Source organism: Coleofasciculus sp. B1-GNL1-01 (genome assembly GCF_040220235.1).
Classification (GTDB): domain Bacteria; phylum Cyanobacteriota; class Cyanobacteriia; order Cyanobacteriales; family Coleofasciculaceae; genus Coleofasciculus.
Window position 1 is genome coordinate 1 of the sequence record NZ_JAVJTO010000164.1, and the last position, 57,671, is coordinate 57,671.

Annotated in this window: 38 protein-coding genes and 2 pseudogenes (1 of these 40 running past the window's edge); 19 read left to right on the forward strand and 21 right to left on the reverse strand. The window is 45.3% G+C overall.

The genetic code is table 11. The features are described from left to right. On the reverse strand, positions 1–1,356 hold a 1,356-nt coding region (locus RID53_RS35020; protein ID WP_446392479.1), incomplete at its 3' end, for an IS1634 family transposase. 422 nt (positions 1,357–1,778) lie between these two features. Here RID53_RS35020 and RID53_RS35025 point away from each other — a divergent pair. Continuing rightward, the gene (locus tag RID53_RS35025) at positions 1,779–2,318 is read left to right on the forward strand and encodes a hypothetical protein (RefSeq protein WP_446392480.1); all 540 of its coding nucleotides are present in this window, start codon (positions 1,779–1,781) and stop codon (positions 2,316–2,318) included. Positions 2,319–2,544: 226 nt separating this feature from the next. Here the strand turns inward: RID53_RS35025 and RID53_RS35030 are convergent, their stop codons facing one another. After that, positions 2,545–3,885 carry an IS701 family transposase gene (locus tag RID53_RS35030; RefSeq protein ID WP_446392481.1) on the reverse strand — a complete coding sequence of 447 codons (1,341 nt, stop codon included), beginning with the start codon at positions 3,883–3,885 and terminating at the stop codon, positions 2,545–2,547. Positions 3,886–4,102: 217 nt separating this feature from the next. Between RID53_RS35030 and RID53_RS35035 the strand changes: the two genes are divergently transcribed. Both RID53_RS35035 and RID53_RS35040 read left to right on the forward strand, forming a co-directional pair. Next, positions 4,103–4,936, forward strand: coding sequence for a protein kinase domain-containing protein (locus RID53_RS35035; RefSeq protein WP_446392482.1), 834 nt, complete (start codon positions 4,103–4,105; stop codon positions 4,934–4,936). A gap of 13 nt (positions 4,937–4,949) precedes the next feature. Next, a complete protein-coding gene (locus RID53_RS35040) occupies positions 4,950–5,735 on the forward strand; it encodes a WD40 repeat domain-containing protein (RefSeq protein ID WP_446392483.1) in 786 nt (261 codons plus the stop codon). Here RID53_RS35040 and RID53_RS35045 read toward each other — a convergent pair. Then, the gene (locus RID53_RS35045) at positions 5,713–5,892 is read right to left on the reverse strand and encodes a hypothetical protein (protein ID WP_446392484.1); all 180 of its coding nucleotides are present in this window, start codon (positions 5,890–5,892) and stop codon (positions 5,713–5,715) included. The genes RID53_RS35040 and RID53_RS35045 overlap by 23 nt on opposite strands. Before the next feature lie 226 nt (positions 5,893–6,118). Between RID53_RS35045 and RID53_RS35050 the strand changes: the two genes are divergently transcribed. The 3 genes from RID53_RS35050 (at position 6,119) to RID53_RS35060 (ending at position 11,253) form a co-directional block, all read left to right on the forward strand. Next, positions 6,119–6,439, forward strand: coding sequence for a hypothetical protein (locus RID53_RS35050; RefSeq protein WP_446380223.1), 321 nt, complete (start codon positions 6,119–6,121; stop codon positions 6,437–6,439). Between the two features lie 358 nt (positions 6,440–6,797). Continuing rightward, complete coding sequence (locus RID53_RS35055) at positions 6,798–7,112, forward strand: hypothetical protein (RefSeq protein ID WP_446392485.1); 315 nt, start codon at positions 6,798–6,800, stop codon at positions 7,110–7,112. A 556-nt stretch (positions 7,113–7,668) separates the two neighbouring features. After that, positions 7,669–11,253, forward strand: a complete 3,585-nt coding sequence (locus RID53_RS35060) for a GAF domain-containing protein (RefSeq protein WP_446392486.1) — start codon at positions 7,669–7,671, stop codon at positions 11,251–11,253. A gap of 221 nt (positions 11,254–11,474) precedes the next feature. On the opposite strand, the gene RID53_RS35065 is transcribed toward RID53_RS35060, so the two are convergent. Together RID53_RS35065 and RID53_RS35070 are read right to left on the reverse strand one after the other, a co-directional pair. Beyond that, positions 11,475–12,569, reverse strand: a complete 1,095-nt coding sequence (locus RID53_RS35065) for a ParA family protein (protein WP_446392487.1) — start codon at positions 12,567–12,569, stop codon at positions 11,475–11,477. Then, on the reverse strand, positions 12,566–13,759 hold the full coding sequence (locus RID53_RS35070; protein WP_446392488.1) for an ATP-binding protein: 1,194 nt from the start codon (positions 13,757–13,759) through the stop codon (positions 12,566–12,568). The genes RID53_RS35065 and RID53_RS35070 overlap by 4 nt, the downstream gene beginning before the upstream one ends. Before the next feature lie 275 nt (positions 13,760–14,034). Here RID53_RS35070 and RID53_RS35075 point away from each other — a divergent pair, with 275 nt between their 5' ends. Continuing rightward, the gene (locus RID53_RS35075) at positions 14,035–14,307 is read left to right on the forward strand and encodes a hypothetical protein (protein WP_446392489.1); all 273 of its coding nucleotides are present in this window, start codon (positions 14,035–14,037) and stop codon (positions 14,305–14,307) included. Positions 14,308–14,380: 73 nt separating this feature from the next. Here RID53_RS35075 and RID53_RS35080 read toward each other — a convergent pair whose 3' ends face one another. Next, positions 14,381–15,010 carry a CatB-related O-acetyltransferase gene (locus RID53_RS35080; RefSeq protein WP_446392490.1) on the reverse strand — a complete coding sequence of 210 codons (630 nt, stop codon included), beginning with the start codon at positions 15,008–15,010 and terminating at the stop codon, positions 14,381–14,383. A 346-nt stretch (positions 15,011–15,356) separates the two neighbouring features. Here RID53_RS35080 and tftA point away from each other — a divergent pair, with 346 nt between their 5' ends. Next, complete coding sequence (gene tftA, locus RID53_RS35085) at positions 15,357–17,996, forward strand: hormogonium tapered terminus morphoprotein TftA (RefSeq protein WP_446392491.1); 2,640 nt, start codon at positions 15,357–15,359, stop codon at positions 17,994–17,996. 432 nt (positions 17,997–18,428) lie between these two features. On the opposite strand, the gene RID53_RS35090 is transcribed toward tftA, so the two are convergent. The 4 genes from RID53_RS35090 to petH form a co-directional block, all read right to left on the reverse strand. Next, positions 18,429–18,839: a hypothetical protein gene (locus RID53_RS35090; protein ID WP_446392492.1), complete on the reverse strand. Its 411-nt coding sequence runs from the start codon at positions 18,837–18,839 to the stop codon at positions 18,429–18,431. A gap of 681 nt (positions 18,840–19,520) precedes the next feature. After that, positions 19,521–22,286, reverse strand: a complete 2,766-nt coding sequence (locus RID53_RS35095; RefSeq protein WP_446392493.1) for a helicase-related protein — start codon at positions 22,284–22,286, stop codon at positions 19,521–19,523. Positions 22,287–22,738: 452 nt separating this feature from the next. Beyond that, complete coding sequence (gene ftsH2 / locus RID53_RS35100) at positions 22,739–24,622, reverse strand: ATP-dependent zinc metalloprotease FtsH2 (protein ID WP_446392494.1); 1,884 nt, start codon at positions 24,620–24,622, stop codon at positions 22,739–22,741. 351 nt (positions 24,623–24,973) lie between these two features. Next, positions 24,974–26,155: a ferredoxin--NADP reductase gene (gene petH / locus RID53_RS35105; protein WP_446392495.1), complete on the reverse strand. Its 1,182-nt coding sequence runs from the start codon at positions 26,153–26,155 to the stop codon at positions 24,974–24,976. An 819-nt stretch (positions 26,156–26,974) separates the two neighbouring features. Between petH and RID53_RS35110 the strand changes: the two genes are divergently transcribed. Further along, positions 26,975–27,976 carry a phosphoribulokinase gene (locus RID53_RS35110; RefSeq protein WP_446392496.1) on the forward strand — a complete coding sequence of 334 codons (1,002 nt, stop codon included), beginning with the start codon at positions 26,975–26,977 and terminating at the stop codon, positions 27,974–27,976. A 315-nt stretch (positions 27,977–28,291) separates the two neighbouring features. Next, positions 28,292–29,794 carry an asparagine synthase B gene (gene asnB, locus RID53_RS35115; RefSeq protein ID WP_446392497.1) on the forward strand — a complete coding sequence of 501 codons (1,503 nt, stop codon included), beginning with the start codon at positions 28,292–28,294 and terminating at the stop codon, positions 29,792–29,794. 62 nt (positions 29,795–29,856) lie between these two features. On the opposite strand, the gene glsA (RID53_RS35120) is transcribed toward asnB, so the two are convergent. After that, positions 29,857–30,804 (reverse strand): glutaminase A, encoded by a 948-nt coding sequence (gene glsA, locus RID53_RS35120; protein ID WP_446392538.1) that lies wholly within the window; start codon positions 30,802–30,804, stop codon positions 29,857–29,859. A gap of 213 nt (positions 30,805–31,017) precedes the next feature. After that, positions 31,018–31,974 (reverse strand): annotated as a pseudogene (gene glsA, locus RID53_RS35125) (glutaminase A); the annotation flags it as partial. A 385-nt stretch (positions 31,975–32,359) separates the two neighbouring features. On the opposite strand from glsA (RID53_RS35125), the gene RID53_RS35130 reads away from it, so the two are divergent. From RID53_RS35130 to RID53_RS35140, 3 genes are all read left to right on the forward strand, one after another. After that, a complete protein-coding gene (locus RID53_RS35130; RefSeq protein WP_446392498.1) occupies positions 32,360–33,526 on the forward strand; it encodes an RRXRR domain-containing protein in 1,167 nt (388 codons plus the stop codon). A 220-nt stretch (positions 33,527–33,746) separates the two neighbouring features. After that, positions 33,747–35,009, forward strand: coding sequence for a class I SAM-dependent methyltransferase (locus RID53_RS35135; protein WP_446392499.1), 1,263 nt, complete (start codon positions 33,747–33,749; stop codon positions 35,007–35,009). Between the two features lie 585 nt (positions 35,010–35,594). Beyond that, complete coding sequence (locus tag RID53_RS35140) at positions 35,595–36,932, forward strand: MFS transporter (protein ID WP_446392500.1); 1,338 nt, start codon at positions 35,595–35,597, stop codon at positions 36,930–36,932. Between the two features lie 223 nt (positions 36,933–37,155). Here the strand turns inward: RID53_RS35140 and RID53_RS35145 are convergent, their stop codons facing one another. The 4 genes from RID53_RS35145 to RID53_RS35160 all read right to left on the reverse strand — a co-directional run bounded on the left by RID53_RS35145 (position 37,156) and on the right by RID53_RS35160 (position 42,439). After that, entirely contained in the window at positions 37,156–37,362 is a 207-nt protein-coding gene (locus tag RID53_RS35145; protein ID WP_006098984.1) for a hypothetical protein, read from the reverse strand. 182 nt (positions 37,363–37,544) lie between these two features. Beyond that, positions 37,545–40,724 (reverse strand): efflux RND transporter permease subunit, encoded by a 3,180-nt coding sequence (locus RID53_RS35150; protein ID WP_446392501.1) that lies wholly within the window; start codon positions 40,722–40,724, stop codon positions 37,545–37,547. Further along, on the reverse strand, positions 40,670–40,906 hold the full coding sequence (locus RID53_RS35155; RefSeq protein WP_446392502.1) for a hypothetical protein: 237 nt from the start codon (positions 40,904–40,906) through the stop codon (positions 40,670–40,672). Before RID53_RS35155 ends, RID53_RS35150 begins: the two co-directional genes overlap by 55 nt. A gap of 81 nt (positions 40,907–40,987) precedes the next feature. Continuing rightward, positions 40,988–42,439 (reverse strand): efflux RND transporter periplasmic adaptor subunit, encoded by a 1,452-nt coding sequence (locus RID53_RS35160; protein ID WP_446392503.1) that lies wholly within the window; start codon positions 42,437–42,439, stop codon positions 40,988–40,990. Positions 42,440–42,833: 394 nt separating this feature from the next. Here RID53_RS35160 and RID53_RS35165 point away from each other — a divergent pair, with 394 nt between their 5' ends. The 3 genes from RID53_RS35165 (at position 42,834) to RID53_RS35175 (ending at position 46,991) form a co-directional block, all read left to right on the forward strand. Further along, positions 42,834–44,486 (forward strand): alpha-amylase family glycosyl hydrolase, encoded by a 1,653-nt coding sequence (locus tag RID53_RS35165; RefSeq protein WP_446392504.1) that lies wholly within the window; start codon positions 42,834–42,836, stop codon positions 44,484–44,486. A gap of 472 nt (positions 44,487–44,958) precedes the next feature. Continuing rightward, positions 44,959–45,336, forward strand: coding sequence for a DUF1823 family protein (locus RID53_RS35170; protein WP_446392505.1), 378 nt, complete (start codon positions 44,959–44,961; stop codon positions 45,334–45,336). A 74-nt stretch (positions 45,337–45,410) separates the two neighbouring features. Next, positions 45,411–46,991 (forward strand): cation:proton antiporter, encoded by a 1,581-nt coding sequence (locus RID53_RS35175; RefSeq protein ID WP_446392539.1) that lies wholly within the window; start codon positions 45,411–45,413, stop codon positions 46,989–46,991. Between the two features lie 153 nt (positions 46,992–47,144). Here RID53_RS35175 and RID53_RS35180 read toward each other — a convergent pair. Next, positions 47,145–47,315: pseudogene (locus RID53_RS35180) on the reverse strand (Uma2 family endonuclease); the annotation flags it as partial. 85 nt (positions 47,316–47,400) lie between these two features. After that, entirely contained in the window at positions 47,401–48,129 is a 729-nt protein-coding gene (locus RID53_RS35185; RefSeq protein WP_446392506.1) for a potassium channel family protein, read from the reverse strand. Between the two features lie 306 nt (positions 48,130–48,435). On the opposite strand from RID53_RS35185, the gene glgA reads away from it, so the two are divergent. After that, a complete protein-coding gene (glgA, locus tag RID53_RS35190) occupies positions 48,436–49,911 on the forward strand; it encodes a glycogen synthase GlgA (protein ID WP_446392507.1) in 1,476 nt (491 codons plus the stop codon). A 576-nt stretch (positions 49,912–50,487) separates the two neighbouring features. Next, positions 50,488–50,778 (forward strand): hypothetical protein, encoded by a 291-nt coding sequence (locus RID53_RS35195; protein ID WP_446392508.1) that lies wholly within the window; start codon positions 50,488–50,490, stop codon positions 50,776–50,778. A gap of 63 nt (positions 50,779–50,841) precedes the next feature. On the opposite strand, the gene RID53_RS35200 is transcribed toward RID53_RS35195, so the two are convergent. After that, positions 50,842–52,557: a ShlB/FhaC/HecB family hemolysin secretion/activation protein gene (locus RID53_RS35200; protein WP_446392509.1), complete on the reverse strand. Its 1,716-nt coding sequence runs from the start codon at positions 52,555–52,557 to the stop codon at positions 50,842–50,844. Between the two features lie 404 nt (positions 52,558–52,961). On the opposite strand from RID53_RS35200, the gene RID53_RS35205 reads away from it, so the two are divergent. Beyond that, positions 52,962–55,556, forward strand: a complete 2,595-nt coding sequence (locus tag RID53_RS35205; RefSeq protein ID WP_446392510.1) for a CHAT domain-containing protein — start codon at positions 52,962–52,964, stop codon at positions 55,554–55,556. A 306-nt stretch (positions 55,557–55,862) separates the two neighbouring features. On the opposite strand, the gene RID53_RS35210 is transcribed toward RID53_RS35205, so the two are convergent. Both RID53_RS35210 and RID53_RS35215 read right to left on the reverse strand, forming a co-directional pair. After that, positions 55,863–56,723 (reverse strand): DUF928 domain-containing protein, encoded by an 861-nt coding sequence (locus RID53_RS35210; RefSeq protein WP_446392511.1) that lies wholly within the window; start codon positions 56,721–56,723, stop codon positions 55,863–55,865. A gap of 156 nt (positions 56,724–56,879) precedes the next feature. Next, positions 56,880–57,671 carry the end of a CHASE2 domain-containing protein gene (locus RID53_RS35215; RefSeq protein ID WP_446392512.1) on the reverse strand. 1,143 nt of this gene lie beyond the right edge of the window, so the window shows 792 of its 1,935 coding nt (coding positions 1,144–1,935); its start codon lies off the right edge, out of view; its stop codon occupies positions 56,880–56,882.

Sequence of the window (57,671 nt, forward strand, 5' to 3'; positions counted from 1 at the left end):
CTCAACTTTGGATAAGCTTTTGTAGGCTTTGACCGTCTCTTCGGCTGTAAACGTTTCTTCGGGGACGGAACTTCTCACCACATATAAACCATCCAATGTAGCTTCTTCATTGATACTTTCAGTGTTTCTTTGGTAAGAGAAGCTATCGGGAGTTATCTGGATTTTGAAATGTTTCGCCACACCATACTTGTTGATCACTTCACCCACTTTTAATCCGATTTCCGCTTCACCCCTTAACGGACATCTTTTCCGTGATGTGGCACTGACTATTTTATTTAATTTCTGCTCTGTGGCTTGCAATAACTCTTCGCGGTTTCTCTTTCTTTCTTCAGCTAAGAAGGGATTCCGACAGGCGACTCGGTTTCTCTTTCTTTCTTCAGCTAAGAAGGGATTCCGACAGGCGACTAATCTTTCTCCCGGATAGTCTTCACAGGTAATTTCAGCTAAGTCTTTTTCATCAAATAGAGAGAGCTGAATGTACGACTGGTTCACCAGTTTCCGGATTTGGCTTGAACGCAGCGCGGTGATCCAATCTACTCCTGCTGTTTCCTTTAGGTCTTCTCGGATTCTCGCTTGTGTGATCATTCCCCTGTCCCCCACCCAGATTATTTTCTTTAATCCAAACCGAGTGCGGACTTTTTCTATTTGTTGCGTTAATGTACTAGGGTCGGCTGTATTTCCTTCAAACACCTCTACAGAAATCGGACATCCTTGGGCGTTACATAATAATCCAAATACTATTTGCAATTTACCTTTTTTTTTGTCTCTATTATAGCCGAATTGTGCTAGAGGACAAGTCTTTCCTTCAAAATACGTTGAGCTGACATCATAGAGAACTAATGTTCCTTCTACTAGATGGATAGACGCTAAGCTGTTTTCTATCTCCTCTTGTCGAGACAGGAGCCAGTCCATGGCTAGATATAGTTCATCTTCATCTGTCCCAGACAATCCTAATCGTTCTCCTAGACTGGACAGTTTGGTCGCTTGTTGTAATCCTCTCGCTGTGGCTAATTTCGATTTGGGGGCAATAATACGTGCTGCTATCATCGATAGCACTAATCGTCTGTTACGTGTGTTTTCACCGCTAATAATCGAGTCTAAGCCGATTTTTTTTATTGTTCCGAGTACGGCAGCGACGTGACCGTGAGGGCGAGAACGGACTATGTTAAACGCCTCCTCGATGTCTTCAATCGCTTTACCTCCCTTGAGGAGAATCTTTAAACCGTCTACCGCTTCATCCGGCAATTTGGACAGGTTAGCTAGAGTCCGTTTTCGCACTTTCTTTCCTTCGCGATAGGACTCACGAAGTAATACGGCGGGTGGGGAATTTCGGTTCGGAACACGTTCTATGTACATGACTACAATTGTCTCACAGATTTTTCCCCAAGAGCATTAAGAAAATCTTAAATATACATGGGTACGCATTGAGAAGGGGAATTGACCAACCAAGAAAGAGGCAAAAGGCGGAGTAAATGTGGTGCAGTCTCGCCCAGAGGACATGGCGTCACCTGCCAAGGAGAACCGTAGTAGGGATAGAAATGTTTGGTGATACTGATGCACAAGAGCAAATAGATGATCTTGTTGACTGGGACGATGATTAATTTACCCTAGACACGATAGCGTTTATCGTTTAATTAAAGTATCCCGAAAATGTTAAAGCTATTGTATTATAGATATTCAACGTCTCTCATCCAAATAAAAACTACTCTATAGGGACTATACCAGCAGCATGAACAGTGTTGATAATTTTTAACTTGAAGAACTATTAAAAAAAAGCAATGTCTATTAATCCAACCGAAAGAAATTTAATTGAGGCTAAAATGTCACCGTTATTGGGACATAAAGCCTGGGGTGTTTCCTTAGGACATGGTAGTTTTATTACGCTAGAGTTTGGCAATCCAGTCAAGCAAGTTGTAGAGTACCGTAATCCAGTCAAGCGAAAGCATGGTAATTTAGTTAAGCGATCAGAATATACTCGTGGAGAGTGGCATCTATGGATTTATCTGTGTGCTTGGCGTTTAGAACAGAATCTTGAAGTGCTAGTCGCTTGTGAAGATTCGCGCTCAAAGATAGCCTTAGAATTGCAAAAAATAGAGGGGATGAATTTAAAAAGTGTGAAATTAATCCCCCCCCTTTGGGATACCCTTTTCACTTTTGATAATCAATTAGCCTTGCGAACATTTTCGCTCTATTCCGATCCGTCAGAACCGGAGGAAGAGGGTGCTGAAGATTGGATGCTATTTATGCCTGATGGCAATGTATTGGCTGTCGGATCGGGTAGTCAATGGTGTTGCGAAAAAAGTTCAAAGAGCAGATGAAATTTGGCTGTTTCTGGAAAAGTTGCACAGCACTCAAGAGCAACTCAAAAGAATGCAACAACAGTAATAACAATAACTAGGGTCTGCTGAATAAGTCTTGTGGTGGGGAGAGGCAATAGGGAATAGGCAATGGGCAATGGTTTCAACCCTCTGTCGAGGGAGAATTCAGCGCTGAGGTCGGCAAAAATTCCAGGATGCAAGACGGTTATAGCGCTCTTATGTCACTCTAGGCAGAGGAAAAGTGGAAATCTATGCTAGCATTAGCTTCGGGTACAGCGCCAGGAAAGCGATTCATCCAAGTGATTAAACGATTTAAGCCCACATCTAAGTAAGGAATAGGAAAGATGTTCAACCAAAACCTTAGGTCATTGTAAGCGAGCAAGGGTTGGAGAATTAAACGCAAGTTATTCAGCAAATTTTTCCAGCCTTCTTTGGCATCCCATCGAGGATGTTCCGACAATAAAAATCCCAGACCTGTTTGGGAAATACAACTAGGGTTTAAGGGACTTTTCTGAGTGGCTAATTTTTGAGAATGTAAGCTCACTAGTAAATAAGCACTACAAACTATCTCCCACCATTTTTCTATATCTGAATAACTTGTCAATCGAAAATCTGCCCATCCTAATTCATTCTTTTTTTGCTTCAAGCCATACTCGATCCAGTTTCGTAATCCATATAAATTCCCCACCTCATAATACTTAATGTTCGGCACTTTTGTCATTACATTCCACGTCTCATTTTTCGGCAATGTTTCCGTATTTGTAGTAATTTCCCAATACCTTTGCCTTCTTTTTTTTCCGTAAATTACTTCCCTGATGTAGCGTACCTGCTTTTTTCCATCGGAGAATATTCGGTCAAATTCCCTCCAATTGTTGCACATTACCCTTTGCCCGCGAGGCATCCAGACCGCGTGATTACTTCTTATTGCCACCACATAATTGAGGTTTAATTCTTCTAATGTCGCCAGAAAATTACTTTCACTTTCTCCGTACAAGCTATCAGCTAATACCAAAGAAAAGTTGAATCCTTGCTTTTTGAGGTCTCTAATAATATGAGCCGCTATTTGGGGTTTCGATAAATAGGGTTCTCCTTCTTTTAGTCGGTTTTTTGGCTTGTACACCTGGAAGGAAAGGACTATTGTCATTCCTTCGACTATCCCGTAAGCTGTTACTGCTACTATCCCCGACTCCACTTTTCCCAAGTTCCCTATATATTGTCGGCTCACATAATCGGTCTTTTTCCCTTTTTTTCTATCCCCCGTTTCATCTATAATTACAATTATTTCTTGCCCTTTTAAAGCTCTTAGTATTACCTCAATTCGCTTTTCTCTTAACTCTTTCAACTCCCAGGGAGACTGACTTATGAAATGGTGCAGGGATTGATGATTTTTTAATCCCACCGCAGCGGCTATTTCGGGTAAACTTTTTCGTTTTATATCAGATAACATCCCTAGATGCAACTGTTTAAATGCTTCAAAACTTCTAACTTCTGGAAATATACTTTTATAGCCGTTGCAACATTCATCGATAAATCTTACTGTCGATCGGGAAACTCTTGCTTGTGTCATATACTGGGTAAGGGTTTCAGCGATTTTTCTTTATTATACTCCTCCCAGAGTGACAATAGAGCGATAGTGTAAAAACCTTGCACTTGTTGGGTCGGAAAATGGCTTGAAACCCCTATCTAGTCTACCTTACACACTTATGCAGCAAGCCCTAACTATAAATTGCAATCCGTTCAAGAGTTGCAGAGCTTTACCAGCTATGTTATTTTAGCCATTTATCATGCGATATTGCCTCAATTTTAACTGTCAGAATCACCAAAATCCTATCGATGCAGAGGTTTGTCAAAATTGTGGCTCAAAGCTGTTATTAGATAACCGCTATTTTGCGCTTAAACTAATTGGTCAGGGGGGTTTTGGTAGAACTTTTCTCGCTGTGGATGAGTTCTTGCCCACTAAGCCACGTTGCGTGATCAAACAGTTTTTTCCGGGTGTCTCCGCGTTCAATTATCGAGAGAGGGCGGCTGAGTTATTTCGCTCGGAAGCAAGACAACTCGAAAAACTCGGTAAACATCCACAAATTCCTAAACGACTAGCCTATATCGAGCAGAAAAGTAGTCAATACCTGATCCAGGAGTTTATCGATGGACGTAATTTAGCTGAAGAGGTGAGTGAGGAAGGCAGTTTCGACGCTACAAAGATTCGACAATTGCTCGAAAACTTACTGCCTTTTCTAGACTTTATCCACGCTCATCGAATCATCCACCGAGATATTAAACCGGAAAATATTATTCGTCGTCAGACTGATCAGCAACTGGTCTTAGTGGATTTTGGTGCTGCCAAATTGGTGGCAGAAACGGCTCTTACCCAAACCGGAACTGTAATTGGTAGTGCTAGGTATGTCGCCCCTGAACAAGCCGTAGGCAAAGCAGTTTTTTCTAGTGACCTCTATAGTCTTGGTGTCACTTGTATTTATCTGTTGACCCAAGTAGACCCTTTCGATCTCTATTCCTTCGCACAAGACTGTTGGGTTTGGCGAGATTATTTGCAGAATTCTGTCGATCGCGAATTGAGTAACATCCTTGACAAGATGTTGCACAGAGGGACACGTCATTAGCCACGATAATCAGATGCTGATTATTAATGGTGATCTAGATCGCACGAGTAATGGTGCTACGACTCTAATGTGGCATTTACCCACAGGTCGCCCAATTCGCCAGTTAAACACAAAGTTTGTTAGTGCTGCAGTCGATATTAGTCCCGATAGTCAAATCTTAGCCTTGGGAGGCAATAGAGGACAAATTGAGTTATGGGATGTACGAACTGGCGAGCAGACGAGTGTCCTATCGGGACATGCTCGCTGGTTTAAGCTTTTGCCAACGATTTCTGCTCTGGTCTATGTTGCCATAACAGATAACACACCTAGCCTGCTCAACCGCCAAGATTCTCAGGAGAATAGAGGCGTACCCCAACAATCGGCTTGGCTTCTTGCGAGTGCTAGTCGGGATAAAACGGTGAGATTATGGGATCTGAAAACTGGGGAATTGCTGAGTAAGTTGACGGGACATGCTGGATGGGTCTATTCAATTGCAGTGAGTCCAGATGGGCAGACACTTGTCAGTGGTAGTGCGGACAAAACTGTCAAAATTTGGCATCGGGAAACTGGGAAATTAGTTCGTACCCTTTCCCAGTTTGAAAAACCGGTTTACTCTGTCACCATCAGCCCAGATGGACAAACTTTGATTGCAGGTAGTGGTGACCCAGCGCTGACTATTTGGAATCTGGAAACTGGTGAATTAGTCAATACCCTTGAAGGACATCCAGAGGGTGTCGCTGCTGTGGCAATGAGTGCTGATGGAGAAACGATGGTTAGTCGCAGTCTAGCTGGTCAAGTCAAAATTTGGCAGCCTGGTTAACCTGAACGGTGGGAACGGGAAACGGGGAACGGGAAACGGGGAACAGGGGAGATGGGGAAGATGAGGCAGGTGATGGAGAATTTTTCCAATCGCCAATCCTCAATCGCCAGTCCCTCATCCCTAACTCTTGCTGATCAGCGTACAGATTGACTATCATGCTATTGGTGTATTACGTGTTTTACGCTATCTTACGGTTAAGTACGTTTTCAGGGTCATCGCAATGGCATAGAAAAGAAACCCGACCTTTGAGAAAAACTCAAGCTAGGGAAAGCTCTCTGATCTATTCCGTTGTCGGTAAGTGCATCTACGACACCAAATTGAAGAGTTCAATCGTGACTACACCAATTGGGTGTATGACTTAACCTTTTTATGTAGGGTTTTTTTTGACAAAACAGTTATTGAATTATCTGTGCGAGGAGTTTATCTTGGCATTCATCCGACTCGCCGATTTGATCATCAATATGGACTATGTTGCAGCAGTGACGTTCAGCACCTACAACGGCTTAGGTGAGGGACAAGAGATCCCTGTTGTAAACATTTGTTTAGCAATTCCAGAGGGGGCATTAGATGGTCAAGCGTCATCATGTATAGGGGATTGCCGGAATTGTCAGGGAATAGAAAAGCTGGAATATGAGAATGATTTAGCGATCGCGATTTGGAATTACTTTACCCAATCCAGTGAGGTGACGGTGCTGTTTGAGTGACACCGCCGGGACATTAGGAGTGATGACTCTTTGCCCCTGCGAGGCATGGCGCGTGAGTTTACCTCCCTCCACTGTCACACCCCTGCTGTCTTATCCCCTAGTTTATGAAGACTCGATGAAACCTCTAAGACTTAGTTGCTGATGCTCGTGTAGTTGACCTATGATAAGGAAAGTGTATTACAAGTTATACGAACGTCTTACAGATTCAACCGTATCTGGGAATGAAAGCCTAGGGTCTGCGATCGCTCGCCTCTTTTGCTTCTGTTCTCCTCAAGGTTGGACACCACCAGGGTAAATCTATCGTTTTCGCTTCAATCCCACTATTCCTGAATGTGGTGTTTTTTTAGGTACTAGCACTATGAGTTCATTCAAATCCGACAATCAATTACGTAATCTCAATCCCTCAACCTCTGAACCTGTATCTTCTGAAGAAGTACAGCAATTTAACCTCGAAAATCAATTAGCAGAACTTGCCGTTCCTTTAGCCCAAGCCTGGAAAGATAACCATCCAGAAGCGCAACCTGCATCAGAAACGGATTTAGATGTTTGTACGTTGGCGGTGGCGATTGAAATGGCGATCGCTGGGGAAGCGGTTGGCGGTCTCATCGGCGCTTTAATTGCTTCTGGTGGGGGTGTCAAGGCGGCTAGTGTGGCGTGTAGACGAGTGCTTTAATCCAATATCGTCATTTGTCATTTGTCATTTGCTATTGGTGAATGAGGACTCTAGCAAAAAATGCGAGTTTATTTTTGGACAACCCTTGAGGATAAGTGTCTGTCGTGTTTTTTAACACCAAATTCAATCAGATGCCCTTTATGATTTTAGATTTAGGTCTAGTTCTCTAATGATGTATAGCAGTACAAAGACAGGTTAGGACATTCTGTACTGTTCACTGTTCCCTCTTGGGATCAACTGATGTCCTTTCCGTACCTCGTAGTGCTATAAGGCTGATACAGGGTATTGGAAAATTAATAGCAATTGCGTGGCTACAGAACGAAAAATAAAACCACCTTGCATATTTTTACCCGCATCTTCTACCAATTTTAGTTGAGTTATAAACCCTTTTGAGTTCTGTTGAGTAGGGGCAATTTTTACCCTATTGTTTTTTGACTATGATGTTACTAAATCCGCCCCCCGCCAATGCCATAATTCTTTAACGTAGCTTGCTGATCAAAGAGCGAGTATAACAATCAAGAATCAACCAAGACTCTCATTTCAAGGACATCATTTCATGGCTACTAAATTTGATCCACTTAACACTTATCACTCTCAATCCCATGAAGACACTTTGAATAGAGGGTATCAAAATAGTGCAACGAATTATCCTAACAGCCAACTCCCTCTTGAATCCGTTCCCCCCCCAGGAATGACGCCTCCAGAGCCGAAGACACAGCCTTCTTTTCTGGGGCGTACTCTTCCAGGAAGCTACCATCGGTTATTATCCCAGAACAGTACTCCCCTGCGGATTCAGTTATTGCAAACCATTTTGCCGGCTGTACTGGTTCCCTTGGGATTAGCGGGATTGGTGACATCTGGAATTATTTCGGGACGCAGCCAAGAACAAACTGAGCAGTTATTACAAAATGAAGCATTATTAACCAGTGATATTGTCACTGAGTTGTTAGCCGAAGCCGAAAAAATCCCCGCAATTGTGGCGCATAATCCGTTAGTCATTAATGCGGCTAAGAATACGGCAACAGTAGCTCAAACTGAAGGGCTGCCGACAATTCCGATTGAGCAGCTTGAACAAACCTTCGCCACAAATAAAATTGTTAAACCCAATTCCTCTCTGAATAGTTATCTTCAGAAAACAGCAGAAGTTAGCGAATTTTCGGAGTTGTTTTTTACCGATAAACATGGGTTTAACGTCGCATATAGTCGCCCGACCTCGGACTTTGTGCAACGGGATGAACAATGGTGGCAAGCAACGAAAACAGGTGAGAATCGATTAATCGAACCGACGTTTGATCAATCGGCAAATACCTTTGGAATTGAACTGAGCCAAGCGATTACTGATCCGAACTCAGGTGAATTTCTGGGTGTGGTCAAAGGGGTCTTACCCGCCGCAGCGTTCGGTACAGTGCTGAATAATTTGCTCTCAGATTTACACGTAGTTGATTCTCAAATCGTACAACTTTTAGCCCTGACCCAAGAGGGTAATATCACTGTCATTCATAACGTTGGGATTCAGGACGGAGAAGGTCAACAGACGGTTGTGGGCGGTGATGCGATCGCGCAAGGTGCCAAAATGTTGCTCGATAGCCTACAATCTCAGAATTCTCAGGCGGAATCAGTAGCGAGTAATGTGCCACTCAAGGATTTAACCATAGAGTCAGTCCCCTCTCAGGTTGGCGATTCCCTCAACAGGGCTAACTTTGAATACGCGGGTCGCCGTTATCTTTTGGTCACCGTTCCCAAAACCAACTGGGTGATTGCGGTTTCCATGGAACTGAGCGACCTCCGCAGCACTGGATCTCAAGCCGCGCTGACCTTTTCCTTAGCGTTTCTGCTCTTAGGCGGTGCGATCGCAGCAATCCTGTTATTTTTAGCCCGTCGCTTGGCAATGCCCTTAAAACAATTGGTTAGCACGGCGGAACAAATGATTGCAGGGGATCTGAATGTTCACGCTGAACCCGTTGGTCCGACAGAAACCCGCCTCTTGTCACAAGCGTTTAATAATCTGGTCACCAGTGTTAAGGGATTATTGTATCAGCAATCGGCAGAAACTCAACAGGCAGAATTATTTGCCAACATCGCCATTTCCCGCGCTCGGACTGAGCGAGATTTAGAGGAAGTCTTCCAGACGGCTGTTCAAGGGGCGTTGCAAATTCTGGACGTTGATCGGGTGGTGATCTATCGGTTCCAACCCGACTGGCGGGGATACATCTCCAATGAAGCCGTCGTTCCCGGTTGGGTTCGGGCTTTGGGGGATAAAATCGAAGACGCTTGTATTGGGGATGCTCTGATCGAAGCCTACAAACAAGGACGAGTCGTACCCACCGATAATGTTTTTGAAGCGGGTTTTCATCCGGATCACCTCCAGTTAATGGAACGGTTACAAGTGAAAGCCAATTTGGTCACCCCCATTCTCAAGGATGAGCAGTTATTTGGGTTACTGATTGCCCATCACTGTAATGCGCCCCATAATTGGCAACCGTCGGAAATTGAGTTTCTCAAAAAGTTAGCGATTCAAGTTGGTTTATCCTTAGACCGGGTGAACTTCTTGGTCGAAAAAGAAGCGGAAACCGAACGGGCGCAACAATTGAATGAAATTACCTCAAGTATTCGGGAATCCGTGACCGTGGAGGAAATTTATAATGCCGCGATCACAGGAATTCGCAAAACCATGAAAACTGATCGCGCTGTTGTTTACCTATTTGACGAAAACTGGAAAGGCACGATCAGGGCTGAATCGGTGGCGGAAGGGTTTCCCAAAGCCTTGGGCGCGAATATTGCTGACCCCTGTTTTGCCGAGCAATATGTGGAGAAATATAAGCAGGGGCGGGTCAAGGCGATTGAAGATATTCAAAAGGCGGGTTTGAGCAAATGTTACTTGGGTCAATTGGAACCCTTTAAGGTCAAAGCCAATTTAGTCGCGCCAATTTTAGCCTATGGAGATCTTCACGGCTTATTAGTCACCCATCAATGTTCCAGTAGCCGGATGTGGCAAGAATCAGAAATGACCTTCTTTAAACAGGTGGCAATTCAACTCGGTTCAGCCTTAGATCGTTTAGATTTCTTAGCCCAAATTGAGCAATCCCGTCAAAAAGCTGAAAGTCTGGCAGAGGAGCAACGTCAACAAAAAGAAGCGATTCAAATGCAATTAGTTGAACTGCTCAATGATGTGGAAGGTGCAGCCAGAGGTGACTTAACGGTACGGGCAGAGGTAAACATTGGTGAAATCGGCACCGTTGCTGACTTTTTCAACTCAATTGTGGAGAACTTGCGGCAAATTGTAACACGGGTACAAGAGTCAGCAATTCAGGTGAATATGGCGGTTGGCGAGGACGAACAAGCGATTCAGCAACTGGCAGAAGCGGCACTGAAACAGGCAGAAGAAACGACTCAGATTTTAAATTCTGTCGAACAAATGACCCAGTCAATTGAAGAAGTGGCAGAGAACGCTCGCCAAGCGGCAGTTGTGGCGGGTACAGCATCCAATACCGCCCAAATGGGTCAAGCGGCGATGGATTTAACGGTAGAAAATATCTTAAATCTACGTGGTGCGATTGGGGAGACGGCGAAAAAAGTGAAGCGCTTGGGTGAGTCGTCGCAACAGATTGCTAAGGTGGTATCTATCATTGAGAAAATTGCCCTACAAACCAACTTACTTGCGATTAACGCCGGGATTGAGGCAGCACGGGCTGGTGAAGAGGGTCAAGGCTTTGCTGTTGTTGCCGAAGAAGTGGGAGAATTGGCGGCAAAATCAGCGGCGGCGACTCAAGAAATTGAGGAAATTGTTGAGAGTATCCAACGGGAAACCGCGATGGTGGTTGAGGCGATGGAACAAAGCACCAAGCAGGTGGTAGAAGGGACACAGTTAGTGGATGATGCCAAGAATAGCTTGGGTCAAATGTTAGAGGTATCCTATCAGATTGACCAATTGGTGCAGTTAATTTCTACGGCTACCGTGTCTCAGACGCAAACGGCGCAAGCGGTGAGTAGTTTGATGTACGAGATTGCCATGGTTTCAGCCCAAACCTCGGATTCCTCGACGAAAGTGTCGAATTCACTGCGAAAAACGGTGGAAGTGGCGCGAGAGTTGCAGGCATCTGTGGGGACGTTTAAGGTTGATCCGCAACTGGATTATGAGTAACCTTTTCTTGACGGTTTAGGGGCTACCTGTAGGGGCAATTCATGAATTGTCTCTACAAGAAAGTAAATCGTAGGGGCGGATTTAGAGATTCTAGCTAGCTTGTCACCAATAACTGAACCACAAAACCCGCCCAAATTCAACCGATATTTCCTGATTGAGGTGATACGTCTAAAAGGGTGGAATAAGTCGGTGGTAAACATTAAAGTTAACGGCTCTTATCGTCATTGGTCATGTGTAAGGGTTTGAGGATTGTTTACATCACTTAATAGAGTTGGGTTTATTTTCACTTCCGTTCGTTGTGCGATTGCATGAGCCAATTTTTCAAATTCTCGGTAGACTTTGCTCACCGCTGATGTATGAGCGCCAATCGCCCCGTCAGCTGGTTTGAGGTGAAAGATTGGCTTACGCGCTTCCTGAGCCATGGGCATTAAACTCTGATAGTTTTTCAGTAAGGCTAAACAATGCCGATCATCAGCTACAGAAATATTATGAGTCAGGGGCTGATCTAATACATCTTCATGATAAACCGTTGGAATACGAGCAATCCAACGTTTGTACGCCTTCACTGGGCGGTCTAATCGGGCTGAATGTTGCAAAACCACGTACCCAATCGGCTGCATTTTGCCTTGGGGAAGCTGTAAATCTGTGGCTAAACCCTTCTTTCCTGGAGAACTTTTTTTGGCTAATCGTTCTTTCCATTCTTCGCGCCATATCCGCAATGTTGGACCCAGATTCCGTAACCCTTGCAACGAGAATAAATCCGGTGACAGCGGAACAACTACATAGTCGGCTGAAATTAGCGCCGCCCGATTAATTGCTCCCAAATTAGGACCGAGATCCAGTAATATCACATCAGCGTTATGAGCTAAAGCTGCTTTTTGCATAATTCTCCAGAAGGCAGACATGACGCGAAACGCTCTTTCTTGACCCCCTCCACCTAAACAATTGGGCCACTGTGCTGAAAGCTCATCCTCAAAACCAGAAAGATATAAGTCTCCGACTAAAAGCCCTAAGTCTCCTCCAAAAAGCGATAACTGAGCTTCTTCAATGAATTCCAGGTAGGGATTATCAATATCACCCGTTCCTTTTAATAGCGGTTGTATACAATCAAAAACTGTATGAGCATCCTTGCCTAACCAAAGTTCTTCCAATCGCTCCTCATCCAGAAAAGCAGCCGTCAGGTTAGCTTGAGGATCGAGATCGGCAGCAACAACTCGCAGCCCCATATCTTTATACATCCAGGCTAAGTGATAAACTAATGAAGTTTTACCCACACCGCCTTTGTTGTTGAAAAAAGCAATAATCGTTGTGTTCATGGTTTTTTCTTAAGTGTGACTAGTAGATGGGCATCTTCGACGACAAATTCTGGAGGTGGATTGCCGTTTTTTTGTAGTTCTTTGCGTGCCAATTGAATTCCGACTCCAAATCGCTGCACATAACCTAAGTTCTTCATCGCTTCGGCTAAATGAGGATTGCGGTAATCGGTTACACCGGGCTGACCAAAGTTTTGCTTAGTTACTTGACCAAACGGACCCCCAGGATTTTGGATCTCGATCCGATCATTAAACCAGGTAATCCGAACAGGGGCGTATGTATTTTCATAAATGCGGTGCATTACAGCATTTCTTGCTAATTGTTGTAGCGCCACAATGGGATAATCAGGTTGTCGCATTTCAATCGGCTGGGCGGTAATATCGGTTGCTATAGAAATATGAGCTTGAAGGGTTGCATCAAGTATTCGGAGTAAATCAGGAAGTGAACCACCAATTTCCTTCTGATCTCTAATGGGATCGGTTAACTCGCTGCCATCAATACGTAGAAATTGGATATAGGCACCGGGAATAAATTGTCGTGGATCACTACCAACAACTAAGACACTCAATACTGTTGGTTTGGGCTGGGGTTCAACTGTAGCAAAGCGCATTGAGGTGAGTTGTTGCTCAATAGAGCGTTCATTTTCTTCTAGGATGTCAATGGCTAAAGAGGAAGGCAAATAAACACGACGAAATAAGTCTAAATCTAGGTCATCTAAGCTAGCCGATGGTAGAGGTAGAATGTCAAACGGTAAATCCTTTGCCCGTCTTTTTTCCGCTAAACGACGCTCTTCTTGTTGTGTAGCTGTTGCTCGGCGCGGACCCACTCGAACCCAAACCCGTCCATTGAAGCGCACAGGTGGAGCATCAGATGGTTCTACGATGACAACCACTAATTCACATCCACTAATTGTTCGTTTCTGTACAATCAGATCAGGAAAAGGTAAGATATTTCCATCAGATCGCATATCAGAGAGGGTTAGCAAAAGTTGGTCAGTAATTGACAAGTTTGCACAAGTTCCATCATTATTAACACCAATAAACAGAACTCCGGGTTGCTGGTGGTTAGGTAGGTCATTGGCAAAAGCACAAATAGCCTGACGAATAATATTTCGGTCAGATATTGAAGCTTTACGTTCCACTCGATCCGATTCCAAATCATTTAGCAGAATTGCCAACTCCTGATCATTCATTCAGCCCTCCTTAGTAATACTTTTAGCTTAACTCGTTGTTTCTATAGTAGTAGTCTTTGGCAGATACGGCTTTAAACCGTCTACCTGTTTGGAGTCGGTGCTGTCTTCGCCACTACCTTGAGGGTCAACTGAATATCGGGATTTGAGCCAAATGCAGAAGATAAGTATACACTGGGTAGATCGGAAATTGCTGAAAACATTAGATCCGAGCGTAATCCAAGATATGATGCTCCTGAAAGCAAGGATCTTTAAATGGATTTGGAGAACTAAACTGAATGAGTATTTGGATACTCGATACCGATCATGTTACGCTATTACTCCAAGGGAATCCAGATGTTTGTCGTAGGTTTAATCAACGTTATCCCAACTTGGCTACGACAATTGTCACCGTTCAGGAAATTTTCAATGGTTGGATTGTTAAGATTAATGACCCAAGTCAATCATCAAATTTAGTTAAACTTTACCAAGTAAGTGAGGTACACAGACAGATCCCCGACTTCTTCAAGAAGTCGGGGATCTTGCTTAGAGACTGTACCTCATCAACCTGAAATCTGCTGTATGTCTGGTTAGGGTTTGAGTGAGTGACAGAGAAAAACGCGATCGCACTCCAACTCCACCCCGTCATACCGCGTCACGCAACGCCTGTATATTTGAACCACAAATGGCGTTCAGATTACGGGTAATCTTCTCAATATCCCAGTTCCACCATTGAATTTCTAACAGTTCATCGATAACGTTATCGTCAAAACGCTTGCGGATTTCTCGCGCCGGATTTCCACCGACAATCGTATACGGTTCAACCGGGCGAGTTACCACTGATGCTGTGGCGATAATTGCCCCATCTCCGATGTGAACACCGGGCATAATGGTGGCGGCATACCCAATCCAAACATCATTCCCAATTACTGTATCTCCTTTGTGGGGGAAGCTATCGGGCATAGCGACTTCCCAACCTGAACCAAAAATTGGGAAGGGATAATTTGTCAACCAATCGGTGCGATGATTTCCTCCATTCATAATAAATTTGACATCTGAGGCAATCGCGCAAAATTTGCCGATGATTAGCTTATCGCCCTCAAAATCAAAGTGATATAAAACATTTCGTTCAAAGTTTTCGGGATTCTCGAAATCATCATAATAGGTGTAGTCACCAACAATAATATTCGGATTCTTGATAATATTCTTTAAGAAGACTAACCGCGTTTGGTCGGCTAATGGATATTTGCTGTGGGGGGAAGGTCCATAAATCATGAGACATGCTAGCGACTAGACGTCACCACTACACCAATAAAGTCCGCCCGGGCGGACTGGAATGATCGAGAAAATAGATAACTCGGATTTGGTATAACGCGATCGCAGGTTCCGAGGCTAGTTCTTAATCAAATCTTAAGAGTTGCAGCCTTGAGTTTGATTCAATTGACTCTAACCTCTCTTGAACAAGAAATCCCCTTAAACCCTGGAGATAAATTTTGTCTGCTGTACTAAGAAATGTTAACAAGTCTCAAATCCTTACTGTTGCCTAATCTCAACCATTAACTTGAATTTTGTCCGACGACTTAGGCAATATAATACAATAACTAAAATTGCTCTAAATTATATGGCTTTAACGCTTAAAATAGTTGAAGATACCCTCCTCAAACAGCGACCTGTCGATAGTAGTCAAATCTCTAACCCTGATGACCTTTATGGTCTGACGCAAGGGACAGAGTTAGCACTGCACAGTTGGGACCCTCAGGACGGAGAACCTCACCATATCCGGGTGGCGTTTGCCAACCACCTCTTCAACAACAAAAATACATGGTACGCCTTTACCGACCACATTCAGATTTGGGACGGTGAAACTGTGGTATTACCCCCAGTGTCTCCCCCTGGTTCTACCGAAGTTCTGTTTAATGTGCGTTCCTGTTCCACCCATGTCGTGCGGGGACTGGATCAACAGGTGATTGATGAGATGAACTTCCTCACACCTGACACTCTGGTCAGTTTTGAAGACTTGAATGTGCGTCTGGGAAAAGCCGTGTGGCCCTTCCTCCAGCCTGGTGCTAAAGCCGCCCTGGGGCGGGCAATTCGCGATCGCGGGATTCCTCTTGTCGTCAACTCCGGATATCGTACCATCGCCCAACAGCTTATCCTCTACAATCACTATCGAGGAGGTCGTCGCTGTGGGATTCAACTCGCCGCCCGTCCGCCTCGCAGTAATCACCAAAGTGGTTTAGCGATCGATATCCAAGATACCGATGGCTGGCGTCCCTTTCTAGAACGACATGGCTGGCGATGGTTGGGTCCGAGGGATTATCCTCACTTCGACTATATTCGCGGCGGACGTGATATTCGTAGCCTAGCGGTACGGGCGTTCCAACGGGTTTGGAATCGATACAATCCCCAGGATCGAATTGCTGAAGATGGGGGCTATGGACCTGCCACTGAACGGCGACTGAATCGGAGTATTATCGGCGGTTTTGGGGAAGTCTGGCAAGGCTTTGAAATCATTAAGTTGACAAGTCCCTACATGCATGGTGATGATGTCCGCAAAATCCAGCAAGCGTTAGCAGATGCCAAAATTGATGTTGGGGTAGATGGCGTGTTTGGACCAGGAACTCAAGCAGCAGTAAAGCTGTTTCAAAAGGCAAGGAACCTAATTACTGATGGTGTGGTGGGACCCGCCACTCTGGTACAACTGGGATTTTTCGGCGCACCTGTGGTTATCTCACCGCCCGAACCTGAACCCAAACCCACTCCAGAACCTGAACCCGAACCCGAACCCGAACCAACTAAACCCACGCCTCCACCAGCCAAGGCTGTCGGGCGCATCCTTATTTCTGCGGGTCATGACCTTAAAGATCCCGGCGTTGTTGCTTTAGGGACGACGGAAGCCGAGGAAATGATTCTCACTCGTAACGCCTTGGTGCAGGAACTCCAGTCACGAGGGGTTAATTTCCTTACGGTACCCGATGATCTGGATCTGGGCGGTACAATCAAATGGATTAACGATCGCGTCCTGCCTGGGGATGTGGCGATAGAACTGGGTGGTAATGCCTTTAATGGTTCAGTTCGGGGTACTGAAGCCTATTATATTGATGGAAATGAAGACCGCAAAGACGATGCTAAGTTGGTCTTAGAGGCATTCTTGGAGAAAGTCCCCGAACTGCGTTTACCCGGAAAACCCCTCTCTCGTGGTGTTAAACCGGATACCTTGAGTGCCAAAAATCAGCTTCCGTTTTGTCGGGAAGTCGCCGCAGCGTCGATTATCTTCAATCTCTGTTTCCTCGACAATCCCGAAGACTTAACCTTACTTCAAGAAAACCGCGATCGCTTTGCCCAAGGTTTAGCGGATGGCTTGTTGCAGTGGAGTGGTCAAACGGCAAAATCGGATCAAACGTCACCCCATTTCCGACTGATTAATATCAAAATTCAAAACTACGACCATGACGAAAAAGGGCTTCTGGTCAATGGGAATTCCTATATTCCGGCGGATCTGGTAGAGAATTTAGGTGTTGATCTGACTGTGGAATCGGATATTCGCCAAATCAGTTATGGCAATGTCGTGTATGTAAAAGCGGTTGATCTCCAACCTTTTAATATTTCTGTCGGCTGGGATAGTGATACCAGAACGGTATTACTGAATACAGCCACTCAAACTGATTTGGATGAATCGGACAAGATTATCTGGTTTGGCAATGCTACAGAAGCGGATTTGAAAGCCTTTCTCACCAGTAATAATGACAAAGCCCTGGATCAGTTCCCTGACATCCATACCATTTACATTGAAGAGGCGGAAAAAGAAGATGTCAATCACGACATTGCCTTTTGTCAGATGTGTCTGACGACCAACTTTTTACGCTTTGGCGGTTTATTACAACCGGAACAGAATAACTTTGGCGGTTTAGGGACAGCCAATAGTGATCCGGCGGGTGCATTTTTCCCGGATATCCGCACAGGTGTGAAAGCGCACATTCAGCATCTCAAAGCCTATGGAACGACTGCACCGATTGAACATCCGCCCATCGTCAGTCCTCGGTTCCAGTTCGTCTTACGCGGGAGTGCGCCTTCGGTGTATGACTTAAGTCGGCGCTGGAGTGCTGATCCGGAGTATGGGAATAAGATTATGGCATTGGTGCGGCGTTTACATGGTGTGGTGTCTGATGTGGAAGACACGCCTCAATCCTTCTTTATGCGTTTGAGTCATACGGTAGCGCCCATAGAAAATAACGGTAGCGATAGTCCTTGTGGGCTTTAAACCTTACCCTGTTGAAAAGGAAATCGCGGCTAGACAAACCAAGTCCGCCTAGTGGTCTGTCAACCTTAAATTGACGGGTTGAGGAACTGTAGGTTGGGTTGAGGAACGAAACCCAACTCCAGGTTAGTCTGTTGGGTTTCGCTATCGCAAAGACCCAGCCTACTTGAACTGTATAGCGCTACGCGCTGGGCAATGGGCAATGGGCAATAGGCAATAGTGAAGGAAAACGCTTACCTGATAAGGGATTGAGCGATTTGATGTTTTCTTGATATGTCCTAACGAGAGTGCGTAGTGCTATAACATTCGGTCAGGGCGGGTTTAGTCACATCTGGGTAAAAAAGAAATGATAATAGTGAAACCCGCCCCTACAGGCGGAATGCCAAAAGCATCTCTACACTTCCCCAATCCCTAATACTTATACCCAATGTGGGTTTAAGGCGAAAGAAGTCGATACTTCACGTTCACCACTTGCTCACTATCCAGGGATGATCCACCCGCCGAAACCTCCAAATCGCTTAATTCTAAATGAGTGGAGGGGTAATCGTCTGAATCAGACGGCGATTCTTCAGCCGATAATTTTATGCCAAATAAGGAGATGGAGGGAGTTTCATTCTCAGATTCATTATCGGGTAATGCGACAGATGCAGGTTGAGATCTGGATGAAGCTTGAGGGAAAAATGTGGTGTTATCGTTTAGGCTACGACTATCGAGTCCCTGTAGCGACTCACCTGATAGGGTGGCGTTGTCGGATTGAGAGGGTTCAATGGGCATAGCGCCGACGGTTGGTGTCAAGCCAGCGACAAGTACGCCAGCGCCTAAAGGGATGATTATTTTACGCATCATTACCGTTGTCCTCGGAATTGAATGGTTGATTTGGGTAGATACACCCAGTCAGTTGATCAAGTGGCGGTGAAGCATTTGGGGAAAAAATTTTGGACGAGTATTCTAATCGATGATCCGGCAAATGCTGAACTGATTTCACCGGGTTTGTGTATTATTAAATACATTTTTTGGGAAAGTTTTTGCTCGTTTCCCATGAGATAAACTGACTTAATTCTAAACTTTAGCAATGTATTGAATCTAGCATATCTATCCAAAGGCAAGTCATCCTGCGATCGCGCCCTCATCCACACAACCCGTAGGGGCGGGTTTAGGGATAAACATTTGACATGTAACCGCTAACTATTCTACAAAACCTGCCCTCCCCGTTGCCATGGCGATTGAAATCGCTGCTACACAAACCAAGTCCGCAAGGTAAGGACTAGGTTATAACGGGGTAGCTAACCCGAATTTGGGATGAAAGTGCAACAGAACAAGACATGCGATCGCGCTTCCCATCGGTTTAATTCTGCGACAGATTCGCCATCCATCCAAATAATGTCCTATGTCCTCCAGACGCACCATGGCGCATCTCTAAACCTTCTCCATCAACCTTGGCGAGGATAGCGATCGCTCTAACCCACCTACTCGAACTTTATCTCCTAAACTGACTCAATTAAACCAATATCAACACCAGATAAACACCTATTTAAAGTTCAGCCAGTCTTTGACTGTATCATTTTCTTGGGCAGGTTTCAGGTATAGAGTACATTCTCTAACAATTTCTTCTGGATTAATACCTTCTTTATCACACCACTTGTTGATGCAAGCATCACTCAATTTTTCTACTTTATCGAAGTCAATCCAAGCCGTTTCTGTATCTTCAGTGCAGGCAATTATATCGAGCAGCTTGACCACAGTTGGTTCCCGCAGTTGTTGAGTTTTAGGCTCATAAACAAGTCCATGATATTTTCCTTGATAATTGAGCAAAACGTAAATCGAGGGATCGGATTCTGAATAAATCTTAGCGCTGACAATATCGCTAGGAATGTTCTTGGCATAATTACGATTAAGCTGTAGTTTAGCTGTGTGCTGGTAGTAGGGTGATATATCCAAATTAGCTAATTCGTCTATATCTAATTGCCCTGATCGGATAGTCACAGGTGATGTTATATCTGGCATATTAATTTCTTGAGTTCTTTCCATAGTTAAAACGGGCAATTCAATTAACTTTCGAGATTCACTATGACGTTCCATCAGTTTTTCCCAACGTCCCATGATACCTGCTAACTCATAGTGCAGATTACTCTCATTTATTAAATTAGGAACAAACGTAAATACTTGTACGGTTCGTGGAGAACGCCAAAAGCGGAGTATGCGTCCAGCCCGCTGAATAGGACCAATGGGAGTCCAGTCTATATCGTAGTTAATGACTACAGAGGCATCCTGCATATTCACACCGACACCATGAGCATCTGTTGAAATGAATACATCATAATTTTCTTCATACTTGTCTTCCGCATCATTAGCCACAGGTGCAAATTTTTGAATAATTCTTTCTATCTCTTTAGTTTCTTTCATTTCATAGTTATTAGATGCAACCTCATCGATCGTGGCGATTACGTGTAGTGAAGGAATTAATTCATTTAATTTTTGCTGGAGGTAAACTACAGTCGCTCTTCGCTCACAGAATATAATTACCTTTTCTTGTTGAGTTTGTAGTTCTCGAAGGATTTTACAAAGAGTTTCTAGTTTTACATCTCGACATTTTTTAGACGTTAATTGTTTCAGTATAGGCTGCAATACTCGCTCTCGCTCTTTGCGCGTAAATTTAAACTCCAGCTTTTCAAAAACATACTGATTTTTACCATTAGGTGTATCAATGGTGCGCTCAAGCACTCCACGGAGAGCTAAAGGAGAACTTGCCCAAGCAACTTTGACCAACTTCTCTATACTTTTCTTAAACATAGGGTTGCGAGAGTTTAGGTCAAAGTAACCATCAGCGATAATGGGAGTCAAAGATATTTCCAAGGGTAAAGGAAAGTCAATACTATGAAGTATTATTTTGGGTATATAGCGTTTCTCCTCGCCAAAGTTTATATAAATTTCCTGTTCATCCAGTTGACCATAATATCTAGCTACGTGCGGTGTCGTTAGTTGAGAAGTGACAGGTAGATGAATAAATTCTTCAGGCTTTTCAATATGCCATGCTCGCGCATCATCTATCCAATCTGGCAATAAAGCCCGATTTTCAGAGGTATGAGGGAGTAAAAATAACTGGTTGTTTAGATTTTCAGTGTTTTTAGCATAAGGTGAACCCGTTAAAAGTAAAACTTTGGAAGTATTGGCATGGCATAGGGGTTTTAGCCATTGAAATGCCTGACGTTCTACTTTCTGCGATTGTTTATATCTTCTATTGCTCAATCTATCTGTGTAGCGGTTTCTAAACTCATGGCTTTCATCTATGATAATCAGCCAACGCCGCTCTTGAGTAGTTTGTAAAATATCCTCAAAATCTTCAAGACTATGATCCCTCTCATAACTTTTTTGATCCAGCGCTTGACGAATAAAATACTTACAGGATAAGCTAGCGTCAAGCATTTCGCGTTCCCAGGTCTTTTTTACTGGCTTCGGTCCAATAACAATAACATTATCAATTGCATCTTCTTCACGCAGATGTAATGCTACATGAACGGCGACTACAGTTTTACCTAGTCCAGTAGAAGCTACCAGCATCGAGCCACTAAAGTCGTGTATTTGACGTAGCGTTTGAGTAATCATATCTTTCTGGTAACTAACCGGAGATTTTTTATAGTTAGCTTTGACAGGCTGAAGGTCCTCCAGAGCCAACATAGTCTTGAGATAAATGTCCCAAGGACGCACACAATCAAGCCAACGGCGGAGGACTTCTAAGAGTTCCTGAGAGATGTCTTGTGCTTTGGCAAAGAAATCATCAAATTCTTGAACCAGTGCGACAATTTCACGGTGTTTAGTGATGATACAGCCACCCTCAACTTGCTCCATCAAACCACGTCCCGTTAGATTAGATGAAGTCTGAATTGCTAATGTATTGTCTATCAAGTAAAGTTTGTTATGGTGATCCAGCGCACGAGCATCCACAATGTAAACCTGATCCGATTGCATTCTTGCGACTAAATCAAGCACGGTTTGTCGTCGATCTCTATCTAAACCAGTACGCAAATCGCGCATGATTTCACTAATCAAAGCTTTCCGCGCTCTCTCTTCCCCCGGTTCGTCTAAACCCACTAACAGATAAACACGTTTACCATCTGTATAAGTTCTGATCAGTCTCCATCCCCTGATCGTGAAAAAGCCAGAGGCAATGCGAATCTTATTTTTGCCAGCTTGAAGGTGGTGGCGAACACGTTCCAAGGTTGTTCCTTTCTTAAACCAAGTTTCTCGTAACTGATCTACCGAGTCAATTGATAAGTTATTCTGAGCGTTCATCATGAATTTCCTTAGCTTTCTAGAATATCGATTCAGTAGTCGAATTATTTACGACAATCTTCAAAAACGGTAACATAAGATACAAAAGCCTGTTTACACTCTGTAGAAACTAAGATATCGTACCTTTCTCAGTAAGCCCCGACATCTGCCAAAAATCTCCTCAAGTTCTAAGCAAGGGATCTACTGTCCATTAAACAGTTGACTAAAACTTTTATCCAATCAGCTATTGCTGACTTGAGCTTTTGCTTCCTTGGGTTTACTAAGTTTAAAACACAGCTTCGGGAGCATGTCAGGGAAAGCATATAACCTTCAACCTAACCCACTCTCGTTGGGTTTCGTTCCTCAACCCAACCTACACAGGTGACATGCTTCCCACAGCTTCTCACCTAAAACAAACAAAAAATAGGGATGATATTCACCATCCCTACTCAATGAATCAATTAAATTGTCCGAAATTACAGCACAGGAACGTACTGTTCCTTCTCTGGTACATGAGTATATTCCGCTACAATCTGACGAAACTCCTCGCCGTCAATCGTTTCCTTCTCAATCAACAGATCCACCAAGCGGTCAATTACAACGCGATTGTCGCGCATAATCCGCTTAGCATCGTCGTGACAATGTTCCACAATCCGGCGCACTTGTTCATCAATGCGAGAGGCGACTTCTTCGGAATACTCCGCCCGATTCGTCAAGCCGCCACCGAGGAATACTTCTCCCTGTTGACTTTCTAGAGACAAAGGACCTAAATCGGACATACCGAAACGGGTGACCATTTGTCGCGCCATTCCGGTCACCTGCTGTAAATCACCACCCGCACCTGTGGTAACTTCAGCATGACCAAAAATCTCTTCTTCGGCAGCACGACCCCCTAATGCCCCAGTAATCCGGGCTTTAAGCTGCGCCCGTGTAATTAAGCCTTGCTCTTCACTGGGCGTAAACCAGGTTAATCCTTGGGCTTGACCCCGAGGAATTAAGGTCACTTTCTGCACTGGATCATGATCCTTGAGTACCGTCCCCACGATCGCATGACCGACTTCATGGTAGGCAATTAACCGCTTACTCTTACTATCCACCAACGGTGTGCCTTCCATACCCGCCACAACCCGGTCAACGGCGTCGTTGATTTCCAGCATGGTAATCGCTTCTTTGCGCCGACGGGCTGTCAGAATTGCCGCTTCATTCAACAAGTTGGCTAAATCTGCCCCAGTAAATCCAGGCGTGCGTCGCGCGATCGCTTCAATGGAAATTTCCGATGCCAGTTTCTTATTTCGGGCATGGACTTCCAGAATACCAATCCGTCCTTTCAGATCCGGTGCATCGACAATCACCTGGCGGTCAAATCGTCCGGGACGTAATAAGGCGGAGTCTAACACATCAGGACGGTTGGTGGCAGCAATAATGATAATCCCAGTATTGCCTTCAAATCCATCCATCTCCGTCAGCAACTGGTTCAACGTTTGCTCACGTTCATCGTTACCACCGCCGATACCTGCACCCCGTTGTCGTCCTACGGCGTCAATCTCATCGATAAAGATCAGACAAGGGGCATTTTCCTTGGCTTTCTTGAACAAGTCACGGACACGGGACGCGCCTACACCGACAAACATTTCCACGAATTCACTACCGGAGATACTAAAGAACGGAACTCCAGCTTCACCCGCGATCGCCTTTGCCAATAATGTTTTACCAGTTCCCGGAGGTCCAACTAACAGCACCCCTTTGGGAATTCGTGCGCCTACCGCCGTAAACCGTTCCGGTAGCTTCAGGAATGTCACCACTTCCTGCAATTCTTCCTTGGCTTCCTGAATTCCCGCCACATCATCGAAGAGAATTCCAGTTTTGGCTTCCATCTGGAACCGGGCGCGAGACTTACCAAAGTTCATCGCTTGACCGGGACCGCCACCCATATTACTGGAACGACGGAATAGGAAAAATAGTCCGCCAATTAATAAAATCGGAAAAATTAAATTCCCTAAGATTCCCCAAATCGCCCCATCTTGACGGGCAGGATGGGTATCTAAAGCAATATCAGCCTCTCTCAGCTTCGTGATTAGCTCCGGAGAATTAGCAGGCAAATCAACGCGCCAGCGATTCGTTTTCTTCAGCTCCGGGTCAATCGCTTCTACAATTGCCGTTTGACCCCCATCATAGAGGTCAACACTCGTGACTCTCCCTTTCTCAATGTATTCTAAAAAGCGACCATAATTCATCCGGGTGCTGGCGGTATTTTGACTTAAATCACCAACAGCCGGAGAAAACGCTCCCTGCCATAGGAAAAACCCGATGACAAGAGCGGGTATAGTCCAAAGTAGGAGAATTCTCCAGGAAAATTTCATTGCTTATGCCTCTAGATATTTGTTTTCTGGTTTGGCTTTTGCTCTTAAAGAGCCTCTTATTTAGCACAAAGACCAGCTTAAACGGTGGTTTCAATATGAAACTTTACTTCTGCTTAATTAAATTTAACGTAATTCTCAGGATTTGGGCAACTGTCTTATAGTCATTCGTCATTTGTCATTCGTCATTCGTCATTCGTCATTCGTCATTTGCTTCCCCATCTCCCTCATCTCCCCATCACCACACCCTAACCAAGAACGCGCCTACACTGGAGGATTAAATCCTCAACCTGTAGACGCGCTCATCTAAGCTAGACAAAAAACGTTTAACGTTTAGCTACCAAGGGAGCCGTATTAGTAGGTTTCAACGTGCCAGCGATGGGCTTTCTTCATAGATTTTTGGAAATCAGCCCAGTTCACCCCTTGCCGTTCAGCAGCAGCCGAAAGTGCCTCATCGATGCCATCTTCCATTCCCTTGAGTCCACAAATGTAGGTGTGGGTATTATCCTTCTGCATTAACTCAAACAGTTCATCGGCATGTTCATCCACCCGATGCTGGATATACATCTTGCCACCCTCTTTGTTCTTCTGTTCACGGCTGATGGCGTAGGTGAGACGGAAATTATCGGGAAACTCTTGCTGTAGTTTTTCCAATTCCTCTTTGTACAGAATGTTTGCCGTATAGGGGATACCAAAAATCAGCCACGCAAACCCTTTGAAGTTGTAGTCTTCATGCTTTTCTTTCAACATCCGCCACAGGTAAGCCCGGAAGGGGGCAATCCCTGTACCTGTTGCCATCATCAGGATGGTAGCATCTGGATCTTCGGGAAGTAACATTTCTTTCCCAACTGGTCCGGTGATCTTGACATCATCGGTGCCAACTGGCAGATTGCACAAGTAGCTTGAGCAGACGCCATAGACGGTTTCCCCGGTTTCTGGGTGCTTGTACTCCAGTTGTCTAACACAGAGGGAAACTGTCTTATCATCCTGGTGATCACCATGACGAGTGGAGGCAATGGAGTAAAGTCTGAGTTTATGCGGTTTACCCTTTTCGTCTTTCCCCGGTGGGATAATGCCGATACTCTGACCTTCCAAGTACCACATATCCCCGTCAGAGATGTCAAAGGTAACGTGGCGAACTGTTCCTGATCCCCCTTCTGCAACCAGTTCGTAGTTTTCAATACATTTGCCTAGATAGGGTTTTTTGGGCTTGTACAGATTGACAGGAACACCCTCTTTTGAGGATTTTTTATGAACGATATTTTCCGGCGACGGCGCTGCAGCAGCTTCAGTCGCTTTGCCATTCATTCCATTCTTGGCATTCATCACACCATCAAGAGGTTGAATGCTGACGATTTTGCCACCCATGCGGGTGATTCGTTGCATTTCTTGATTCATTCGACTGTATGGCACTGTAATATACGTATTACCACTACTACGAATGGGATAATCCATTTTGTCGGTTTCGGTGTTCTGACTTAGACCTGTCACTTCGTAAAGAAACAGGCGATTCTTGGCTGTGGTGTTACTAGACATTGCGTTATTTCTCTCTAAACCAATCGATTACGATATATTGCTCAGTACAACATTTCATCAATTCGTGACGAATGAAGCAACCTCCCAATCAGGGTTTCAGTCGCTTCATCCCGTAGAGTTGATGGCAGGTCGTTGACCTTGATACCTGGCTGTGGACTCCCGTTCTTCCCCCGTTAGCTAATCCGGCAATAGATGTCCCACGCTGTAACTTTTATTCAGTGTGGGATGAATTCCCAGTAATGCCAATCGGATTGGCATTGCATCCAATCGCTGTTTGGGCAACAGACTTGGCTTCCAGCCCACACGCTCACGACAAAGCGGAGTGTGTACAGTCGTTAACTCGGCTCAACTGGGTGGGGAATGAAGTCGGTTCAATGTATACTCTAGAATACGTCTAATTGATTGAGTTGGCAAAGTTCCAACTCATCTGAACTCCTGTGGGCATCGGTTAGGAGGCAATTCTTGGCAGGTGATGCCGATGGAGAACTCGGTCATTGACCGACAAACAGTCAAAATCGAGTCAATTTGAAATTTTTTGATCCAATTTGCACAACTCACTTTAGGATTATGTTAAGGAATTGAGGAGAAACGTTAAGACTTGTAGACATAATCTCATTTTGGTAGAATCCACTAACAGCCGCTAGTATTAAATACTTACCCCGTGTCTGGCTTGAGTCTGATCCTTGAGAGAAGGCTCGTACCTGTTGCAAATATGTGACGGGTTAAAGGCACGCGATCAACAGACGGGTTGACCCTAGACTTGGGACTTGGATTGCTGGAAACTCTATTTGAAACTATTTTTTGCGTTAGAGGGAAACTATGACCACTCAGCTAGACCGCGTGGTATTAATAGCCGTCGCTGGAGACTCTGGATGCGGGAAGTCCACATTTCTGCGTCGCTTGGCAGACCTATTTGGTGAAGAGTTTATGACGGTCATCTGCTTGGATGACTATCACAGCTTAGACCGTAAAGGGCGTAAAGCGGCAGGGGTGACAGCGCTTAACCCCAAGGCGAATAATTTTGACCTGATGTATGAGCAAATCAAAGCGCTCAAAAATGGTCAGGCAATTGATAAGCCAATTTATAACCACGAGACGGGTGAACTTGATCCACCGGAACGGGTAGAACCCAATAAAGTCGTGGTAATCGAAGGATTGCATCCCCTGTATGATGAGCGGGTGCGATCGCTGGTTGATTTCGGTGTTTATCTTGATATCAGTGATGAGGTCAAGATTAACTGGAAAATCCAGCGGGACATGGCAGAACGGGGTCATACCTATGAAGATATTCTGGCGTCCATTAACGCTAGACGCCCTGACTTCAGTGCTTACATCGAACCCCAAAAAGAGTTTGCTGATGTCGTGATTCAGATATTACCGACTCAGTTACTCAAAGATGATAAGGAATGCAAGATCCTGCGGGTGCGCTTGGTACAGAAAGAAGGTGTAGAAGGATTTGAACCTGTCTATCTGTTTGATGAAGGGTCTACTATTGACTGGAGACCTTGTGGTCGTAAGTTGACCTGTGCTTATCCTGGGATCAAGCTGTACTATGGTCCGGATAGCTACTTCGGTCATGATGTTTCCGTCTTGGAAGTGGATGGTCAATTTGATAATCTAGAGGAGATGATCTACATCGAAAGTCACCTCAGCAATACCTCCACGAAATACTATGGTGAGATGACCGAACTGTTGCTCAAGCATAAGGACTATCCCGGTTCTAACAATGGTTCTGGGTTGTTCCAGATTCTGGTGGGGCTGAAGATGCGATCCACTTATGAACGGTTGACATCTAAGGCGCAAGTGCCAGCTAGTGTGTAACTGATGGAAACCGCGTCTACGTTGAAACCTGTAGTTTTTCCCTAAGAGAATCTCCAGTTTTCAACTTGGACGGGATAGTGTTGGTTGTATATTGCCTATGCCCTACTCTTTTAGGTGGCGTGGGTTAATGATTAATCTAAGCAAGATCCCCGACTTCTCCAAGAAGTCGGGGATCTGTCTGTGTACTGTAAGAGACTAATTAACCATCAATGTGACCAATTGTGATACAAATGCAGATTAAGCGATGTGTCAAAATTGATAGGCGTGGCAAAGTCACTCGATGGAAACCCAAACTAAAAGGAGTGCATAGCATAAATGTGTGGTATTGCTGGAATATGGGGGCAAATTGATGAAATCAGCGTCAAAACGATGATGGATGCCTTAATCCATCGAGGTCCAGACGCCGAGGGAATGTTTGTGTCACCAATCCAGGCGGGTGTTCTGGGACATCGACGGTTGAGTATTATGGACCCGCAAGGGGGAAACCAACCGATATACGGCGATCGCAAGGCGCGAGTGATTGTCGGAAATGGCGAAATTTATAACTTTCCCCAGTTACTCCCCCAGTTAGCGGAACGATTTAAGTTCCGTACCAAAAGCGATACAGAGGCAATTTTGCATCTGTACGAAGATCAGGGAATTGAGTCTGTTGACCAACTTGATGGGATGTTCGCTTTTGCGATCGCGGATGGGGATCAATTGTTTGCCGCCCGTGATCCCATTGGCATTAAACCTCTATACTACGGCAAAAAAGATGGTGCGTTTGTTTTTGCCTCAGAACTCAAGGCGATCGCTTCTGTGTGCGAAAATGTTCAGGAATTCCCACCCGGAACCTTTTTCTCCTCAGAAGCTGGGTTTTCGACGTTCTACCAAGTGCCAGATATTCAGCCAGAGGTAAATGCTGACGCAGAGGCTTTCATTCGCGAAGTGCGGGAAACTGTCGAGGCGTCTGTAGTGAAGCGGCTGATGAGTGATGTTCCCCTCGGTTGCTTCCTCTCCGGTGGCTTAGACAGCAGTATCACCACGGCTGTAGCCAGACAGCATATCGAGAAAATGCACACCTTCTCAGTGGGAATTGAAGGGAGTAAAGATATAAAAGCTGCCCGTTTAGTCTCTAAGCATCTGGATACGATTCACCATGAGTATGTGATTACACCCCAGGAAGTTAAGGAAAAACTCCCCGAAATTATTTATTCCTTGGAATCCTTTGACCAAGACTTAGTTCGCAGTGCGATTCCCTGTTACTTTACCTCACGACTTGCCGCCCAATATGTCAAAGTGATTCTCACGGGTGAGGGTGCGGATGAACTGTTTGCAGGTTATACCTATTACAAAGGTATCCCTGATAATGATGTCCTACATCGCGAATTACGGCGGTCAGTGACGAGTCTGCACAATATTAACTTACAGCGAGTAGACCGTTTAACCATGGCTCACTCCCTAGAAGGACGAGTTCCATTTTTAGATCTGAAAATGATTGAACTCGGTCAAAGAATTCCCGCCCATTTAAAACTGGCGGGTGATCCCCTAGTGGAAAAATGGATTTTGCGAAAAGCCTTTGAGGATTTGTTACCCACTGAGATTGTTTGGCGCACAAAAGAACAGTTTGATGAAGGCAGTGGCACGGTTGATTTATTAACCCAAATGTTGTCACAAGTCATGAGTGAAGACCAAGCCCAAGCCTATCGCCAAAAACATTCAGAAGCACGGTTACGTTCAGCGGAAGAGTGTTATTATCACCAGATATTTATGGATGTATTTGAGCAGCCGGAATCAATTCTGGCGAATGTTGCCCGTTGGTCAGAACGACCCGTTTAGGGAAGCAGAGGGAGCATGTAGAGACGCGCCATGGCGCGTCTGGGAGATGGAGGGGCAAATCTTTAAGATTGAAAAATGTGTAAGCCGAAGCGCCTCGATAGTTCCTCACACACTTTAATCCCTCGGATACTGTTCCCCCGCTTATCCAAGGGTGGTGAAAAGACGGCAATCCCCATCACACCGGGAACAACGCCAATAATGCCGCCACCAACGCCACTCTTAGCCGGAAATCCGACTTTGTACACCCATTCCCCAGCAAAGTCATACATGCCACAGGTAAACATAACACTGAGTAAATCCTTTACATAGGGGGAATGAATCGCTTGTTCTCCCGTCATCGGATTGACCCCATTGTTAGCAAGAGTGGCTCCCATCACCGCTAAATCGTGGCAGTTGATAATGACCGAACATTGCTGGAGATAAAGATCTAGGGTTTGTTTGATTCCCCCAGAAATCATGCCAAAATTCCGCAACAAGTAAGCAATTGCCCAGTTGCGATCGCCTGCGGTTTGTTCGGATACTAAGCTGGGTGTATCGACAAAGACACGATGACCAATATAGCGGCGATACATTTCCAGGAGACGATTGAGCCGATGAGCCGGTCCTTTTCCCTCAATTAAATTGGTAATCGCGATCGCACCTGTATTTACCATGGGATTGTAGGGGCGCTTGGAGTTTTCTTCTACCTTGATTAGCGAGTTATAGGCATCTCCGGTTGGTTCCACATCCACTCGGCTCAAGACATAATCCCGTCCCCAATCCGAGAGTGCCAGTCCATAGGCAAACACTTTCGAGATGGACTGAATTAAGAACGGTTGCTCCCAATCGCCAACCGTGTAAACTTGACCATCGACGGTAACCACACAGATGCCAAACCAATCGGGATTAATTTCCACCAAATCCGGTTCGCTTACATAAATTTTCCCTTGTCTGAGGGGAAGATACTGGCGATGCAATTCCCGCAAATCGGTAATAAAGGACGTGGGACTCACATGCAATTGAGCGATCATGGCTGCCGAGTTGAGCTTTGGCATGATTCTCGGTGGGCGTTCTCGCATCGGTAGCGTGTTCGTTGTGCCTTCATCGACTGCCCGCGACTGGGGATAGGACGGTGTTTTTTGGGACACCGCTAACTGCTCATCGTTAATGTCCAGACATTCAGTACCGTTGTTACCGTCTTGGTTAATCGTTTCTGGCAAATAACCCGACATCTCAACGACTTTATCAAATACATGAAGTCGCAAGTGCTTAGAGAGGGCTTCAAACACCTTGACCCCTCGTATACTTTTACTGTGTTCCCCTAGAGGAGGAGAAAACACAGCAATTCCCATTTGGTTAGGAACAACGCCAATAATTGCTCCAGATAGACCACTTTTGGCAGGTAGACCGACTTTATATGCCCATTGACCGGAGAAGTCATAGAGACCACAGGTGTACATGATGCTGATTAAGTTTTTCACGTAATCGGCTTTCAGGGCGCGTTCCCCGGTGATCGGATTGATGCCAGCATTCGCCAGCGTACCCGCCATAACCGCTAAGTCCCGGCAATTGACCATTAAGGCGCACTGATGGAAGTAAAGGTCGAGAATTTCATCAATCTTGCCTTCGAGCAAGCCAAAATTCTGCATAATGTAGGCGATCGCTCGATTCAGGTTATCAGTTTTCTTCTTGGACTGGAAGAGCGCCTGATCGACTTGCACGTCTCGACCGATATAGCGGTGGAACATACGCAGTAAGCGAGTTTGCCGCTCAAATAAATCTAAGCCTTTAATCAGGCTGGTGGTCGCGATCGCTCCCGCATTCACCATCGGATTATACTGTCGCTCTTGTATCTCCTCATGTTCGATAATTTCATTAAACGGTTCTCCCGTTGGTTCAACCCCAATTCGTTCCAAAACATAGTCCAGTCCGCGATCTTCGAGAGCCAGTCCATAGACAAAGGGTTTTGAAATTGACTGAATCGTAAACGGGATCGACGTGTCACCAACGGTATAAACCTGACCGCCCACCGTCACCACCGTAATACCGAACCAATCCGGATTCGCTTGCGCCAATTCTGGGATATAGTCAGCCACCACTCCTGCTTTCAGGGGCTGATATAGGCGATGCAAATTTTGGAGGATATCGGGTAACTGCTCCGTTATTTTGGCTAGTGTTTGCAATTCGTTGGTGTTGATCATCCTGGTCTGCTGTTTCCGAACTGGCTTAAATTTTATTCATGAACTAATTTATACTGGGTCAAGGCTAATAAACAGCACACATTCAATAACCCCAACTTACTTCGTTGAAGTTGGGGATTGCCGGACAAACGGACTGTTTAAACCGTTGAATACCACATAGAGTCTCGGTTTGGTACAAACTCTCGGATGCCTCCCTAGTCCGAGTTACATTTAAGGCTTTTTGTCGAGTCGCTGTTAAGTCAGGACATCTTAACCGAGATGGTGGGAAGGGACATAGTGGTCAGTGGTCAGTGGTCAGTTATCAGTGGTCAGTAATTGGCTGATAAATGATAACCGATACCTGGTAACTGATAACTGATAACTTAACTCGTGAGGTTTATCACCCATGTTACGAGTACCAGTTCTATCAAAGTCAGGCAAACCCTTAATGCCGACTAAACCTAGTCGTGCTAGGCGTTGGTTGAGAGATGGCAAAGCCAAGGTTGTACACAACGATTTAGAATGCTTTGCTATTCAATTGAATTTTGAAACAAAAGAGAACACCCAGCCAATAGCCATTGGGATAGACCCTGGCAAGCGCTACTCAGGTATTGGAGTTCAATCAAGTCAAGCTACTCTCTGGATGGGTCATCTCGTTTTACCGTTCACGATAGTTAAAGAACGGATGGAGTTGCGGCGAGTTATGCGTAGAGCAAGAAGGGGAAGGCGGATTAACCGAAAACTACCGTATTCCGAACGTTGTCACCGTCAAGCAAGGTTTGACAATCGCAGGCAAGCCAAACTGCCTCCTTCAATTCGAGCTAACAAGCAGCTAGAGTTGCGGGTAGTCAAAGAGTTGTTCACGCTGTTTCCCGTTAGCGCTATTCACCATGAATTAGTCATGGCTGATGTGAATAAAACCAGTGGTCGCAAATCTGCTCGGTCTGGTGTTGGTTTTTCCCCGGTAATGGTAGGACAGCGACAAATGCTTAAATGGCTGTCTGAATTAGCTCCAGTTGTGACTCATCAAGGTTGGCAAAAAAACGGCAACGGAACTAGCCAGCTTAGAACATGGTTAGGACTAACAAAAGACAAGACAAACAAAGCTAACCAGACACCAGAGACACACGCTGTTGATGGTGTGAGCCTAGCGGCGTTTGAGTTTATTCAATGGCGGGAGCGATATTCTAAGAATGCCAAGCATGGCAACTGGGAGGGTGGTGTTCATATAACACCAGCGCCGTTTACGGTAATCCGCAGACCACCTATTAACCGCCGGCAGTTGCACCTATTTGTTCCATCCAAGGGTGGCAAGCGACGAAAGTATGGCGGCACGGTTACTCGTCATAGCTTCAGAAAGGGAGACAAGGTTGTAGCTGAAAAAGCCGGAAAAACCTATACGGGCTGGTGTTCTGGAGACACCAAAACACAGGTTTCTGTTTCTAACGGAAACTGGAAACGAATTGGGCAGTTTACTGCCAAAAAAGTCAGGTTGTTGCAGCGAAGCACGGGTTTAATCGTCGTGCCTTCAACTGGATTGTCAAATCTTACCACATTGAGTGGCAAGATTTGACCTCTATTCCTTCGCCCATTGCTTACGCGCTACGCGCAAGCTTTTCGATCGCTGAATGCGAGGTCTCACGAGGTTAGCGATGAACAGTCAATCGGGCAAAGTCAGAGCGTGGTAAGATTAACTGGCTTTTGCTGTATTTAAGGCAAGGCTGGGATCAATCCCAGTCGTTTATAGAATCAGGCATTAATGAATGTCCCTAATTAGCAACAATTTCAACCGCATGAAGCAACTCGACGTTCTTAAAAATTACGCCAAAGCTGTAGCGATTGGTGCTTATGACCATCATTCTCCCGGTTTATTTGGTAAACATGACAATGTTAGACGGTTATGGGAAGACCGCTTTAACCGTAATGTCATGAGCCATTTTCTCAGCCCCCTCGTTATCCAGAAGCAAGACGAAGGAACTGATCTGCGGGTGATGGATTTAGGCTGTGGTGCAGGAGAAGGCTTAGGTATCCTAACAAGTTTACCCCAAACTCCGCCAACACTGGATGCTCAGATTAAGACGGTGCTGGATTATCAGGATATTGGTCACTACAAGGGTGTGGATATCAGTCCAGCGATGATTGAGAAAGCCGCGACTCTCCATGCTGACCACCCACAAACCAAGTTTGAGGTCGCCGATTTGAATGAAGGGCTACCCATTGCTGCGGGGGAACCTGCCTACGATATCTACTTTTCTTCTTATGGGGCATTGTCACACCTCAACGATCGCTCATTAGCCAGAGTGATTGGCGATATTTGCGACCATATAGGAAACAAAGGCATTTTTGTGGGCGATTTTCTAGCTCGCTATTCCTATGAGTGGCCCCGCTACTGGGGAGAATCGGCTGGGAAGCAATCCACGATGAATACCTACTCGATGTCCTACATCTATCCCCCAGATGCTAGGGGCGAAATTGAGGTGGAACGATTCGAGATTCGGTATTGGGGTGGCGAGGAGTTCGATCAGTTTATCCACGCCGTAGCGGAGAGTAAAGGGGTAAAGATTTCCCGGCGACGATTGTGCGATCGCTCGATTTTGGTGGGTCGCCACATGAATACCCGTGAATTTAATCCCGAAGCGCCCCCAATTCGAGCGGCGATTAACTCTCTACATGAAATTAACTGTCGCACCGATTTGTCTCAGTTAATTTTTAAGTACAATCCCCATCCGGATCATCCTCACATCAATCGCTTCTTCTCGAATTTTCAAGATGCTTGGAATGCAGTCGTTTATGCCTGCATTGAGGCTCTAGATCAGTGGCGCAACCCTCATAAGTTACTTGCTGAACCGCAAGCGGGTTATCCTCCTGTTGTCCAAGACGCGATCCGCACAATTCGCAACGTGGTACGCACAGCACCGACACTGTGTTTTGAAGACCCTAGAGCCAATTTAGTTGAACCCCAACTTGCCTATTTGTTGCGGAATCTAGAGTGGAACCTACAGCAAGGTTTGGGAACTGCCCATGGACTGTTAGTCGTCTATGAGTTTTCAAAATAATCCTTGACATTGTTGCCTTTTTTGACTAAGGAACGAGTAGAGATGTTCGGTGCAACGTCTCTACCGCACTCACTTTGTCAGGGGAGGGAACAGGGAAAAGGAACAAGCCATTGATGGTTAAAAGATGTATACTCAAGAATATAGAAATGTATACTACTTATTTGATTTTAAAGGAGACCTCATATCCGTTAGGGTAGAGACGCGCCATGGCGCGTCTCTACATAAATGATGCGTCCTAACCGCTATGGCGATTGCTATAACAGAAACGTTCACATCTAGCATTCACGGGCTATATTGCTCAGGACAGATATGTATTAGCTTGGCAGCTTCGCTACAAATTGTTGGCTTCAGAAAATTTGCTCTGAGCAACAAAGAGTCAGGAATTCGCCACCAAGCCAATAGCACAATTAAAGCAGTCTTATGTAGCTTGTTCTCACCGTAAATGAGCCGCATAAAATTCCTTTTGACTTCTTTGAATGTTTAAAAGACGTAGGATGCTACGTCTCTACTTTTGAATAGCGATACTCGCTGAAAACGGTAGTGCCTTTCACATTTATCTAAACCGGGATGAGCAGGCTAAACCTTATGGTTAAAATCAGTTTGTTATCTTCAACGCCGCTTTGGTTTTTCCATTTAGTTCCTTACAAAATAGGGGAATGCTTTTTCATTAACCTACTTCCCCTATTTATTGTGCAAGTCGTTGGTGGGAGTATCACCGATGTAGGTAAAACCAATTCCTTAGTCTCCCTGGCTGGTGTGGTTGCTTTTATCCTGTGGGGAAATCTCTCTGACCGATTAGGATGCCGTCGCCCGTTTCTAATTCTGGGATATGTCGGATTTGCGTTGTGTATGTGGCGGATTGGTGTGGCAGACAATCTGGTTCAAGTGCAGCAATTCAGTATAGCGGCAGGATTTGTGATGGCAGCCATTATTCCTGTATCAACTGCCCTGGTATTAGACACGATTCCCGAAAAACAATGGTCTCAATCATTTGGTCGGTTTTATTTAATTGGGGGTTGGAGTTTTGTTCTCGCTTTAATTGGCGGCGGGATTTGGCAAGAACTTGTCTCGGATTCGTGGGGTACTGTCTCAGCGATGCGAAGTTTATTTGTTTTTGCATCTGGGGCAACATTTCTCAGCTTAATTCTCTGTTTAATCTGGGTACAGGAACCGCAGCAGGTTCGTTCCAATCGTCTATTTAGCCCATCGTTACTGGGACGACTCTCTGTCGGTGTGATTGAACGGCGAGTGCTGTTTTATCCATCCCGGATGATTTACTTTATCCTAGCTCCAAAGTGGTTAAATCAGGTTCATCAAAAACTCTATAGTCCCCTGAATCTTTATTACCTTTGTTCGGCTCTATTTTTTCTAGCCGTTCAAATTGTCTATCTTCCCTTCCCGATTTTTCTGGCTGAGGTTTTGGGAGCGACCAATTCCTTGATTTTCTTAATTATTTTTGGCAAGGCGTTGATTGAGGCATTTCTCTATTTCCCCATCGGTCGGTTCGTGCAAAACCATGACAGCATTAGATGGCAAACTCTAGGAACAGCCGTGCGGGTGGCAGTTTTTATTGTTTTTACCCTTCTGGCATTTTTAAAGCCAACACCAGCGAGTTTAGTGATGATTGGATTTGCTCATCTGTTTACGGGTTTGACCTGGGCTGTGATTAATGTTGCTAGTACCCTTTCAGTAGCAAGTCTGGCAACCAAAGGTGAGGAAGGAATGGCGTTGGGAGTCTATAATTCAATTATCGGAGTGGCAACAATGGTGGGGTCTCTTGTCAGTGGCTATTTAGCAGCACGTTTTGGATATAGTGTTTGTTTTGCCACGGGTACAGTGTTGACAGGTTTAACGGTTGTTTGTTTTTGGTTACTTGAATTGATTATACACAGTCACCATAGAAAAGTTCTGTCATTTCGATGATCAAGATGTAGTCAATGCCTGGAATAAATTGCTTAAGAAATAGCCGAGAACTAAAGTTCTGGCTAAAAGCTAAAACCCGTTAAAACGGGTTTAAAGACTTACCTTGTTAGCTACCTCCTTTATATTCTAGTCCGCGTATATTCTAGTCCGCGCAGGCGGACTTTGTTTGTGTAGCTGCGACTTCCAGTCGCCATGGCAAAAAGGGGGTTTCTGAACTGATACTCTATGACTCTTCTGACACTTGCTCTAATTCTCGCAGCGCCTGTTGACCTGCACCAACGGCTAATCCCATCACCCCGCCAATTGTGGCATATTGAGACATGGCATTGGGTCGCTGATCGGCATGATTAATTTCAGCCACGCCGATGCCTAAGATTACACCCGCAATGCCAGTGATAATGCTGGAGAAAATAATTCGCTTACTATTCATTTTCCCTAACCTAAACTTAAAAAAACTGTAGTAATTTGCTGTATTCTACGTTTACATTTACCAAAGATTAGGGAAACTGGAGTTCTCAAGCCAATTTTTGCAACAAAATTATGGCTTTGTTAACATTAGATAATTTTTGTTCATCGTTTTTGATGAATTTGGCGGCATTCCTTTAACGAATATTACCGCATTGTTACTTCAGGCTTCGGCTCAAGTTCTTTTGTCTGCGGTGTCTTCTGGTTTTTGCCAGGGGAATTAAATAAGCGATCGCTCCCCGATTTGATCACAATATAGAGGATAGGAACCACAAATAGACTCAGGAACGTGGCGACAAACATTCCCCCGAACACCGCCGTTCCCAGGGATTGACGGCTTCCTGATCCTGCACCCGTCGCAATCACCAGAGGGAAAATCCCGAACAATGTAGAAATCGCCGTCATCAAAATCGGTCGTAAACGTTGCTGCGCCGCCTCAATCGCCGCTTTCCTCAGCGTCAACCCTTGGTCGCGTAGCTGGTTGGCAAATTCTACAATCAGAATCGAGTTCTTACTGGCTAAACCAATCAGCATCACCAAGCCAATCTGACAATAGACATCATTGGGTAAACCCCGCAACGATTGCGCCAATAACGCCCCTAAAATCGCCAGAGGAACCGCCAAGAGAATAATAATCGGGTCGATATAACTTTCGTATTGAGCCGCCAACACCAAGAAGACAAACACTAAGCCAAAGCCGAAAATAATCGTCGCTTGACCGCCAGACTGGATTTCCTCCAGGGATAATCCAGACCATTCATAGCCTAATCCTGGCGGTAATACCTCAGCAGCGACTTCTTCCATGGCTTGAATCGCGTCTCCCGAACTGACTCCTTGCGCGGCTGACCCATTAATCTCAATTGAGCGGAACAAGTTATAGTGATTAATGGTTTGCGCCCCTGTGGTTTGCGTCACCGTGACCAAATTCCCCAAGGGAATCATTTCATCTCGTTCGGAACGCACATAGAGTTGATTAATATCCTCAGGATTTGAGCGGAATTGGGCGTCAGCTTGAACATAAACCCGATAGGTGCGTCGTTCCAGGGTAAAGTCATTCACATAACGCGACCCTAAATAGGTCTGCAACGTATCAAAGATATCATCAATATCCACCTCCAACGCCTTCGCCCGGTTACGATTCACCTCAATCTGTAACTGGGGGGTATTGGCTTGATAAAAACTCACTACCTGCTCTAACTGGGGATTCTGATTCGCCGCACCTAGCAATTTCCCCATATTTTCAATCAACGTCTCTAAGCTAAAATTACCTCGGCGGTCTTGCAGTTGAAATTGGAAGCCGTTAACACTACCTAATCCCCGAATGGAAGGTGGGTTAAAAGGCAAGACTCTGGCTTCTTTAATCCCAAATAAAGCACCCCGGACTTTATTAATAATCGCTTCGGCAGATTGAGACGGATCAGTTCGTTCTGACCAAGGCTTCAGCGTGGTAAAAACGACACCACTATTCGCCGTATTGCCACTAAAGCTAAAACCACCCACGGCAAACGTAGCTCTGATTTCATCCAAGGGTAAAATAATATCTTCAATCTGCTCAATCACATCATGAGTGTAGTTGAGTGACGAACCTTCCGGTCCTTGAACAATCGTAATAAAATAACCTTGGTCTTCATCGGGGAGAAACGCACCTGGAACCTTATCGTAAACCCAAGTTGTTACTGCTAATAAACCAATAAACACCACAATCACCAGGGTTTTCACGCGAGTTAGGATAATCAAAACTCGCCGATATCGCCGCTGCATTCCGTCTAAGAACCGATTAAATCCGTCAAACAAGTGACCCCAAAACCCCGTCGCCTCTGGCTTTTGCCGCAAGATTAAGCCAGAAAGGGTTGGCGTCAATGTCAGCGCCATAAATGTGGAAACGGCAATTGAAAAGGCAATGGTTAACGCAAATTGTCGGTATAACGCCCCCGTTGTTCCGGGGAAGAAAGCGACGGGAATAAACACCGCCATTAACACCAATGACGTAGCAATAATTGCCCCCACCAATTCCCGCATGGAAATAATCGCCGCTTGTCGAGACTTAATCCCGCCACGTTGAATCTTTGTGGTGATATCTTCAACCACCACAATCGCATCATCCACCACCATCCCTGTGGCTAAGGTCAACCCAAATAAGGTCAAACTGTTAATCGAAAAATCAAAAATCTTGACAAAGGCAAACGTACCAATTAAGGATACCGGAATTGTAATTGCGGGAATAATCGTAGTACGCCAATCCTGTAAAAAGACAAAAATAACCAACACCACCAATCCCACCGCTTTAAACAGCGTGAATATCACTTCCGAGAGGGACTGATTCACATAATCGGTCGTATCAAATCCAATATCATAAGTCATCCCCGCCGGGAACTGCTGCGCCAATTTTGCCATTTCCGCTTTCACCGCAGCGGCGACTTCTAAAGCGTTACTCCCAGGAACAGCAATAATTCCCAATCCGACGGCTTCATTTGCCCGAAATCGCAGAAACGTGCCATAACTTTGCGCCCCCAATTCCACACGTCCCACATCTTTAAGTTTAATCAGCGTGCCATCTTCATTCGTGGCTAAAATCAGTTCCTCAAAATCTGAAACCGTTTCCAAGCGACTAATTGCCCGTAAATCAATTTGATATTGCTGTCCCTCTGGCGCGGGGGGTTGACCGATACGCCCTGCGCCGACTTGGATATTCTGTTCCCGCAGTGCATCCACCACATCTTGCGCCGTCAGATTCCGACTCGCCAGACGCAGGGGGTCAAGCCAAAGCCGCATCGCATAAGTACGTTCGCCAAAAATTTGCACATTTCCCACCCCATTCACCCGTTTTAGGGCGTCTACCAAATACAAGTCAGCGTAGTTACTTAAAAAGAGATTATCGTACTCACCATTTTCTGAGTACAAACCAAATCCCATCAGGAAATTGGTAGATTCTTTATTTACCGTCACCCCAGTTTGGAGTACAGATTCTGGTAATTGAGGTTCGGCTAAAGAGACGCGATTTTGCACATCAACTGCGGCAATATCTTGATCTTTATCTGGGGCAAAGGTGATATTAATCGAACTGGTGCCATCATTGCTACTACTGGAGGTCATGTAGCGCATTCCATCAACACCATTAATTGACCGTTCTAAGATAGTCGTTACGGCATTTTCCACGGTTTGAGCATCAGCACCGTTATAGTTCGCCTGGACACTAACTTGTTTGGGACTAATATCGGGATATTGGGCAACGGGAAGCGTGGGAATACTAATTGCTCCGATTAACAGGACAATCAGGGAGCAAACAGTTGTAAATACAGGTCGTTTAATAAAAAATTCGACAAACATTTTTTAGGGGAACAGGGAATGGGGAACAGGGAACAGGGAATAGGCAACAGGCAATAGGCAATAGGCAATAGGCAATAGGCAATAGGCAATAGGCAATAGGCAATAGGCAATAGGCAATAGGCAACAGGCAACAGGGATGTAGGGGCGGGTTGTACCGATAAATTATGGCTACGCAGTGACAATTTGACTAAACCCGCCCTTCTAAATGCAAAGGGAACAAACAAATGACAAATGACCAATGACAAATGACCAATGAGCAATAACTAAGAATCTGGCATAATCGGAGCGCCATCAGACAAATTAAGGATACCGGAGACAACGATTGTATCGCCAGGTTCTATCCCCTCGATAACTTGGTATCGATTCCCTTGTATACCACCCAACGTCACAGGGCGTTGCTTGGCGATGAGTTCAGGTGCGCCCGGTTTAACTTCCTCCGGCGGTTGTGCTACAAACACAAAAGGTTTTCCCGCCAGACGCGATACAGCATTAACCGGAATTAACACGCCTGGACGTTTTTCCCAGATGACTCGTGCATCCACTTTCTGTTGATCGTACAGGCGACCATTTGGATTAGAAAATGTGGCTTTTGTCAAGAGAGTTTGAGTATTTTTATCCACTTGCGGTGAGATAAAGCTAATCCGCCCTGTTGCGATCGCAGGTTCAGTATCTGGGATACCTTGATTTCGCAACTCAACAGTGAGTCCCTGACGCATCCTTTCTTTGTCCTGTTCGTCAATCGGGATTTCGACTTCTAGGGTTTGGTTTTGAGTAATGGTGGTTAGAGTATCGCCCACATTTACATAGTCTCCCACTTTGACGGGAATATCCCCAACCACTCCATCAATGGGAGCGACGACGCGATTCGATTGCAAATCTTCCTCCTCTACCGCCACATCCGCCCTTGCACTAGATAAGTTAGCAGCGACTCTAGCTTCCGTGGCTTGAGCCGCTTTGACTCGTTCTTGTGCGACATTCAGGGCTTCCTTGGAGGCGGCTAAGGCTTGAGCGGCTGCATCACGAGCAGCGATCGCTTGATTGCGATCGCGTGTTTTATCATCGAGTTCTTGTCTGGGTTGAACCCCCTGAGATACCAACTGTTCAGCGCGTTGATAGTTCACCCGCGCCAGTTCTAGTTCCGCTTCTCGGCTTTGCAATTCAGCCGCTTGACGTCCCTCTTCCGCTTTGAGACGAGCAATATCGGCTTGGGCGGCTCTGACTTCCGCTTGTGCATTATTCAGGGTAGCGGTTTGTGCATTCACATTGGCGATCGCACTTCTGAGTTCCGCTTCACTGCGTTCTGGCTTCAGTTGTAGAATTAAATCTCCAGCTTGGACGCGATCGCCTGATGAAGCAACGATTCGGGTAATTCGACCCGCCGTTTCAGGTCGCAATTCTACCTTTTCTTTTGCCTCTAAGGTACTCACAAACACAGAACTGTCTTCCAGGGTACTTGATTCGACTTGCTCCAGTTTTACCGGAGTGGCTTGAGATTGCTGAGACGTTGGCGGTGAGTTATTTTGCAGTAGAAAACGCCAAGCCGCCCAACCCCCACCGCCGAAAACTAACAGGGTGAGTAACAATCCCAGCCATAATTTCGGCGTGGGTGATGATTTTCGTATGGGTTGGTCTGCCTCAGAGATAATAGAATCCGAGGATTCCCACTCTTGGTTTGAAGGTTCAGGAATAGAGGTTTGGGAGTCGGAGGATGCCATAGTTGTGTTCTGATGATGGAAGTACTCGGATTTTGCGCTACAGTCCATCAGTGGATTGTGGGTTCAGATGGTGAGAACTGTCAGGCAATGCCGCCAGTCAGGAGGTAAACTTGTCCTCACCTGTTTATATTACTTAAGACTTGGGAAAAATATATCCTCCAGTCGGGTGTATCGAGTTGGGGAACTCCTAGTGAAAGAGGACAATCCTCACGTCCACGACAAGAGGAGCAAATTGCCAACCCATCAACGTTAAATTGAAGACGAGAAGAGGCAATAACAATGACCGAGGCATTGCAATATCTATCTTCCGCTAGATAGCTATCTCTGGAAAATACCGCTTATGATAAGCATCATGTTTAAACAATCCTTATTTTACCCTAAGGGGATCAAATAAATGACTGCTGCCATTGAATTTGCTTTATTTGCTCCTTACAACGAAGGAGCCTCATTGGTTAGCTGTTTCTCCAATTGGGAAGAAATTCCCATGCAGAAAGATAAGCAGGGGTATTTTCGCACGTCCGTTGAACTTGAAGATGGTATTTATAAATACAAATTCCGGGTTAAATCAAAATCTTGGTTTTTTGAAGCTGATCAATGGGTAGAGGTCAATGATCCCTACGCTACCGATATTGAAGATCCGACTCAAAACTGCGTCGTGCGGCTCAAAGATGGACAACGCATCGTTGATAATTACGTTTGGATGCATGATAATAAACCCCTACCTCCTGACCATGAATTAGTCATCTATGAAATGCATGTCGGTGACTTTTCCGGTGGCGAAGATGATCCTTATCCACGGGGGAATTACCAGCATGTTATTGAAAAGTTAGATTATCTGGTGGAATTGGGAATTAACGCCATTGAGTTAATGCCTATCAAAGAATATCCCGGTGACTACAGTTGGGGGTACAATCCTCGCTACTTCTTTGCTACTGAGTCCAGCTATGGTTCGACAGATGAATTGAAACATCTGATCGATGAGTGTCATGGCAAAGGAATTCGGGTAATCATGGACGGGATTTACAACCACTCAGAAGCGGAAAGCCCCCTCACCCAAATTGACCATGATTACTGGTATCATAACTCTCCCCGTGACCCAGATAATAACTGGGGACCCGAATTCAACTACGAACATTATGACGAAAAGCTAGAGACTTACCCAGCGCGGAAGTTTATCGGTGATGTGGTTCGTTTCTGGATCACTGAATATCATATTGATGGCATTCGCTACGACGCTGCGCGACAAATGGCTAGCTACGATTTTATGCATTGGATTGTCCAAGAGACTAAAAAAACGGCAGAGGCAAAGCCATTTTACAACGTGGCTGAATACATCCCCGAAAATCCTAGCATCACCAATTTTGATGGACCGATGGATGGTTGCTGGCATGATAGCTTTTACCACACCGTTAAACCTCACATCTGTGGTGACAGGTTTGAGTTAGAATCCCTTAAGGATGTAATTGATTGTAAGCGTCAAGGCTACCTGGGAGCGACTAATGTTGTAAATTACCTAAGTAACCACGATCACGAACGCCTGATGGTTGAGTTAGCCAATCGGGAAATCTTTGATGAAGAAGCTTTCAAACGGCTCAAGTTAGGGGCAGTTTTGTTAATGACAGCAGTCGGTATTCCCTTACTCTGGATGGGTGAAGAGTTCGGGGAATATCAGCCGAAATCCATTGAATCCAGAAAGATTAATTGGCAACTACTGAGTAATGATTATAATCGCGGGTTGTGCGACTACTATAAAGGGTTAATCGGACTGCGAAAAAACAATCAGGCTCTCTATACAGAGAACATTAATTTCTTCTTTGAAGATGCAGACACCAAAGTTATGGCGTATGTGCGCTGGAATGGTGAAGGCTCTCGTGTTGCTGTCGTTGCCAATTTTTCTGATAATTTCCTCACTGGATATACTCTTTCCAACTTTCCGGAGAATGGAATTTGGCACGAATGGACAGGTAACTATGAGGTGGAAGCCAGCAACAACACTTTAACCCTTGACCTTGGCGGATACGAAGCCAAAGTGTTTGTCTGGCAGTAAGCCATCCAATCCGCGATCGCATCTTTGTAGGGTGGGCATTGCCCACCCTATTTTTATGAATAACATTGAAATTTTTGTCAACATTATGCCTAAACCACAGGTTGACATAATTTCACAATATTACTTATATGATTATACATCAATGTGAGTGCATCTTTTGTACTCTACCTTATTGGTTAAATAGGTATCAGGTACGCACAAGTCCTGTTAGCCAAACCTTCTGCTTAGGATTAACTCACCACCAGACGTACCCGGTTATTTCTCTACACTCAACACTATCCGACTCCAGAAGAACAGGTTTTGAGGTAACATTATCATCAATGGCTAGCGCCAAATAGCCGCTCAAAACCATGCCCGAAAAGCGAAGGGTCAAGTCGGAGCGGGTTTAGTCGCATCTGGGTTAGCCAAGAAAGGATAGTCGTCAAACCCGCCCCTACACATTCAAAACCCAAAACTCAAAACTGTTAAACTGATGCCTCAAATTCCTCCACTCAATACCGAAACCCTTTGGCAAATCTTGAACGAAGAACTGGATGATGATACCGTCAATCAGCTTGTCTGGCATTATTTGGGGTATCGCTATGACCCAGAAACAAGCCAATGGGATTGTACCAACGTACCTCCAGAATGGTACGAAAACTATCCAGAACCCCCCAACTTTATCGAGAGTCGTCCCGCCACCACTAAACTCACTCGTTCAATTCCCAAGGAAAATAAACAGTTATTAAAAGAAGAGTTAGGATTTAAAGGCTATAAAATTGGCGAATTTGGTCGGAGACAGACTCGTCGAGCTACGATGGCGAATTGGTTGTTAAGTTATATGAAAGATACGGGATTGAGCCAAGAGTGAATTCATTGATCACGAATAGCATCACCAGCTTAACACTCACAAACCCTGGGCAATGGTTTAGCGATCGCCTCTTCCTGGCGGTTCCCGTCAGCGAGAGTAATGGGAATGTGGCGGAAGTCGTCAGTTTCCTGATTATTCTGTTACTCGTCGCTACAGGTGTGGCGTTGATTTCGCGACGATTCCGTATCCCGTATATTACGGGGTTAGTGTTAGCCGGATTAGCGATTACGGAACTCTTACCCAGTCGCATCGGGTTAGATTCGGCGCTGATTTTTAATCTCTTTTTACCGATTCTATTATTTGAAGCGGCAATTAATACTGATATTTCCCGCCTCCGCAGCACGATTAAACCGATTGCTTTACTTGCAGGACCCGGTGTATTGATCTGTTCGGGAATTACTTCAGTTTTATTGAAACTCGAATTAGGTCTTGATTGGATACCCGCTGCGATGGTGGGTGTGATTTTATCCATTACCGATACCGCTTTAGTCATTGCTGTCTTTAAAGAAGTTTCGGTTCCTCACCGACTGGTGACTCTGGTTGAGGGAGAAAGCCTCCTCAACGATGATGTCGCCTTGGTCTTATTTAGCCTAATTTTGACGATGCATGAAACGGGAGCCTTATCCGCGCTGGATGTGATTCAAGAATTTTTATTCGTGTTAATTGGCGGGGCTTTAGTCGGCGCGGCGTTGGGATATCTGAGTATTGGCTTATTGAGCCAAACGCAAGATCCCTTGGGCGGACTTTTGCTCACCGTTGCTCTCGCCTTAGGTGCATTTCAAGCGGGAGAATTATTACACGTATCCGGTGTTGTTGCTGTAGTCATCGCTGGACTCATTGTCGGTAATTTTGAACATTCACAAGTAACATCAGCATCGAATCAAGTTACGTTATTTAGCTTCTGGGAATATGCGGGGTTTGGCGTGAATACGTTTATTTTCTTGCTGATTGGCTTAGAGATAAATATTATTACCATTTGGCAGACTTTACCCGCTATACTTTTAGCCTTTATTGCCTATCAAGGGGGGCGTCTTCTCACCGTTTATCCGTTGTTAGCATTCGTCCGTTTTTTTGACAAACCAATTCCGATGCGTTGGCGACATATCCTATTAGCTGGTAATATTAAAGGTTCCCTCTCCACCGCCTTAGCCTTGAGTCTACCTGCTGATTTACCCGGACGAGAGACGCTGCTGGCGATCGTTTTGGGAATTGTTTTGGTTTCTTTGGTGGGACAGGGGTTAAGTTTACCATGGGTGGTACGGCATTTAAAGTTATCCTATCGGTCAGAATCCTATCAACAAATTGAGGAATTGCAAGCTCAATTGATGACAGCTAAAGCGGCACAAGATGAATTAGCGAGTCTCCTGAAAACTGGAGTATTACCGAAATCAATTTACGAAGAAATGCGAGCCTCCTATCAACTGCGAGTCGCCACCGCTGATAGAACCTTGCGAGAAATCTATAACCAACGTTCAGAAAATTCACCCGAAAATCGCAGCGATCGCACGAAACTAGAAGCCATTCGTCGGCAATTACTTTTAGCAGAAAAAGGGGCATTAACAGATGCCCTGCGTAAGCGGATTCTGTCTGAAGTCGTGGTACAAAAGCGGATTAAACAAATTGATGAGCTGTTGTTAAAATTAGAAGATGATTAGTGCAGCACGGAACTGTAGGGGCGGGTTTAGAGACCAACGTAATGCATCTAACGAATAACTGTACAACAAAACCCGCCCTTATCCTGGTTAATAATTGCCTCTCGCTGATTTAATGACCTGCGTTCAATAGGGTTTCAGCAGTAAGATTCAGTTCAGGAGAGGAACAAACTGCAAGAGTAAAAAAGTCGCGATCGCAACGTTTTCTCCTGATTCTGGTGGCACTTCGATCAGCTTTCCGTTATACAATTCGTAGAGCTTGTCTGTCCCGTCATCATAAGACAGATAGTCATTAAAGCTGGAAAATCTTAGCTGAGCTTGAATCATTTGTCATTTGTCATTTGTCATTTGTCATTTGTCATTCGTCATTTGTAAATTCTCTCCCCCATCTCCCCCATCTCCCCCATCTTCCTCATCTCCCTTCCCTGTTCCCTGTTCCCTCAATCGATGAAAGTGGTGCAAGTTTAGAACCAACCCCTAAAAAATCGATGACTTGGTGTAACAATTCCGCTTTTGTCACCACGAGTATCGTTGATCCGGGTTCAAGTACCGTATTGTCATTGGGAATCACTAAATCTGCATGAGGATGGGATTGATAACCAATAATTAAAGACCCCTCTGGAAACCGAGAATCCTGAATCACTTGAGCCACAGTACGCCCTGCAACATCCGATTCCCCCGGTACTCCCAGTTTAAACACTTCTACTTGACCCTGTTCATAGTGCATAATCGATTCCACTTCCGGATATTCGATCGCATTGACCATGCGATTGACGGCTAAGTCAACTGTGCTAATGATATGATGAGCGCCCGCAATCCGTAGAGGCTCCTTAAAATCCCGTTGGCGGATGCGACTAACAATATGGGGAACACCAAAATGTTTAGCCAAAGTAACCATTGCCAGATTTAACGCATCATCTCGCAGCACCGCCGCCATCGCATCGGCTTTGCGAATCCCGGCTTCGAGTAACACTTGGGTGGTGACAGCACTCCCTTCAAATGCCATCACCCCCACTTGTTCGCGAGCATACCGACAAGCCGCAGGGTCTGCATCAATAATCGCGATCGTATGTCCTAATTCCACTAACTGCTGGGCTAAACTCAATCCCACTAATCCCGCGCCGCCGATTAATACGTACATGATTCGTTTAGCTCGCTCCTAGACTTTATGTCACGTAGGGTGCGTTAGCGAAAGCGTAACGCACCGTTATTGATTGGTGCGTTACGGCGCAAAAGGTTAAAAAGCCCCACTATATGTCAAGCCAGCGCCTAACGCACCCTACGGGATATCCATTTCCCATGGTGTCTCAGTCGAATCAACCACAAACGCCCCTGTTCCTAGACGTAGCAGGCTACGTCTATACATCCTTAGCGGATGACAGAGGCTGACGAAAAATGGTACAACATCTTAGTTTACATAAACGGGATGATTAAGTGAGGAAGCGGAATGTACATTATCCAGGTTGCCTCTGAATGCGCCCCTGTGATCAAAGCCGGCGGCTTAGGGGATGTGGTATATGGTCTGAGTCGGGAATTAGAGATTCAGGGGCATTGCATTGAGCTAATTCTGCCCAAATACGACAACATGCGCTATGACCACATCTGGGGACTCCATGATGCCTATATTAATCTATGGGTACCCTGGTACGGTGCAGCGATTCACTGTTCTGTCTATTGTGGTTGGGTTCATGGACGAGTCTGTTTCTTTATCGAACCTCATTCCCAGGATAATTTCTTCAATCGTGGCTGCTACTACGGTTGTGATGACGATAACATGCGGTTTGCTTTCTTTTGTAAAGCCACTTTAGAGTTTCTGCTTCAGAGTAATAAGCGTCCTGATGTGATCCACTGTCACGATTGGCAGACGGGTTTACTCCCAGTCATGCTGTTTGAGATCTATAAATATCATGGCATGGCAAATCAACGGATATGCTACACCATTCATAACTTTAAACACCAAGGAATGGGGGGAAGTGAAATCCTGTGGGCAACCGGGTTGAATCGAGAAGGCTATTATTTTCAGGATGATCGCCTGAAAGATAATTTTAATCCCTTTGCCTTAAACTTTATGAAAGGCGGTATTGTTTACGCCAATGCGATAACGACAGTTTCTCCCCATCATGCCTGGGAAGCTCGGTTCACGCCCATCGGATGTGGGTTAGGTCATACATTACATTTACATCAGGATAAGTTTACCGGAATTCTCAACGGCATTAATGATGATTTTTGGAATCCGGAACAAGACCGCTATATTCCCTATCACTACGCCCCGGATAGTTTTGAAGACAAAGCGAAAAATAAAAAAGCGTTGCGGGAACGGCTGTTAATTCAAGATGCTAATAAACCAATTGTGGCGTTTATTGGTCGTTTAGATGATCAAAAAGGTGTTCATCTTGTCCATCATGCTATCTATTACTCTCTGCACAAGGGCGCTCAATTCGTTTTGTTAGGGTCAGCAACAGCGGCGGCAATTAATTCCTGGTTCTGGCACGAAAAATACTACTTAAATGATAACCCTGATGTCCATTTGGAACTGGGCTTTAATGAGGAATTATCTCATTTGATTTATGCTGGAGCCGATTTTATGCTAGTTCCGAGTAATTACGAACCCTGCGGATTGACTCAGATCATTGGCTTAAAGTACGGAACCGTGCCAATTGTGCGGAGTGTAGGGGGACTGGTCAATACCGTGTTTGACCGCGATCACGACTTGACTCATCCCATGGACAAACGCAATGGATATGTATTCAGTCACACCGATTACTATGCGTTAGAATCCGCGATGGATCGGGCGTTGGGATTGTGGTATGACTATCCAGAAGAGTTCCGTAAACTGGCGATTCAAGGTATGGCGTATGATTACTCGTGGAGTGCTTCGGCATCTAAGTATGTGAAAATCTATGACATGATCCGACATCAATAGGGGTTGCTGAATCAGTGGTGAGGTGAGGGAGATAGCGGAATATATTGTTTATTTGGAGGGGATTTCAGCCTACATTCGGCAAATATTTAAACAGGATTGAACAAACACAAGCCGACGATGCTGTAGGGGCGACCCGCCTGCCTCAATGAACGCTACCCATCCACTCAATTGTATCGGGTCGCCCTTTACTCAAACTGATTGAATTGTTAAAATACGCCAAGGGTATCGTGATATTGATGTTAACTAAAACCCCTCACCTCCAGCCCCTCTCCCACTCTGGGGAGAGGGGAGCAAGAGGGATGTAAAATGGAAGTGGCTTAGAGACATATCATAATGTATTGAACAGTAATATAGCAATCCTATTTGAGTCGTGTCCAAAAATCACATCCAATAGTCCAAGTCAATCCATAAAGACCAATCCAGAAGTTGCTGTATCGTCTCTGGCTTCTTGCTAACTGTGATAGAATTTGGGTAGCATTATTGATTGAGCGGTTGACTGGAATAAACATAGACCGCTCTTTTTTACCACAAAACAAACCCATTTCTTGTTAATTTTTGGAAAAAGTCAAAAAATTATTGTCTATTGCTTTTACTCTGAGCGATACATTCTTTCTTACTGAAGTTCCCCCAGCCGAAGAGCAAACCAAGAGCGATCGCGCTCTCAATAATACCATTGCCTTAGCTGGGATTGTGCTGGGGATTAGCGGCTTAACCGCTACCGCAATTTCCGTACAACAACCCCAGCCGAAATCCTACACCGATGTTTCGTTTTTATCCTCACCCATTTTTATCTGGAGTCTCGGTTTAAGCTTTCCGTTTATCATCTTCCTCTTCTATCGCTTCATCGCTGATCTGTGGCGACGTTAATCAATCCGGAATCAGGAGTCATGGTGATTTTACCGGATATTATATTCCACTGTTATCGATCGCCTAAAAAGGCTGAAAAAGAATAGAAAAGGTAATTCCATTATCTTGTAGAGAACCGCCTTCATCTTCAACGCTATTGAGGGGAATTCCCCAATACAGTTGTGCTGACCACGACGGATCACGTTGCCACAACAGTCCTAACCCAAGACTGGCTAAGGTGTTAGGATTAGTCACCTCATCCTCGTGGTTCCAAACCGTGCCAATATCGAAAAACGGAGCAATTTGCACAGTTCCAATGCCCTCAGGTTGGCTGATAATCGGGAAACGAACTTCCACAGAACCAATAATTCCATTGTCAGCCACGCGCTGATTTTGGCGATACCCTCGCACGGTATCAATTCCACCAATACTGAACTGTTCTAGCGGTAAGAGCGAATCATTCGACAGTTGCGCTCCCGCACGAGCAATAATGATACTATCAGCCCCTAAAGCCTGCACCCACTGAAACTGTCCCACCCAACTCATAAACCGCCCATCAGTACCCGTATCATTGATGGTGGCGTCAAACGCATCCAAGCCAAAACTAAACTGCGATCGCGCGGCTAAGACGCGATCAGTGGAACGGTTAAGCCAGTCTTGACTAAACCGCACCACAGTGACTTTCGATTCCCCGTCTTCGGGTCCCAGGGAAAAGGAAAACGGGATATCATCCAGGACAAAGGTTTGGCTTTGACGCAAATCCAGGGACAAGGATAAGGCAAAGTCACTCGTCGGCGTATGGACAATTGGTTGGCGAAATCCCACAGACAAGGTTTCTGAGTTAGAGTTAATATCTAAGACTGAAAACGGATCTTCAACAATATCACTATCGCTACGGTTATAGCTGAGACTTAACGTACCATCCCTGGGATTGAGAGGGATTTCATAGCTCAGACTATACTGATCCACCCCTTCGGTTATGCCATAATCGGCACTGATGCGATCGCCTAATCCCAATAGATTCCGATTCTCTATTCTCACTGTTCCCCCCAAGGAACCGACACTGGGAGAGTCTCGATTCTCTATAGTCACAGAACTCATCCAAGGTTTTGCCTCTTCTATCTCTAGGGTTAACACACTGGTTCCAGCCATGGTTCCTGCTGATAACTCGGCTTGAATTTGATCGAGTACCGGATCAAGTTGCAGCAGTTGCAGCGCTTCCTCTAAGCGACGAATATTCACCGGGGTTTGCGTCGCCAACTGAATCCGCGATCGCACGTAATCATCCCGCAAACGCTCTAATCCTTGAATATCAATGCGTTCAAGGCTCCCTTCAACCACCTGAATGCTCACCACACCATCGGTAATATCCTGAGACGGGAGAAATGCACCGGAAGTGGTGTAGCCATTGTCTGTATATAACTCGGTAATCGCCGTGCGAATCGCTAAGAGTTCTTCAAACGAAGCATTTTGACCAATAAAGGGTGCAACAGCATCTTGCAATTGTTCTGAGGAAAAAACCGTACTCCCTAATACCTCAACTCGTTCAACCGTGACATTAACCTCCACATCGGGTGATGGCGTCAGAAAGGGTTCTGGGGTGGGTGTGAGGGGGGGAAGTGATGGAGGCATCTCTGGGGGCGTCGTCGGCAAAGAAGGCAGATTGGGACGAGTGGGTTCCAGGATACCCGGTGGAATCTCTGGAGTCGTTTGGCTCATCGATGGCAAGTCTTGAGCTAAGGCGATACCACTCCAGCTCAAGTACACCAGATTTAAAGCCCAAAGAAACCGTTTAAACATAAACCAGTAGCGCAAAGGTCATCAGTTGACAAGGATGCAGAGAAACCCCGGACTGTTGATCGCAAAAGGGAGAGGGTAAGCAGCAGAGAATAAACGGTTGATTCGAGTATCGGGTTGTCAGAGCCGTTAATCCTGTCCTAATTATTCTGACGATCGCTATCAAGCATTTAGTGAGCCAAAACCTCAATTGATCCCCCATAGCATTCATACTCGGTAATATTCTTTTATTTCTTGTTCTACTTTCAGCATCAGTGACCGGAAGAAATACAATATAGTAGCAGCTTAGGAGACGCTTTGTCCCCTGTTTTTATCCGTTGAGAAACCCAAAAACCCTCAAATTCAGACTCCCCAGTTCAGATCAAAATTTTATAAAATAGAGTTAATTGTTATCATTGTTCCGAAAAATGTCCCACGGTTGGCAGTTTTGGCGTCGATTTATTGGATTATCTTTAGCCAGCCTTGTCTTTTGTATCAGCTTTCATCCCTGGTCCACTGGGCAAGCCGAACCCGCCACAGAAATTCAACAACAGCAATTGCTCACACCGACTTCTGAAAAACAGCTTGTGTCCAAGGGAATTGCATCCTATCAAATCGGAGAATTTTCCCAAGCCATTAACTTATGGGAACAAGCCTTACCTCAAATTACCGACGAAAATGATCGAGCAATTGTTCACAATAACCTGGCTTTAGCCTATCGGCAAACGGGGGAACTGGCTCAGGCGATCGCGCACTGGGAAAAGGCGATCCAAATTTACCAGGCTTCACCGGATGCCGAAAACCAGAAACGCATCGCTGGGCTATTAACCGAACAAGCCCAAGCTTACAATGATTTGGGACAACATCCGCGAGCGATTACTCTCTTAGAGTCAGCCATTGAACTCGCCACTAAATACCCAGATTCCTTAGCAGAAGCTGCCGCTCAAGGCGCTTTAGGCAATGCCCACTGGAGTTTAGGCAACTATGATCAGGCGATTTCCGCCCACAAACAGAGCCTCAAAATTGCCCGCGCATTGAATAATAACAGTTTTATCGCCACGGCTTTAAATAACGTGGGGAATGTTTATGTCAGCAGAGCCAGCCGATCCAGTTATCAGGCGCAGGTGGCTGAGTTAGAAGGAGATGTGCAAGAGGCGACGCGCTTAACCCAGGAGGCGCTTCAGGATTGGACACAAGCCAGACTATTCTTCGAGCAAAGTCTAGAAACGGCGCAAGCCTTAGGAAGTTTGACCGAAATTAAAGCCTTAATGAATTTAAATCGCTGGGTGATTAGTCGTCATTCAGCCAATGTTGCTGACAATTCAGCCGAACCCTTGAGTGAGGGTGATCAGGCGTTTCTCCAAAGCAATTGGCAACGAGTCAGAGAACTCCTCCCTGGAATACCTGATTCCCGACAGAAAGCCTATACCCTGATTCACCTAGCCGAGAGTTTTCAACAGATCGAGTCAGAGGCTTCAACTCAGGAGTCGATCCAGCTTTTAACCCAAGCTTTAACAGTAGCCCAAAAAATAGGCGATGCCAAAGCCCAATCCTTTGCCCTAGGGAGCTTAGGACAATTGTATGAATCAGCCGGAGACTACAGCACGGCGATGAATTTAACCCGCCAAGCTGAATTTAGCGCCCAGCAAATTCAATCCTCTGATAGTTTATATCGCTGGCAATGGCAAGCGGGGCGGATGCTGAAAGCTAGAGGTAACATCGCCTCAGCCATTTCTGCTTATGAAGGGGCGATCGCGACGTTGCAAAATATTCGCGGCGATTTAGTCACCAATAAAGAGCTACAACTGGATTTCCGGGAACAGGTTGAACCCATTTATCGAGAATTAATTGATTTGCTCCTCAATGCTTCCAGTAGCGATTTGAGCGAAGTCAACTCCCAAGAAACGGTTTCACCCCTCAAAGAGGTAATTGATATCGTCGAACTGCTCAAACTGGCAGAGTTGGAAAACTTTTTCGGCGATGAATGTGTGCAAGTCGCCAAAGATAAAGCTCAAAATGAGCAGGGGTTAGCCGATGCCAATGCTGCTGTTATCTATTCAATCATTTTGAATGATCGCACCGAAATGATCCTGCGATCGCCTGATGGTTCCCTAAAAAACTATCCTATCCCTATCAGCAAGGAAGATATGGAAGTCGAGATCGAACAGCTACGCTACTTTCTGGAACTACGCACCACAGAACAGTATATTCCTCAAGCAAAAGAAATTTATAATCGGCTGATTCGTCCCATGGAAGCTGATCTAGCCGTCATGCAACCCAAGACATTAGTCTTCATCAACGATGGCGTCTTGCGTCAGATCCCCATGAGTGCGCTGCACGATGGTCAAAACTTTTTGATTGAGAAGTATCCCATTGCGATTACTCCCAGTCTGTCATTAACCACCAGCCAACCGTTAGATCACAATCAGTTAAGAGCGCTGAGTCTGGGTTTAACTATTGCCAAACCTCCCTTTGCCCCCCTGACGAATGTAGAAGCTGAGTTAAATGTGGTTGAAGAAATCTTAGGCGGGACAGAGTTAATTAATCAGGAATTTACATTCTCAAACTTACAAGACAAACTACGACGCAAAAATTTTCCCGTGGTTCACATGGCAACCCATGGCAAATTTGGTGTTGATTCCCAGAGTACCTTTATCCTCGGTTATGATCAACAAATTAGTATTGAAGAACTCGACAATCTATTGCGGTCTCGCGGTCGTCGAGAAGCGGTGAAACTGCTCACCTTGAGTGCTTGCCAAACCGCAACGGGAAATAATCGTTCCGCATTAGGAATTGCGGGTGTCGCTGTTCGAGCAGGTGTAGAGAGTGCAGTAGCGACATTATGGTATATCAATGATGAAGCAACTGTACCGCTGATTGCCGAATTTTATAGCCAACTGCGCCAACCGGATATCACCCGGGCAGAAGCGTTAAGACAGGCGCAGCTAAAGATGATTTCTAATGTCAATTATAATCATCCAGCCGTTTGGTCGCCGTTTATTCTAATTGGCAATTGGAGTTAGTGTCATTGGTCATTGGTCATTGGTCATTTGTCATTCGTCATTCGTAAGGGAACAGGGAACAGGGAACAGTAAGCATTTTGAGTTAACTTCCCTATCTCCCTCATCTCCCTCATCTCCCTCATCTCCCTCATCTCCCTCATCTCCCTCATCTCCCCCAGCTCCCCCAGCTCCCCCAGCTCCCCCAGCTCCCTACCCACCACAAGACTTATTCAGCAGCCCCTAAAATAGGGAGCAGGGTTACATGATGTATCCCTACTCCCGGTATTGCACTAATGTTCACGCTTTACACCGCTTTCTCTTCGACAGTCACGGTCTTTTAGCAATGTTAAGCCGTTCTTGCTGCGTCACTTGAGTCAAGCCAACTTGCTCCAGCAGAGCCAGGAAATCATCGTTGGTAACTAGCTCATTAGAATTCGCGGTTTCAACTTTGGACATTGCAGCTAAGGCATCGTACCAAAGCCCAGCTTCAGCATAACTCCAAGCGCGATCGCGCCACACCTGTGTTGGCACATTGTTCTTAGTCGGAGGAGTTGATAGCCGTTGTGGTTCTAAAGCGGCTGGTGTGGATACCCGCTCAATCCAGCTAATGAATACGGGATTAGCCGATGGATGCTTGGTATTACAAACCAGAGTGACTGACCATTTGTAGGTTCGTCCAGTTTGCAATTCTGGTCGGTCTTTGGGAAGTTGCAACTGGATCATCCCGGCTTGGGGAGAGTCGATTTGTTTCTCAAAGAGCGGTTCCGGAACTCCGGGTTCCACGAGAGCAAACCGCATCGGTACACCTTCAGGTACAGGCTGTGATAAGTACCAGAAAAAGGTAGGATGACCGGATTTGGTTTGTCCAGCATACTCCTCGGATGGGATCAACAATGTGACTAAATCATTGGTTAACGATTGGCGACAGCCGCGTGAACCTGAGCCTATTGTCCGCCGTGGATTAGTTGCCACGGGTGGTATATATTGTTTAGACGAACGATGGGTTGACGTTTTGTTTAACTCTGCGTTGGCAGGTAGATCGTTCCAAATCGAGGTCAGAATTTCTAAATTCTTCGATGACGAAAAAATCCGGGGTGCAGGTAGGTCTAAAAAGCCGAACATTTGCAGGGAAACAATTGAAGCTGTCCCGGCAATGATGGTTACTAATTTTTGCCGAGTGGTGTTCATGAGATTAAGTCCTTCGTTTCATAAGGGTCTTTTTACAAAGGGTTGGGATGTGATGCACCTACTCCAGCTATGGAAAAATTTTGCCTGAAGACTTTTGGACTCAATAGCGCTCTTGGCTGACAAAATCTAAATCATTATACATGGCATTTTGAACAACTACAGCAAAATTTGATAAACGGCAGTTAATTGTTCGCGCCCTTTGAGTCTCACCTGACCGATTTGTTTCGTGGGGAATTGATTGTGTAGATGCTGGTATGTTTCTTCATTGATTAAAATCCGGCAAATTCCTCCATCGAGAGTTTTATCGTAACTTTCTAATCGAGCCGCTACATTTACGCTATCTCCTAGGGTGGTGTAGTCAAGCCGTTGAGCATTCCCCAAGCTACCTGTGACGACATCCCCTGTGGCAATTCCCACGCGCATTGCTGTTTGCGGATAGCCTTGACGTTGCCATTCTTGATTGAGGGTTTGCAGTTTTTGTGCCATGGCTAACGCACAGTTTACCGCTGCGATCGCATCCTGGTCAATTTCGGCGGATGTCGTGCGTTTAATCGGTACACCAAACACCGCCATAACTGCATCTCCGATAAACTTATCCACAACACCGCCATGATCTAGCACCGTTCCCGCCATGGCATCCATATATTGATTCAGCCAAGCCATCAGCACTTCCGAACCCATATTTTCTGCTACTGTACTAAACCCTTTCAGGTCTGAGAACAGAACCGTGGCAGTCATCTTCTGACCACGTAGACGTCCTTCTTTGAGAAGTTGTTCGCGATCGCGCCAAATTGCTTCGGCGATTTGCTTGGTGACATGGCGACCGAATAAATTCATAACGGTGTGTCGCTCTTCACGCTCGAAGTTACCGATGTACCCTGTCGTTGCTGTAGCGGCACCCAATAACGCCAAAGCTGGGGGAATCACAGGAATCCACCAACTGCTGAT

Excerpts from the sequence above, each read along its gene's own strand:
- RID53_RS35080 (WP_446392490.1), bottom strand. The coding sequence starts at position 15,010 with ATGATTTATGGACCTTCCCCCCACAGCAAATATCCATTAGCCGACCAA.
- RID53_RS35070 (WP_446392488.1), bottom strand. The coding sequence starts at position 13,759 with ATGAATGATCAGGAGTTGGCAATTCTGCTAAATGATTTGGAATCGGAT.
- RID53_RS35065 (WP_446392487.1), bottom strand. The coding sequence starts at position 12,569 with ATGAACACAACGATTATTGCTTTTTTCAACAACAAAGGCGGTGTGGGT.
- RID53_RS35055 (WP_446392485.1), top strand. The coding sequence starts at position 6,798 with ATGAGTTCATTCAAATCCGACAATCAATTACGTAATCTCAATCCCTCA.
- RID53_RS35045 (WP_446392484.1), bottom strand. The coding sequence starts at position 5,892 with ATGATAGTCAATCTGTACGCTGATCAGCAAGAGTTAGGGATGAGGGAC.
- RID53_RS35205 (WP_446392510.1), top strand. The coding sequence starts at position 52,962 with ATGTCCCACGGTTGGCAGTTTTGGCGTCGATTTATTGGATTATCTTTA.
- RID53_RS35160 (WP_446392503.1), bottom strand. The coding sequence starts at position 42,439 with ATGGCATCCTCCGACTCCCAAACCTCTATTCCTGAACCTTCAAACCAA.
- RID53_RS35110 (WP_446392496.1), top strand. The coding sequence starts at position 26,975 with ATGACCACTCAGCTAGACCGCGTGGTATTAATAGCCGTCGCTGGAGAC.
- RID53_RS35090 (WP_446392492.1), bottom strand. The coding sequence starts at position 18,839 with ATGATGCGTAAAATAATCATCCCTTTAGGCGCTGGCGTACTTGTCGCT.
- RID53_RS35075 (WP_446392489.1), top strand. The coding sequence starts at position 14,035 with ATGAGTATTTGGATACTCGATACCGATCATGTTACGCTATTACTCCAA.
- RID53_RS35145 (WP_006098984.1), bottom strand. The coding sequence starts at position 37,362 with ATGAATAGTAAGCGAATTATTTTCTCCAGCATTATCACTGGCATTGCG.
- RID53_RS35170 (WP_446392505.1), top strand. The coding sequence starts at position 44,959 with ATGCCTCAAATTCCTCCACTCAATACCGAAACCCTTTGGCAAATCTTG.
- RID53_RS35140 (WP_446392500.1), top strand. The coding sequence starts at position 35,595 with ATGGTTAAAATCAGTTTGTTATCTTCAACGCCGCTTTGGTTTTTCCAT.
- RID53_RS35135 (WP_446392499.1), top strand. The coding sequence starts at position 33,747 with ATGAAGCAACTCGACGTTCTTAAAAATTACGCCAAAGCTGTAGCGATT.
- tftA (WP_446392491.1), top strand. The coding sequence starts at position 15,357 with ATGGCTTTAACGCTTAAAATAGTTGAAGATACCCTCCTCAAACAGCGA.
- RID53_RS35130 (WP_446392498.1), top strand. The coding sequence starts at position 32,360 with ATGTTACGAGTACCAGTTCTATCAAAGTCAGGCAAACCCTTAATGCCG.
- RID53_RS35210 (WP_446392511.1), bottom strand. The coding sequence starts at position 56,723 with ATGAACACCACTCGGCAAAAATTAGTAACCATCATTGCCGGGACAGCT.
- RID53_RS35165 (WP_446392504.1), top strand. The coding sequence starts at position 42,834 with ATGACTGCTGCCATTGAATTTGCTTTATTTGCTCCTTACAACGAAGGA.
- RID53_RS35095 (WP_446392493.1), bottom strand. The coding sequence starts at position 22,286 with ATGATGAACGCTCAGAATAACTTATCAATTGACTCGGTAGATCAGTTA.
- petH (WP_446392495.1), bottom strand. The coding sequence starts at position 26,155 with ATGTCTAGTAACACCACAGCCAAGAATCGCCTGTTTCTTTACGAAGTG.
- RID53_RS35200 (WP_446392509.1), bottom strand. The coding sequence starts at position 52,557 with ATGTTTAAACGGTTTCTTTGGGCTTTAAATCTGGTGTACTTGAGCTGG.
- asnB (WP_446392497.1), top strand. The coding sequence starts at position 28,292 with ATGTGTGGTATTGCTGGAATATGGGGGCAAATTGATGAAATCAGCGTC.
- RID53_RS35030 (WP_446392481.1), bottom strand. The coding sequence starts at position 3,885 with ATGACACAAGCAAGAGTTTCCCGATCGACAGTAAGATTTATCGATGAA.
- RID53_RS35035 (WP_446392482.1), top strand. The coding sequence starts at position 4,103 with ATGCGATATTGCCTCAATTTTAACTGTCAGAATCACCAAAATCCTATC.
- RID53_RS35040 (WP_446392483.1), top strand. The coding sequence starts at position 4,950 with ATGCTGATTATTAATGGTGATCTAGATCGCACGAGTAATGGTGCTACG.
- RID53_RS35185 (WP_446392506.1), bottom strand. The coding sequence starts at position 48,129 with ATGTACGTATTAATCGGCGGCGCGGGATTAGTGGGATTGAGTTTAGCC.
- RID53_RS35060 (WP_446392486.1), top strand. The coding sequence starts at position 7,669 with ATGGCTACTAAATTTGATCCACTTAACACTTATCACTCTCAATCCCAT.
- RID53_RS35150 (WP_446392501.1), bottom strand. The coding sequence starts at position 40,724 with ATGTTTGTCGAATTTTTTATTAAACGACCTGTATTTACAACTGTTTGC.
- ftsH2 (WP_446392494.1), bottom strand. The coding sequence starts at position 24,622 with ATGAAATTTTCCTGGAGAATTCTCCTACTTTGGACTATACCCGCTCTT.
- RID53_RS35025 (WP_446392480.1), top strand. The coding sequence starts at position 1,779 with ATGTCTATTAATCCAACCGAAAGAAATTTAATTGAGGCTAAAATGTCA.
- glgA (WP_446392507.1), top strand. The coding sequence starts at position 48,436 with ATGTACATTATCCAGGTTGCCTCTGAATGCGCCCCTGTGATCAAAGCC.
- glsA (WP_446392538.1), bottom strand. The coding sequence starts at position 30,804 with ATGATCGCTCAATTGCATGTGAGTCCCACGTCCTTTATTACCGATTTG.